Origin of the sequence: Vibrio sp. RE88 (genome assembly GCF_013113835.1) — a bacterium.
Lineage (GTDB): Bacteria > Pseudomonadota > Gammaproteobacteria > Enterobacterales > Vibrionaceae > Vibrio.
This window is the reverse complement of the sequence record NZ_VTYQ01000004.1, coordinates 57,672-115,342: the sequence shown is the minus strand read 5'-3', so window position 1 is coordinate 115,342 and position 57,671 is coordinate 57,672. Positions and strand designations below refer to the sequence as shown.

The following is a 57,671-nucleotide window of genomic DNA, read 5'->3' as shown; positions in this document are numbered from 1 at the left end:
TGGGTTTCTTTACCACGGAAAAAGCGCTCAAAGATCCTATCAATATCAATCTGACTCATTCCCCGACCGCTATCGGCAATCACAATCTGTACATACTCTTCATGCTCAATCACTTCAGCCCAAATTCGAGTTCCCTCACCGGAGTAGCGAATCGCGTTGTCCATCAGATTTCGAAACAGACAGTTAAGGAAAATCTCATTGCCTTGAATAGCATAGGTTTCCTCATCGGCTTCTAATGTGATTTTTTGTTGTTGCTTCAATGCAAGGGGCACTAGCTCAGCAATCACACTGCGTAATATCTCAGCGACATCGACGGTTTGGCTTAAATCCACAACCAGTCCACTCTCGACTTTTGCCAATGTCAGCAGCTGCTCAATAGTCCGCTCTGAGCGCGTGATGCTCTTTTCAATCTGTTTGAGGTCATGGTCTTTTTCCTCAGCATTCTGCGTTTCAAGAGCATTCTGCGCATTAAGCTTGATGACGGCCAGAGGTGTACGCAGTTCATGGGCAGCATCTTGGTTAAATCGTTTTTCTCTTTGCCAAGCGGCATCGACTTGATCAAACAAGTAGTTCAAGCGTTTAACTAAGCTATCCAACTCCGTTGGGACATCAGTAATATTCAGTGGTGAGAGGTTATCAATCGACTTCTCCGACACTTCCTTTTCCAGACGACTGATTGGTGCAAACAAATGATAGGTAAACAGTACCAATAGCAAACATAAGAATGGCGTTGCCACCAGCATTGGCACAATAGCAGGGATCGCAATCTTGTTTTCGACTTCGCTACGCAGATGCTTGTCTTCACCCAACCAGAGCCACATAGGCTCACCCGTTTTCGGTTGCGTTAATAGCATGGTCACGCCACGCCACATGTTGGACTGCCCCTGATCCTGAATGTCATTCAGGCCGGGATGGCGCATCATTTTTAAGTCCACCGGTGGCGCATTCGGAGAGCTAGCCAATACAGCACCCTTAGAATCCAGCAGTAAGTAAGCGAAATTGTCCTTAAGCAGTTTAGCGCGCGACCATTTTTCTAGCTTGTCTTTGGGAGACGTTTTACTGGTGATGTTAGCGAAAACGGTTTCTGGGTCTGAGTTTCGGTCTTCACCAATTACAGAAGGATCGGTCAGCAGCAACACCTTTAAGAAACTCTCACTGAGGTCCTGAAGCCGTGCATCATCAACATCCGTAATTGCCTGACGAGTATCAAGATAGACCCAGATGGTGGACGCGGTAATAACCGCGAGGCAAAGTAGCACGCTCGCCAATGCGACACGACGTTTAACAGAATTCAGTCTCATACTAGTGTTGGATGATGTATCCGACTCCTCGAATGTTTTCTATGGTGCCTTTTGGCATTTTTTTGCGCAGATTATGGATGTGTACTTCAATCGAATTGAGCCCAGCACTTTCATCCCAACCGTGCATGTTTTGCAGTATCTGAGTTTTGCTGAGCACACGACCAGCATTCGTCACCAGATAGAGGAGAATTTTAAATTCATTCGGCGTCAGATTAATACACTCACCAGCAACCGCGACTTTATGCGAATTGACCGACACAGAGACATCACCCACCACGATAGTGTCATCAGCCATACCCGCCGATCGGCGAATCAACGCGCCCATACGCGCCAACAGCTCTTCCAGTTGGAACGGCTTAACCAGATAATCGTCTGCACCATGATTGAGCCCATAAACACGGTCATTGAGTTCGTCACGAGCGCTGAGAATCAAAACAGGCGTCTTGTCTCCTTTACTCCTGAGCTCTTTGAGTACTTTCAAACCGCTGATACCCGGCAAAGAAATATCAAGAATGACCAGTAGGAAGCTGTCAGTTTGAAGTGCGTGAAGGGCACTTTCACCCGACGTTACCCAGTCTGCGGTATAGTGATGTCTGGCAAGGGAAGCGGTAATCGCATTGCCAAGCATAGGGTCATCTTCAACTAATAATACGCGCATGTTATCTATCTCTGTTCTGTATCGTGACCCGTTCAGCAGTGATAAAAGGAAGGTCACAAGCGATGGTTTTATTTACTGAGTCTCACTGCTTTCAATCCATCTGCGTCGGCCTTTTGAGCTTTGGAGAGCACAGAAGCCAAACATGGAATTCATCCAAACTAACAAGCCAGACTTAAAAAACATTTAATAAACGGTGAAACATTTCATTTTTTGGCCTTACCAGCGCCAACTTGAAGTTCGAAAACCTCTGATTATATTAATCTTGTTGAACATGCTAAGTACATAAGTTTATGCACATACTTCCATTTTGTTTCGCCGAAGAGATCGACTATTGAGATAGAAAAGTAATGACGTAGTCTGACTGCAAGGTGTAATGGCACTCCACCTCTCGAAAACCCGTCTTAGCCATCAGCGAAGGCGATAAGTCCAGCCATATGCGCTGTTTGTATGGGTCAACACATTTAACCTGAGCACATTCAAAGCCGAAATACTCACCAATATAGGGATAAAGCGCTTTAAACAGACTCTCTTTGGCGGAGAAGATGATTGTGGTGATGATATCGTTACTAAATGGCAGTGACGCCAGACGCTGCCACTCCCATACAGAACAAACGGAGCTGGATATCTCCCGCACCACATTGGTCGCTAACACTTTCTCAATATCCATTCCGATGTAGCGCCTGATGTTCTGAATAGCAGGGAGCACCGCACATGCAGCGATATCATCGCAATGGGTAATGGTACCTAGAATTCCGTCTGGCCACGTTGGGCAACGATTTGTACCAACCCCGACTTGTACTCCGCTGGCAACCAACCCACCGCAAGCAGATATCGCCTGCCTGGCCGCATAACGACCCGCCAGAAACTCAGCTCGTCTTGAGCTTACCGCGCAGCCAAGCCCATCAGGACATCGAATCCTGAACTGCTTGAATAAGGTGTCGTGATAGAGGCTTTGGTTAAACTGGCACACAAAAACACTCGCGCCATTGATGAGAAACCCTTGCTCCTTGTTGAGAAACCGATCACGTGTTTGCTCAGATGAATCACGCGCTCCCACTATGGCGTCAACGTCAGGAAATAGTGTCGCCATAATTACTGCCTTGTATCCACAGTAACAACCGCAGATAACCCGTTGTCGACCTGAACCGAATCATTGAACACAATCTTAACCGGTACACGTTGCACCACTTTGGTAAAGTTGCCCGTCGCGTTATCTGGTGGTAACAAAGCAAAGGTGGCGCCTGTGGCTGGCGATACACTGTCGATTCGTGCTGAGAAAGTCTTCCCTGGATAGGCATCAATGGTGACATCAACAGACTGCCCTTTGTGCATGCGAGACTTTTGCGTTTCTTTAAAATTCGCCAGAATCCACGGAGTGCGATCAGAGACTATGCTCACCACAGATTGCCCCGGTTGCACCATCATACCGACTTGCAGGTTACGATTGCTGATCACGCCATCTATTGGCGCCACAATCCGGGTGTAGCCCAATTCAAGCTTCGCCTGCGACAAACTGGCTTTGGCTTGCTTGACCATAGCGTCAGCCTGCTCGATTTCACTTTCCAGTACCGATAGCTTGTCTTGTTGCGTTTTCAGGCTGGCCTTAGCCTCAAGATACGCCGCTTCATCAACTTTATAGGCAGACGCGCCGTTGTCACGTTCACCTTTGGACACATAGTTTTGCTTCTCTAGAGCCTGCAAACGCTTGTATTGCTGAAGTGAGTATTGATATTTGGCCTTCGCCGACGTCACTTTGCTCTGGTACTCTTCGATGGCACTTTTCTGCATTTTATACGCCGCGTCCGCGTTCGACTGTTCCGCCTGACTTTGCGCCAAGGTCGCTTCAGCAAGCTGCTCTTTAATCACGAACTCACGATCATCCAGCTGCGCCAGTAAATCGCCTTTTTTGACCTTCTGATTGTCCTTAATATTAATTTTTACCACTTCCGCATTGATGCGCGAACTGACGTTAGTAATGTCCGTTTGAACGTAAGCATTGTCGGTGGTCTGGAAAAAGCGCCCGTAGTAATACCAATAGGCACCGCCAGCCAAAACCAACAACATCAGTGGAATCAAAATCTTTATTATTTTTTTCATAGCACGACCAACCAATCAAAAAAGGCGAAGAGCATTAAACTCGAACCAGTTGTTTACCGAAGTGCTTCCCTTCCAATAGATCAACAAAAGCCTGCGGTGCGTTTTCCAATCCTTCGGTCACCGTTTCACGAAATTTGAGCTGACCACTTTCCGCTGCGGCGGTCAGCCAACTGATCGAGCTGGCATAGTCGTTAACCCACTCAGTCACCAGAAAGAATCGATTTTCCGGCGCACTCGGCAGTGAGGAGTAGAAGCGCGATAACGTCGAGGCATCCACATCTTTGCCTTTGTTGTATAACGCTGCACTGCCACAGATTGGCACTCTGGCGCCTTCGTTTAAATGACGTGCAACCAAGGAAGATATACGTCCCCCGACATTTTCGAAGTAGATGTCCACGCCGTTCGGACAGGCGGCTTCAATCTCCTCGCTCAAATTGTCAGACTTGTAATTGACGCAGGCATCGAAACCCAGTTCATCGACCACATAACGACATTTTTCCTCACTGCCCGCGATACCGACCACTCGGCACCCCGCCATTTTGCCAAGCTGACCGGCAACCGACCCCACAGCACCTGAAGCAGCTGACACCACCATGGTTTCCCCCGCTTTAGGTTTGGCAATTTTATTCAATCCAAAGTACGCCGCTCGACCCGGAGTTCCAGCCACACTGAGAAAGATCGTTGGCGACAGCTCAGTATCCGGCAATCGATAAGTCATGAAATCCGCGTCGTTACCGACACAATATTTTTGCCAACCTGAAAAAGTGAACACCCTATCGCCGACCTGATATTTAGGGCTGTTACTTTCAACGACCTTGCCAATGGTTTCTCCCTGAATCACCTCACCCAGTTTGATCGGCTCTACATACGCAGTGTTTTCGTTCAGACGAGGGCGCGTATATGGGTCCATCGAAAGCCAAGTGTTTTCAATTAAAAACTCACCCGGCTTTAACTCGCCAATTGGCTGGTTGGCGATACGAAAATTGCCCGTTGTCGCGGCACCTTGGGGGTGGTTATCAAGCACAATTGATGGGTTAACTAGTTGATTCATAAAGCACCTCATTGAGTTTATAGTGTTGTAATTTGATACCAAGTAACTTGACGCCAAGTAGCTGGAAATTTATGCGCTTGCCTCCGAGGACCAACGAAAGCCGGGCCAGTAAAAACTGAAAGCAATCATCGCCAGCGTCAGTGGCCAAGCGCCAATGAAAACGAAGTAGTCAGCGTAATCTGGCATATCACGGGAGAACTTAATCACGAGCAGCGCTTTCACTGCGTAAGCGAGAATCCAAACCAGAGAGATCTCCTGCCAAACTTGGGCGTATTTTGGCGAGCCATAGACAGGCAACTGCATCAAACGAGGAAGCGCATTTTCCGCCTGAGTACGAACCACTGGGCGACCAATCATGGAGTAGAAGCCGAACACGACGATGACAGACAGTGATCCGCCTACCGAAAGGAAGACGCTTTCTTGGTCAATTCCGAACAGGGTGTAACCATGCAGGTAAAGGTAATGAATAGTGCCCGAAACCAAAATCAAAGCGATAATGGACAGAGAACCACTTCGTTTGCTGAACAACTCCAGCAACGCGGAGTAACACGCGGTGACAATCAACGCCGCTCCTGCTCCTACTCCCCAGAATGTCAGGTTGTAAATCAGAATGGGCACTATGATGGTCATTCTTGCTTCTGAAGACAGCAGATAGCTCCAGACACTCATTGATGTTTTATCACTCATGCTGTTTCCTCTTTTTTCAGTTGAAGCTGGAAATCACGGTTTGAACACAACACCATGATGGCGGTGGCGAGCATCATGATCCCCATGATCATAAACAGGTCGTTAAAGGCCATGATTTGCGATTGAATTGCCATCCTTTCGCCAAGAATGCTCACCGCAGTTTGTTGAACATTGGTGCTATCAGATGGCAATCCCTGATTGACCAACAGATTCTTTACCTCACCCAGATAGTGATAAAACTGCTGACTACCTGTCAGTAAGGTGGATTTGATGGAGTCGAGGTGGAAATCGATCCGAGTAGTGAAATAGGTCGACAGTACCGCGGTACCCATTGAGCCACCCAGGCTGCGAAATACATTGATTAACACTGCCGATGAGGCCGCATCCTCTGCTTTAATGTTCTGGGTCGCCAGCATGGAGAGTGGCACCATAATAAACGGCTGGCCTAACGCACGAACCAACATCGAGGCGATCATCTGCGGTCCGGCAAAATCAGCATTCATATGGCAATCCATAAAGGCACTGATGGCCAAACCAACGAAACCGATGAAAATAAGATACTTGGGGTTATAGCGACGAATGAGAAATGGGATCATCGGCAAAATCACCAGTTGCGGCAGCCCCATCCAGATAACAACATGACCAATTTCTGTCGCGTTATAATCATGAATCATCGTCAGATAATACGGCACTAGAAACAGAGTGCCGTAGATAGCTGAGCCCAACATGGCAAAGATGAGCAAAGCATAGGAGTACTGATATTCCTTAAACAGGCGAATGTTAATCAGCGGGTTGCGATGTACGATCTGGTCATAAACAAAAATCACAAAGCTGATGGCAGAGAGCACCGCCAGTACGCAAATCATGCGCGAATCGAACCAATTTTCATCGCCACCTTTTTCCAGAATGACTTCCAGCGTACCGAGAAACATCATCACCGACACAACGCCAACAAAGTCGCCCTGACGAATGATTTGCCAGTTAATAATGGGATGCTTCATTGAACGTTGAATCAGTGCCCATGCCGCGACTGACGGTAAAACATTGACGTAAAAGATCGCGTGCCATGAAAAGTGTTCAGTGAGCCAACCGCCGATCGCCGGACCTATCGCTGGAGCGAACGTGGCGATAATACTGAATAACGACATCCCCATAGGGCGTTTCTCTAGCGGCAGGATTTCAATAATCAAACGGAAAGACAGCGGGATCAATGCGCCACCACAAAAGCCCTGCAAAGCGCGGAAGACAATCATCGAGTCCAGATTCCACGCCATCGAACAAAGCAAGGACGAGCCGAGAAAACCGCCGATACACCATAAAGCGTAACGACCCGTTCCCAGCGCTTTTGATAGCCAGCCACAAAGTGGGATCGCAACAATCTCAGCCGTAAAGTACGACGTCATCAGCCAAGAGGCGTCATCCAGGGACGCAGACAGCGCCCCCTGAATGACTTTCATCGAGGAGTTAGTGATCTGGATGTCCAGAATTGCCATAAAGCCACCGATGAGGCCACCAATGATGGCCCACCACTCCTTCCTTGAAACGACGACTTCGCTTTCTGGTTTTGAAAGTGCGATCGTACTCAAAGCAGCCCCTCCTGTAGACGACTTGCCAAGTCACCAATGTGAGGCGCGTTCATCATGGAGATGTGATCACCCTTAGCAGGCAATACGGTCAGAGGCTGCTCGCTGTATGCCTGCCAACCCAGCCCAGACTCTTTCAATCGCGTACGGCCAGCTAAGATCTCTTCTGCTTCCGCCACGACAACAGGACCAGAATATCGCTGCCCCTGATATTCATCTGTCGCATTCATGTGAGCCTGAAGAATGGCGAGAAAGTGCTGGAAGTCCTCGGCGCTGATATTATCCGGCACCAAGTTCGCTTTACGAAAGCCCGTCAGGAATACCTGTGTTCTTTCCGCTTGTGACATCTTCGCCAGTTGTGGGCCCGAGGTATCAAAAGACGTTCCGGTAAACAGCTCTACCTTGTGAGCAAAGTAAGCAAGACGCTCATGCTCAGCCATAGCGGCACTGTTATCGACGTTCACTTGAGGGGCTGGTTGATCAAAAACCAGAACCTTCGGCTGATTTCCAGTCAAGGCCTGAACCTGACACGCCATCTCAAAAGCGATAGTGCCTCCCAATGACCAACCACCGATGATCAAATCAGAACGTTCTGTCAGTTCGCCGAGCTGCTTCACGTAGTGCTCAGCTAACGTCGACACTTGGCGGTTGTACTCAGCTAACCCCTGAAAATCAGCCACCTGAACACCGTAGACCGGATACTCTTTGCTCAGCCCCTTCACTAACTCGTCGTAACAAAGCACATTGCCACCGGCAGGGTGAATCAGAAGTACGGTCGGCTTCTGCTGTGGGTTACCTTGATTGAGCATCACAATCGAAGAACCGTATTCAGCGTTATCGGATACCTGTTCAATCAGTTTGCCAAGTCGAGCAACACTGCTGTTTTCCAGTATCTGGCCGAGGGTCAATGTAGTAGAGAACGCTTTATTCACTTCAATCAACAGCTTCAATGCACTGATGGAATTTCCCCCAAGATTGAAGAACTCGTCATCAATACCGACCTGTTGAGTGTTCAAGGCTTGATGAAACAGCGTCAGCAAACGAGCTTGCGTTTGGTTGTTCGGAAGGGCAGAAGCCGATGTCTGTGCATTCCGTTTAGCCGCAGGTAACGCCTGATAATTGATTTTTCCGCTTGCGGTGATTGGCATAACGTCGAGCCACATCCACACTTCTGGCTGCATGTAAGCGGGTAATAGCTGTCTCAGATCCGCCTTAATCCCTTCCTGATCGCCAGTTTCACCAGCGACGACATAAGCGACCAAACGGTTGGTGTCCGCGGTTTGCTGCTGAACAACCGCCGCACGTTCAACATTAGCAATCTGGCCTAAAGCCTGCTCAATCTCGGCCAACTCAACTCGATAGCCACGTACTTTGACCTGACGATCCAAGCGACCCAGATATTCAAGGTTGCCATCGGCTAACAGGCGACCTTTGTCACCAGTACGGTACAGATGCTCACCCGGTAAGTACGGGTGGGGAACAAAGTGACGCTGCGTTTGCTCATCGAGGCCAAGGTACCCAGAAGCCAGCTGTGCTCCACCAATACAAATTTCACCAGGTACGCCCACAGGAAGCAGTTGTTGGTGAGCATCGAGAACCAATACATGACTTCCATTGAGGGCCTGCCCAATAGGCGCAACCTGATAACCCAAATCCGCGATGTTGTCGGGAATCGTCAATGTCGTCACGCCCACCGTGCACTCGGTTGGGCCATAGTGATTGACGATCTGACAGCTTGGTTTGAGCGCTTTGACTTTCTCAATCAGAGAAACGGGTAAACGCTCACCGCCAAACACCAATGTGCGCTCCGGAAGCAGATGCTGCGCGTTCGGGGTATTCAACAACGCAGACAAATGTGTCGGCGTGATCTTCATACAATCAAGAGGCTTATCTTTTAGATAATTGGCGAGTTGTTCAGGGCTTTCCAGTAGGCTATTGGTCACTATCTCCAACTCGCCTTGTCCGACCAATGCTGGGAATAGCATGGTATGAGCCAGATCCGTGGAGAAGGACGACATTAAGCCATAGCGCGCTCTGTGAGTTTGTTCGAGTACCGGAGCAATCGCTCGGCAATAGTGGCTAAGTTGGGAATGGTGAACACACACACCTTTTGGTGCCCCTGTACTGCCAGAGGTATAAATGATGTACGCTGGTCCATCGCCAAGGTTATCTAGCTGATTGGTGTGTGTTGGTGAGGTGTTACTCGTTTCTGTGTTCAGAATGTCGACCCAATTTAGTGAAGATTGTGTAGCCAGTGCTTTTAAAGCAATGGGTACTTCACCTACGAGTAAAACACGCTTAACTTTAGCATCGTTTAAGATGAAGCCGATTTTGGATTCCGGCAGATTGATGTCGATAGGAAGGTAGCAACCACCCGCTTTTAGAATGGCTAATATCGCCACCACACTATGCTCACTTTTTTCCATTAGTATCGCGACGGGCTCACCGTGACTCATACCTTGCGAGACCAGTTGTGCTGCCAGCTGATTGGCGCGCTCATTGAGCTCGGCATAACACAGTGTACGGCCTTCACAACGCACTGCCACGTCTTCAGAGCAAGCTAGCGCCTGTTGCTCAAATTGCTGATGAACCGGCAACCATTGACTTACCTCTGTCGGCAAACACGTTTTAAGCAGAGACTGACGTTCATCTTCAGTCACCAGTGACAAGGATTGAATCGACTGCTGTGGGTGCTCAACCAATGCGGTCAATATGGTGTGTAAATCACGCAGCATTCGCTGCACGGTGGCGCGTTCAAACAGCGCTGTACTGTAGTTAAATGTGCACAGCAAACCGTCGCCGTCCTCCTCAATCCATAGGTTGAGATCCAACTTAGACACACCGTAATCCACTTTGAGTGGCGAATAGCTAAATAAGGTATTGGTTCGCGAGTGCGGATAAACCTGATAAGTCAGCACCGCCTGATAAAGCGGGTTAACACGTGCATCTCGCGAATAGTCGACAACATCTAGAATGCGATTAAACGGCACGTTCTGATAGGCAATCGCCTCTTCGCTCTCGGTTTTCGCTGCTTCTATCACAGCCGAAAGGGTCAAATCATCATTGAGATTAAAGCGCAGTGGTAGCGTGTTCATGAACAGCCCCATCATTTCCTGCGTCTGGGCGTCACTACGATTGGCAAAAGGCACACCAATCACAATGTCGTTCTGACTACTGTATTTATGTAGGAGTAACTGGTAGGCCGCCAGCATCAGGTGAAAGGTAGTGGCCCCCTGTTTTGCTGCGCAAGACTGAAGCTGATGACAGAAATCCGCATCAAGTGGATGGCTGACATAACTTCCCTCAAAATTGAGCGTATCCGGACGAGGGTGATCGGTTGCCAATTCCAGCACGCCTTGAACGCCACTGAGCTTATCTCGCCAGTAGTTGAGACCCTGTTCGTACTCGCCTTCTTCAAGCCAGCGGCTTTCCTTTAAGGCGTAATCGGTAAATTGCGCTGCATGATCTACCGCCTGGCCAAAATAGGTGCTCATGAATTCTTTGAAGCACAAGCTAACAGTCCAACCATCTGAAATAATATGATGGAAGGTCAGCATGATGATATATTCACCCGGCTGAGTTTTTGCCATTCGCCAGCGAAACAGTGGTCCGTTAGTCAGGTCAAAATTCTTTCTGCCCTCTTCACGAGCGACTCGCATGACCCACTGATTTTTATCCGCTTCTGGCATGGCAGTAATGTCATCAAAACCAAAATCAAAACTGGGCTGGTTGTCGATGCACTGGCAAGGCTCGCCATCGACCACTCGGATCGTGGTGCGGAATATGTCGTGATTATTGACCATTTTCGTCAGAGCGCGTTCGACTCTGTCTGGCTCGAACTCGTGATCAATGTGACAGGTGATCGCCAATGGGTTGTTATAGGCTTTATTGTCTTCGAGGAACTGATCCAGTGTCCAAATGCTCTTTTGCGCATTGGTGAGAGGGAATATTTTGCGTTTTGGTTCCGTTGTTGACGAACGGCTCTCTTCCATGAGCTGCGCTTTTTTCTCTCTGGCGAGCCTTTTCAGCTCTTCGAGTCCCATAGAGTTCAAAATCTGATTCGTTTTCGTTGTCATAGCCGTGCCCTTTTACCATTTGGAAGATTTGGCTGCCGTGCGGCAGCCTGAAGGTGATGAACTTCCCGGGCTAATGCCCGGGAAATGGGCGCTATTCGCTCTGAAGAACAGATTCAAACGCTTCGATGATCAGGCCGGACAACCCTCTTACGGTTTGATCCTGATAGAAGAGATCCACTCGAATATCGACTTCAAACTTGGCTGACACTTTTGACACAATTTGCACCGCCAACAGCGAGTTACCGCCAAGCTCGACGAAATTGTCATCAACACCAATACCTGAAATGCCTAGAATCGACTGCCAGACTGCAATGATCTCTTTTTCGATATCGTTTTCAGGTGCCACATACTCAACGGAGAGTTCTGGACGGGCGTGCCCTTGGCTGACTTCCGCTTCCAGCTCTGCCAGCTGTTCATCTTCCTGTTCAGGAATCGCTTCGTAGATAAGCTGACCTAGATCACTGGTCACCACGACGAGTTGTTCAAACTCTAGGTGTGCAAGCTGTCGTTTCAGTGCATCCAGCCCTTCGTAGAACAGAATGTCCTTGTCGGAGACATCAACGGTAACCTGAGCTACAGCAGACGCTGGCGCAGAAGCAGCAACCTGATTCTCGGCTTTCATACGTACTAGCGTGTAGTTCTCCAGAACCATCAACGGCTTGCTGTCAGCAGATAGGAAGACCACATCCAAGATGATGGTGCTGTCTTCCGCCTGATACGGCTGTTTGAGCTTGATATGCGCGTAGCAATCTCCGTCAAGTGGTGCCAGATAGCTGATCTTGCCGTAGCTGATTGGCAGGTAGTTGTCTGTCGTGATCAGGTTGATACAGCGAATGGATACCGAGTCAATCAGTGCCGGGTGATACGGGTACTGTTCAAAATCACTCTGGAACTGAGCATCGAGATCTTTATGAATCAGCCACTCATCCTCACCTTGCCACGCACACTTAGGACCATTCCAACGCTCACTGAGCGACAGGAAGGTTTCACCCGTTACGGCATTGACGTAATCCTTGCCAGTTAAGTCATCAGGCAGTTTGTTAATGCAGCGAGACTGAATCGCTTCAAGTGAATCTACAGCGGCAAGGCTCTCTTCACTCTCGACACCACGGCCAAGGTTGCCCAGCGCATGTTCGTCCCACTCGATGTCACGGACGCCGCGGCTACGAAGGCTAAAGCTGTAGCCCGCGCCTTCACTGCGTACATACAGGCGCATTTCACGTGGCCATGCGTTGTGGTAAATCGCCGGTTTGGTCAACAGCAAGTTCTTAACCTGAAGCGCTTCCTGAGGCTTGAAGTGATTCATCAGGGTATGCAGCATCGACAGTATGGTGGTACCAACCAAGGTCGGTTGATTCGACAAGCTATGCTCGTTGAGTACCCAGTCGTTTCGCACATCCAGATTGACTCGATATTCTTCTTCCATACCTTTACGGCCGAGCAGCGTAAGCAGCCCTGTTTGTTCTAGGGGCGCTTCGTTGGCTTTGTTTTTCTCATCCAACTCACGAGCCCACTGAACCGCCATGCCGACATCACCCCATTTACCCCAGTTGATTGCAATGGTGCGACCGTTTCGATTCTGATTACGGTAGCTGGCAAACACATCCATAAAGGCATTACCAGAACAGTAATCAATCCGAGCTTCATCACCGACAATCGAGCTGATGGAAGAGAACAGCACCATGAAATCAGGCTGGCTGTCTCTGGTCAGGTCATCGAGAATCAGGCTGCCGAGGATCTTCGGTTCCAGAACGCTGGCACAGTCTTCATCTGACTTGAGCGGAATGATGCCACCACCCGCAATACCAGCCGTGTGGAAAATGCCATCAAAGCGATCATAGCGTTCAAACACTTCCGACATAGCCACATAATCACAGACGTCCACATTGACTAGGTCAATGGTGTTACCTTGCTCCTCAAGACGCAGGATGCCCGCCAGTTTTTCACTCATTGGATCATCGACTGGGTGATTCTGAATCCAGTCATTCCATTGCTCGCGTTCAGGCAGACGACTGCGATAAGTCAGAACAAGCGTCGCATTGCTCATTTCCGAGATGTGGCCGGCCACCAGCATACCAAGACCGCCCAATCCACCAGTGATGAGATAAACGCCATCATCTTTGAATTGCGCTGGTAAGCCTGGCTCTTGCTGTTTTAAATTAACCGCCTGATAGTCTTCCTCCCAGCGGCAGCCACCTCGATACGCCACCAGTTGACCGTCAGTGTTAATACTACTCTCAGCAATCAGACAACGTGCCGCTTGCTCTGCCGTCCAGTGACCGGATTCATTCGCTAAGTCCGCAGGCCAGTCGATATCGACTAAATGACACTGAACATCTGGGTACTCGTGGTAGAACACACGCGCAGGCCCGACTAACAGTGCTTTTTCAGGTGCGTAAACTCGCTCCCCAGAGACACTGAAGATATTATTGGTCACCAACAACAGGTGAAGATTATCCAGCAAGTTCTCACTCACCAGCGCCTGTTGCAGGTACAACGGACTGTAGAAAGAATCCAACTGGTGTTCACGGCACAGTTCAAGGTCGACATCACCTTGCTCAGGAGAGAGGTTCCACAGATCAACAATACGAACCGGATTCATCTCTTGAGCTTTGATTGCCTTAAGCACTCGGATGTAGTCTTCACGAGAGGTAGGGTCAATGACAAAGCTCTTCGCGCTGTCGCTGGTGACGACATTATCCTGATAGCAGACGCCTTTGAACACAGTCACCACTTGCTGGCCTGATGCCAGAAGCTGAGCATGCAGCTGATCAGCCACACCATATTCGTCAGCGAAAACCACCCAACAATCATTTTCAGCTTGAGTTTGTTTGCTCGGCATGAAGTCAGCAGGAATGGTTCGCTTCCACGCTGGCATATAGAACCAGTCACCAATATCGGTTTTCTTGCGTTTCAAACTGGCTTCCGCACTGCTGCTTGATAGGCTTTCAGCATTACCTGTTTTCAGCTCAGGCAGTTTGAATTCATTTCGCTCGAACGGGTAGCCCGGCAGAGGCAGGCGACGTCGGCGCTCATCACCATAGTAAGATGACCAGTCAATCTCGACGCCATGCGCCCATAAAGCACCAAGCATTGAGATGAAATGCTCACCGGAAATCTCGACTTCTTTGGCCGTAGGCAAAGAGGAGAAGATATCGGCATTCGAACCATCTTCTTCACGGAAGTGTTGCTTCGCCGCAGACTCCAGAGAACGGCCCGGCCCCACTTCTAGCGCCACAAAACCATCCTGATGATCGGCCATCAAGGTTTTGAATGCATGCGAGAACAGCACAGGGTTTCTGACGTGGCGCACCCAGTAGTCGCTATCTTGTGCTAACTCATCGCTGATCCATTCACCATTTACCGAAGAGACGAACGGAATCTGCGGCGCATTCAGCTCAATACCATCGATCACGTCTCTGAACGCTGGCAACATAGGATCCATCATGCTTGAGTGGAAGCCGTGTGACGTATCCAAGTGCTTGCAGAAGATACCTTCTTCTTCCAGCTCATATTGGAACGCTTTTATCGCTTCTAGCTCGCCCGCCACCACACAGAGTTCTGGGTAATTGACCGCCGCGATATCCAGTTCACTGTTTGATAAGCGCTCTGTGAGCTCAGCTTCTTCCATCAGAACCGCTAGCATTGCGCCCGCTGGCAGAGCCTGAACCAGCTTGCCACGAATCGCGACAGCTTTTAGCGCATCTTCCAACGAGAACACGCCTGACAAGCACGCTGCCACGTACTCACCCACACTGTGACCAATCATCACATCGGGCTGAATACCCCATGACATCCAAAGCTGAGCAAGACTGTACTCAACTACGAACAACGCAGGCTGAGTGAATTGAGTTTCGTTAATACGAGCCGCGGTTTGCTCATCTTGCGGGAAGATAATCTCACGCAGATCCTGTTCAAGTATTGGCATCAGATACTCGCAGCACTGATCCATCGCCTGCTTAAACACCGGATACGTCTGGTAAAGATCGCGAGACATGTTCGGATATTGGTTGCCCTGCCCCGGGAACATAAACACCATTGGTCGCTTTGATTTGCTTCCAGACACAATCTGAGAAGGCTTAGCCAGCGCTTCAATGATGGCCTGACGATCATTGCCAACCACCGAGGTGGAAAATTCGAACTGTTTGCGGCCTACCTGCATGGTATACGCCACGTCCGCAACATCTGCATCTGGGTTATCTGTCAGGTAACTCGCCAGACGCTGTTTCATCTCATTCAATGCGTTGCGACTACGGGCTGAGAACGGGATCATGAGTGGCGAGTTATGCGCATCACCCGGTTGAGTCTCTGGCGCCGTTTCGAGAATCACACAAGCATTGGTACCTCCGACACCAAAGGAGTTGACCAACGCATTGTTTGGCTTGTCCTGCTGTTTAAACGCTGTCAGTGCAGTGTTCATCACGAACGGACTGGTTTCAAACTCAATGTTTGGATTCGGCTCAGCATAATGCAGCGAAGCTGGAAGCTGTCCGGATTCCAATGCCATTGAGGCTTTAATCAGACTGGCAACGCCCGATGCAGCATCGGTGTGGCCGATGTTAGTTTTGACTGAACCTAAACGACAGAACTGCTCTTTATCCGTGAAGTGGCGGAAGGTTTGCGACAAAGACGAAAATTCAATCGGGTCACCCAACGCTGTCGCCGTACCATGCGCTTCAACAAAGCGGATGTTTTCTACATCAATATCAGCGTTGGAAATCGCCTGCTTCGCGACTTCAACCTGCCCCTCAATGCCCGGTGCCGTGAATCCCGCTTTGAGGCTACCATCATTGTTGATTGCCCCGCCTTTGATCACTGCGTAGATGTGGTCGCCATCTTTGACTGCATCCTTAACACGCTTAAGCAGCACAGCACCAACACCGCGACTAAACACCGTGCCATTGGCACGAGAATCAAACGCGTAACAGCGTCCATCCGCCGACTCCATACCACCTTGCATGTATTTGTAACCGCGGCGCTCCGGTGTATCGATGGATACACCACCAGCAACCACGAGGTCACTTTCACGGCTTAATAAACTGTTAATCCCCATCACCACAGCCACCATTGCGGTTGAACAGGCCGTCTGTACGTTCACGCTTGGCCCTTTTAAGTCCAGCTTGTAGGAGACTCGCGTTGTGACATAGTCTTTATCGTTATTGGTCACAACGGATGCGCCACTGGCAAACTGGCTAACGCCCGGATGGGAATGGACTTTGTTCAAATGCCACGCTGTGCCTGTACCGCCAAAAACACCCACTTTGCCCGGATAACTCGAAGGCACGTATCCCGCATCTTCAAAAGCATGCCAACTGCTTTCCAGAAACGCACGGTGTTGCGGGTCCATGATTTCCGCGTCACGAGGAGTAATATCAAAGAAGTGCGCATCGAAATGTTGCGCGTTGCCGAGAATACCTCGGCGAGGAATGTAGTTGGGTGAGGCAATCAATTCTTCATCGACACCCGACTCGCGAAGCTCTTGTTCGCTAAATGTTGTGATGGTTTCCAGCCCTTCAGCGAGGTTCTTCCAGAACGTCGTGATGTCTTCTGCACCAGGGAATCGGCCTGACATGCCAATAATAGCTATATCTTTATCGCGCAGTGTTGCTTGGTCTTTCATATGCTACCTCACGGGTTGTATGTCGTATTTATTTGTACTTATTTCGGGAAAAACGGCCCCTCTCCTTTGAAAAGAAAGGAGTGTTTCAATCAGCGAATAAAATGAATTTGTCTTCTAGGTAAAGCTATTTAGCGAAGTTTTAATTCGATTTTTCTAATAACACCTGAGGGTATTTTTTAGAGATATTCTTACTTAGCGAATCCACTGTAGGGCATTGAAATAGCTCGATAATATTAATCGGAATCCCAAGCTGCCTTTTTATTTCCCTGTGTACTTTACTCATTAATAATGAGTTGCCTCCTGCATCAAAGAAGTTCTCATCTCGGGCAATTTTTTTAACGTCTAAAACCGATTGCCAGATTGAGAGAACACGGTTTTCAATTTCAGGTGTCATATTGGGTTTGTTATTCGACATAGTGCTAGAACCTTTTTGTTAGTGAGCGTTTAAAGCTGACTTGCTAACTTTCCCATTAGGGAGCGTGGGTAAGCTATCAACGGAGTAATATCGGGAGGGTTGCATGTAATAAGGCAATACTTTTGCCAATTGTTCTTTGATCACTTGCACATCAACGTTGGACTGCTGAGAGGGCACATAAAAGGCAGTCAGGTAAGATGCCTTACCGTCATCGCTGCTATCCACAATCACTGCAGCGTGAGAAATGCTGGGCATCGCTTGTAGCTGAGCTTCAATTTCGGCCAGCTCAATTCGGTGACCGCGCAGTTTGATTTGTGAATCGGTTCGGCCATGGAACAGTAACGCACCATCTGCTCTGGTACTCACCAAATCGCCTGTGCGATACATTTTTTCTCCACTCTGGGGATGATCTACAAAGCGCTCTTGAGTAAGGTCGGCACGTTTTAGGTAACCTTTCGCCAGAATATCTCCAGCTAAATACAATTCACCGCATTGCCCTTGTTTTACCGGCTGCAGAGCTTCATCAAGGACAAGCACTTCTGCGTGCGGAATCGGGCGGCCAATCGGCACGACTTTTTCTGCACACTGTGGCTGGCAGTACCAATGACAAGCAAAAATGGTGGCTTCTGTCGGCCCGTAGAGGTTGTGGATATGACCCGAATACTGCGCCGACAAGTCGTCCACCAAGCGTTGCGGCAGCGCTTCTCCACCAGAGAAGATATGCTCTAGCGAGGTACATTGTTGCAGTACATCCGCATCGACAATGATACGTAGTGCGGTTGGCACAAACTGAGCGACTGTGACCTGATGCTGCTCAACGAAGTCAGCCAACAGCACGGGGTCATACTTAGCGTCTTCAGCAATCAGTGCGCAGCTTGCTCCAGTCATCAGAGGCCAGAACATTTCCCAGACTGAAATATCAAAGCTGAATGTAGTCTGATTCAGTACCCGGCTGTTTGTCGTCAGTTGAAAGGCATCTTGCATCCAGTTGAGGTAATTCAACACCGTATGATGCGCGATCATCACGCCCTTAGGCTTACCGGTTGAGCCCGAAGTGTACATGATGTAACACAAGCTCTGTTCGTCTACCTGCGGTAAGTCTGGGGTTGTCACGCTGGAAAAATCTATGCTATTCACATCCAACGTTGGAAGATCATTGCTAAGCCAATCCATGCTATTCAAATTGTCAGTGATCACCAGTTTGGCTTCCGAGTGCTCTGCCATATAAGCGAGGCGATCGCTTGGGTAATAAGGATCGAGCGGTAAGTAACAAGCACCTGATTTCAATATACCCAATATGGTCGCAACAAGGTTATTGCAGCGATTCATGTAGATGCCGACAACATCGCCTGATGTAATGCCAGAGCGGATTAATGACTGAGCAATATTATTGGCGCGCAGTTCCAGTTGGCGGTATGTGATGTTTTCGCTGTCACTTCGCAGAGCGATATTATCCGGTGTTTTGGCGCACTGATGAGCAAACTGACGGTGGATCAATTTTGACATTGTATTCATCTCCCCATATTTAATCGTTATTCATCTCCGGCTCCCTGCGAGCCGGAGACACTCCGCATTACAGAGATAATGTGTCTGAAATCAGAGCCAAGTATTGTTCTGCCAGCAAGGTGATCTGCTGTTTGGTAAACGCCGTACTTTCATAATCGAAATTGAGGGTCAACTGCTCGCCGTCATCGACAGTTAGAGTCAAATCGCATCGAGCGGATTGCTCAGCGATGTGTTGAACTTTCATGCGGCAGCCTTGCACCTCTGTAGCTTCCGGCATCGCAGACAGATAATTAAACGTGACAGGGAAACGCAGTTTCTCGAGCCAGCCTTTGCTTCGCATTTCATCAGCAAGTTCTAGGTAGGACACGGACTGATTTTCTATCAACGAGTAGATCGCTTTGCTGCTGGCTTCAATCAAACTCACAACGCTATCAACCTGATCAACCTGTTCGTGGTAGGTGACCATGTTGACGAAACAGCCGAGCTGACCATCGTGCTGACAAAGGGCTCGATTGGAGACAGGCAAGCCAATCGTTATGCTGTGATAACGAGTTTCGTGGTTTAACACGAGATTAAACAGCGTGAGTAACACGACATACGCCGTTGTATTGTGTGCGTGGGCAAAGTCTTTTATCGCTTGGCTGAAAGGCTGGGAAAGTTCTACAGCGTAGCCTTGTGGTGACGGGTAATCCGCTTTTGGGTACAACGAACTGTCCGCACCTTTTGTCAGATAGCGATTCAATGTCGACAACCAAAATTGCATCTGGCTTTCTTCATCCACCATCGCACCGCGATGCTGTTTCAAGCTCAAGTGGTGTTGGTGATGCTGGGCAAAACCATAATCTCCTGCCATATAAGCGCGGTAAGCCTGAACAAATTGCTCAAAGAATATGCCAATGGAATCATGGTCAAACACAGCGTGGTGGACACGAACAACGATCACATGCTCATCGTCACTATTGCTCAATAACGCCAGGCGAATCGGTGGCTCTCTGTCGATGTCGATATCCGGCATGTCTGCCATATCCAACAAATCACAATGCGACATTTCACTGAGTTTGCCCGACACATGCTCAACCTTACGGTGCGGAATCTCTACTTTACCTGCACCATAGCCACCTTCTTTAGCGGTAAAGTTATCGAGATCGAATTGAGTAGTCAGGATTGGGTTGCTGGCCAACACCCGATTGAGGCACCATTCCACGCTCTCCGAACTTGCTTTTCCTTCAAGGTAAATACAAAACGCAGGCTGGTAGGCTTTCGGGTTAGCGCTGGTTTGTTCTAACGTCAGGAAGTAAGCCTGTTGCGATGTGAGCGGTTCGAATTGCGCTTCTTGATTCTTCTCATTTGGAGTGGATATCGCGTCATCCAAGTCATCCGCTAGGTAATAAGGTACGACCGCAGCCAATTTACGCGGCGTCGCATTGCTGAAAAAGAGCTTGAAATCTATCTCGCTGTAGAGGCGGCGTCGAATCAGGGTTCTGGCACGCATTGCCTGCAAGGAGTTCCCGCCTAAGTCAAAGAAGTCATCATCAACCCCTAGGCCACTAAAACCGAGCACTTCTTGCCAGATGTCCACAAGGTCCCGTTCAAGGTCGTTAGCGGGTACGTTGCAATCATAATTCAGTTCTGGCCTTACTGGCGCTGGCTCGGGTAGACGAGCGCTATCGAGTTTTCCATTCGGTAGTTTTGGAAAGCTTTCAAGGTAAACAAATTGAGCGGGCATCATCGCGCTCGGGCAGCGCTCGCTAAGGAAAGCACGTAGATCCCAAGCACTTGGTTTTTTGTCCGTCAGCAAGTAAGCCACCAGCCCACCATTGACCATTTTCACCGCAGCGTCGGCTACTTCACTATGCTGACGAAGATTGGCTTCTATTTCGCCCAACTCAACTCGCACTCCGTGAATTTTCACCTGACGATCTTTGCGGCCAAGGCACACCATATCTCCGTTTGCGTTGAACTGACCTAAATCTCCGGTGCGATGCGCGCTGTGGCCGCGATGAGAGAAGAAACGCTCTGCGCTCAATTCAGGTCGATGACTGTATCCGCGAGCCACGCCCGGGCCGCATATACAGATTTCACCCACGCTGCCGTCTGTCACTAATGCGCCCTTTTCATCGAGTAGAAACAACTCACTTCCTGCCAACGCTTTGCCTATAGTCACGGGCTGGTCTGGCTCTAATTCAGTAAACGCACAGTTTGCAACGGTTTCAGTCGGGCCATATAGGTTAAACAAACGCACATTCTCGATGCTGTCGAACGTACGTTGCTTAATGTCTTCACCGATAGGTTCTCCGGATAGAAAAACGGTTTCAGGGAGAGATAGCGCGCTATCGACAGAACAACGGTAATTCAGTAATTCATTCCATATTGTAGGGACACAGTAGATCGCCGTGTTAGTTCGGTTCTGATACCAATCAAAGAGTCGTTGCGGGTTATTCAAAGTACCTTCAGGAAGAATATGAAGAGTGTCGCCACGTAACAATGGAGCAAACAATTGAGTCACCGCAGCCGCAAAGCTTAGAGAGGAGGTGAGCGGTAGGGTTGCCTGAGTTTCAGGCCATAAATCGTGATTAAACCAATCGAGATAATACGCCATGCTACCATGTTCAACTTCTACCCCTTTTGGCACACCCGTCGAGCCTGATGTGTAAAGGGTATAAGCCAAATCAGAATGGCTTACCTTCGGCAATGATTGGCAGTGTAGAGTGCCAGCTAGATCAAGCGCTGCAACATTCAGCTTCTCTGTATCGCACTCAGCCATGCTCGGCTTCTTGCTCAGTAGCTCATCAGTGATGATGAGGAATGCACCGGAATCATCCAAAATTTGCTGAATGCGTTTTGTCGGCTGGAACGAAGAGAGAGGCACATAACTGAACCCAGCTTTCATTACCCCCAGTATCACCACTGGCAACATCAGGCTAGGTTCAAGGTAAACCGCCACTTTGCCTTTATTGCCATCAGGATATTGAGTAACTAAGTAGCTCGCTAATTGGTTTGATTGCAGCTCAAGCTCAGAATAGGTCAGCGACTTGTCTTTGTAGATAACCGCTATTGCCTCAGGGGAAATCGACGATTGCATTGAAATAGTTTCAAATACAGGATTGTTATTTTTCACAATATTTACCTCGCTGGTTAAGGTATTCCTGAAGTCATGCGAGAATATTTTCTTGCTGACCGGTGTCTACAAATAAAAGTTAGACATGAAAACTTAGGATTTAATTAAGGAAACAAATTGGTTTTAAGCATCAAAGTTTTTAAGGCAGAGATAGGGAGGAAATAAAAACCAAATAACAACCACTTATGGAGATATAACTTACTTTAAATTCAATATTATCAATTATAAACTAACTTTAAATTGACTATAAACAGACATAAAAAACACTTTAGAATTAAATTTATTCTCTTTTCATAAATGAAGAAACAACTCAAATACAATCATCAGGTAATAATGATAAAACCTTCATTAGTAACCTACACCGACAATAATATTCTGTACTCATTCAATCTTAATTAAATATTAAGTTTTCAAAGCTAGCTTGCTAAATACGCAATAAATAACGGTTTAATGAGGTCGTTTTATGAGTAATGTAGAGTCCACTAAAAAGATATCTGAAATCATGATGCTGCCTCTGGCAGCCAAAGCACTCAATGTGGCCGCAGAACTGGGGCTTGCCGACTTATTAAAAGAGGGCTCGCTCGACATCGACGCACTTGCTTTAGCTTGTAATGCGGATAAGACTGTCCTGCTAAATACGCTTAAGGTCGTCGAGCTGTTTGGTTTTTTTGATGTCGAAGATGATCGAATGATCAGCAATAACACGCATTCCATGCTGCTTCTTTCTGACCACCCTCAGTCTATGCGACATTTCTGCCGACTGTTCGGCGAAGAGTATTATCGCGGCTATGAGGGACTACTCCATACCTGTAAAACTGGAGACTCCGGATTCAAACACATCTATGATCAGACGCTTTACCAGTATTTGGAATCCACACCTTCTCGTTCCTCCGTGTATGATCTTGCTATGCGTGACTTTTCAAGACCAGTGGGCGCAGAGCTCGCCAGAGTTTTTCCAGATATGTTCAGTTTTGCAGGTAGCTTGATGGACATTGGCGGCGGAAGCGGCGTAATTACCGCAGAGTTACTCCATCGCTACGAACATCTGTCTGGGTGTATCTTTGACCGAGAAGAAGTGTGCGAGCAAAGTTGGCAGTACTTGCCCAGCGACATTCACGACAGAGTTGAGGTCTGCTGCGGCGATTTCTTCGATTCTATCCCCTCCGGCTACGATATTTATCTGCTGAAAAACGTCCTGCACAACTGGAATACACAGTCTTGTAAAGACATACTCGACACGGTTGCTCGATCGCTAGAAGACAATCGCCTGCTGGTGATTGAACCTCTCGTTGAAGACGGTGAGCGCTCTCCACGACTGCTGTTCAACGCCCTCTTCCAATCGGTTATCTGCGAAGATGGCACCCATCAACGCAGCTTAAGCGATATGGAAAAGCTACTCGCCAAATCAAATCTACGCGTCGCCCGCAGTGCAAAACTCGCCACGGGACACACAGTGATGGAAGTGATGAAAGGCTAGTTAGTAACGGAATGTAACGGGCTTTTCTAACGGCTTACATGACCATTAAAGCCCGTATCACTTAACTTTAATTAACTTAGGACTCAAAAAGCCGTTCTCTTTATCCATTCTGCTAGTTCCTGATTCATTCTCAAAGCACTCTGATTAACATTTCGTTCACATTCGGTTCATACAAAATGACATAGCGTAAATTGTCCTACCGCCAGTGAAAGGATGCTTAAACGATGAAACTGACTCAGTTAGCAACATTGATCTCATTGACTACTCTAGGTGCGACCCCGTCTTTCGCTCAAGACTATACCAATCAGATAGTGAGCAAACGCCCCAATATTGTCGTTATTATGGCTGAAGACCTCAGCCCAAGGTTTGGAGCTTATGGTGATAAGGTCGCCAACACACCAAACATTGACGCCTTCGCCGATCAAGCTGTCCGGTTTGACAATGCGTATGCCATGGCACCCATTTCAGCCCCTAGCCGAGCGGGAGTCATTACTGGAAGGTTCCCTAATTCAATAGGCCTTCAGCATATGCGCACTGTTCAATTCAAAGAAAAACCCTATGTGGGTGTGCCACCAGAGCACATCAAAGCTTATCCGGAAATATTACGCCGCAATAACTACTTTACGTATAACGACACCAAAACAGACTATCAGTTTACCAATGGCCTCGCTGATCCCGGTCCATTTACTATCTGGGATCAGCAGGGCAAATACTCTGACCTGACTGACCAGAACATCCCCTTTCCATGGAGAGAGTTTGACCTACAGGGCAAAAATTTTTATCTGCGCTACAACCCACAGATCACCCACGAGTCCTCTGTCTACTTTGCCGATACCGCCCACCAATCTATGCAGTCTTATATCGAAAAATGGGATGAGTTGAGACAGCTTTACCAGATTGAAAGAACCAACGTAAAAGACGTAACGGTGCCTGACTTTTTGCCCGATACGCCAGAAGTACGTCGTGATATCGCCAGACACTACGACAATATTCAGATCCTTGATCGCCAAATTGGCAAACTGTTCGCAGCATTAAAGAAAGACAATCTCTGGGACAACACCATTGTGATCATCACCTCTGATCACGGAGATGGTTTACCTCGACACAAACGAACTCTTTATGACACAGGGCTTCAGGTTCCGTTTATTGCCTACGTGCCGGAACAATACCAACCATCAGGCTGGAAACAACCAGGTCAAGCAGATCAACGACTGGTGTCATTTGAGGATCTCGCACCTACCCTTCTGGGCTTCGCAGGGGCTGAAATACCGGACTACATGCACGGAAACGATCTATCAGCAGACGATTCCACACCTCGCCAATACGCGTATTCCGTTCGAGACAGAATGGGGGCAGTTGTCTATCGCGGACGCACGGTAAGAGATGAGCGATTCCGCTATATCAGGAATTACAATCAAGCACCGGAAGACTTTGATTCACTTTTCAGCTTATCGCAGGGCGCCGTTCAATCCCTATTAGAAGGCAGAGATGATCAGACGCTGACTCGGGAGCAAGCTCAGATATTTGCCGCCAAACCAGAAGAAGAACTTTACGATACAGTGAGTGATCCGCAGCAGTTACACAACCTTGCCGACAATCCTGCTTATCAGGATGAGTTAGAAAGGTTCAGGCTCGCTCTCGCCGAGTGGCAATCTCACTACGCAGATTTGAGTCTGATTCCCGAAGAAAAGCTCGCTCAAGCTGCCAACAATCAACATAATCAGCAATCGACCACGCAAGCACCTTACGCAAATTTTGATTCTCTCACCAACCGATTCAGCATTTCGAACATAACCAGCGGAGCTTCCATCGGTTACCAACTCGATAACGGAGACTGGCAACTCTACACAGGCACTTTTGAAGTCCCACCGGGAACACGCCATATAACGTATAAAGCCGTTCGCTACGGTTGGAAAGAGAGCGAAGCTCAGCGTTATCAGATCACCAAAGATACCAACACCCACAGGGAGGATTCATGATGATTGATGTTATCGCTAAGCCTTCTGGGTCTCGTTGTAACCTCGATTGCGATTACTGTTATTACCTAGGTAAATCTGCGCTCTATGACAAAAGCGAAAGTACGATGAGTGAATCAATGCTTGATCTATTCATCCAGCGCAGTATCGAAACACAAGGCTCGAATGCAACCTATTACAGCTTCACCTGGCATGGAGGAGAAGCGACTTTACTTGGGGTAGAGTTCTATCGCACGGCTGTAAGGTTGCAAAAGCAGTACGCCAAAGGGAAACCCTGCATCAACCACTTTCAAACCAACGGTATTTTGCTTAATGATGAATGGTGCCAATTTTTTGCCCAAGAAGGCTTCCTGGTCGGAATATCCATTGACGGAACAGAGCAACAGCACAATAAGTTTCGGAAAAACCGGGCTAAACGGGGTACACACAAACAAGTAACAACAGCAATTAAATTGCTGCAAAAACATGACGTTGAGTTCAATGCGCTTATTGTTATCAGTCAAGCAAACGTCACGCAGCCTCTCGCCCTTTATCACCACCTAAAACAATTAGGGATCAGCTACTTTCAGTTCATCCCTTTGGTTGAAGAGACAGATCAGTTTTACAACCAGTCGGAGATGATCATATCGCCTTCGTCTGCCCCAGAACTGATGGCATGGTCACTCAAGCCCGGCCAATACGCTAGCTTCCTCAACGCCATATTTGATGAATGGTTCCGCGACGACATCGGTCACGTGTTCATTAATATTTTTGAGACAACGTTGGGGATACTGGTCGACGGCCAAAGTAATACCTGCGTGTTCAGCAAAACATGTGGTCAGAACCTCGCGTTGGAGCACAATGGTGATGTGTACTCGTGTGATCATTTTGTCTACAAAGAAACCAAGTTAGGCAACATCGAGCATCAGTCCTTTGCCAGTATGCTATTGTCAGAAAAGCAGAAACAGTTTGGTTCCAATAAATACACCAGCCTTGCCAAAGAGTGTACGAGCTGTTCCTACCTCCATCTATGCTACGGTGGATGCCCCAAAGATCGCATCGCGACGACAGCAAATGGCAATGCAAACCTGAACTATTTTTGTCAGGACTATCAAGCCTATTATCGTCACGTGTTACCCAGCTTTGCTTTCCTTACCCAATGTCTTGAACAAGACATGACATTGCAGGAAGTGAAAAACGCCATTCATAAACAGCAATACAAGCAACATTAACGAAAAGGCTAAGCATTTAATATGCTTAGCCTTATTATATTTTTGGGTTTTGTTATTTACTGTAATGATAATCAATACAATCTTTGACTCTCATCCTGATCTTGGACATCATCTCCCTCCTCTACCCTGACACTGTTCATATAAAACTCGGCAGAATAAGATGGCTCTGACCCATAAAGACTACTTTAAAATTGCATTTCCTTTCATCGTTTCTACTGTAACTCAGCCCTTGTTGGGGGCGGTGGATACTGCCGTGATTGGTAGGCTCGGTGTCGCTGAGATGATTGGTGGTGTAGCGGTCGGTACGGTCATCATGAACACCTTGTATTGGTTGTTTGGCTTCTTCCGTGTCAGTACCACTGGGCAAAGTGCGATTGCGTTAGGTAAAAACAACCCAGAAGATCAGGCAAGCAGCTTATTCCGTCCTTTCGTGCTTTCGCTTTGCCTTGGCTTGATTTTTATTGCGTTACAGTCCGTGATTTGGATGGGTGCAGAACTGATTATCTCCCCTAATGCAGTCGTGGCAGAAAACGCTAAGATTTACTTTGATATCATGATCTTTGGTGCACCGTTTGTACTGCTGAACTACACCGTGATTGGTTGGTTGATGGGGCAAGCCAAAGCCAAAGAAACTTTGTTCACGCAAGTGTTTGGCAACGTGCTTAATATAGTGCTGGATGTCGTATTCGTATTGTGCTTCGATATGGGCATTGCTGGCGTTGCGATAGCAACACTTATCGCGCAAATCTCGACGTTTGTTATTGGTGCGGTGCTGGTGTTGAAGACCTGTCGCTTCTCGTTGTTTGATTACATTCAAACCGCGAAAATGACGCGTAAAGATCTCAAAGTCATTGCGTCTTCCAATATGGATTTGTTGTTACGTACTGTGTGTCTGCTTGTGTTCTTCAACATGATGGCGCGAGTGGGCTCTCAGCTAGGTTCCGATGTGCTCGCGGTGAACGCAATCTTGATGCAAGTGACCTTCATCGTCAGCTACATGTTCGATGGTGTGGCGAATGCGTCAAGCGTCTTCGCAGGTAAAGCGGTAGGGCAGAAGAATCCGAGATTGCTTGATAACGTGATTAAGCTAAACACGCAATGGACAGCGGCGTTCGTTGTTGTATTGACCTTGCTGTTGGTTTTGCTCAAACACCAAATGGTGACGTTGTTTACCACCTTGCCAAACCTTGTTGAGCTGTATTTAGATATGAACCCTTGGTTATTGGTGTTCCCATTGGTTGCGGGTTTTGGTCTTACGTTTTACGGCATCTTTACTGGCACAGGGACGACGCGACCAGTGCGTAACTCTACCTTCCTAACCATGATGGTGTTCTTAGTGACCCAATTTATTGCGGTGCAATATTGGGGCAATCACGGTTTGTGGCTGGCATTTACTTTGTTCTACGTTGGACGCTTTGTTTTCTTATACCCAAGCATTACTCAGGTGAAGAAAAAATGTCTTTAGTCATATTAAATGGGCATCATTTCATATCATTGTGAATCAAACCAATCGCGATGGTTCGCATTGATGATGTGAGGGAAAAATAAGCTGAAATAACTACTCCAGACGGTTTTATTGCACAAAATCACGTGATAGCATTGTTATGTTATAATGTTACATTTATTTTGGTGTCGTGAATTCTCAACCAATACTCTCCGTTAATAATTTCAGCCTTGCAGACTCAGAACACACACTCTTCAAAGACATTTCTTTTGAGCTGTTCCAAGGTGAAGTTCTTGCCATTATGGGGCCTTCCGGCATTGGTAAATCCATGTTGTCGAAAGCCGTCGCAGGTTTTTTGCCGTCTGATATTTGGGTGGACGGAAGTATCCAGCTTAACAGCAGTGAAGTCGCAAAAACTGGCATGTTGCAACGCAGTCATTCGCAGCGTCCTGCGGTCATTTTCCAAGATGCACTCAAAGCGCTGAATCCATTGGCGTCTGTTGAACAACAACTGTGTTTGGCGTTGACGGGCAGCAAAACACACTTGTCTTCAGCAAACCGACAAACGGTGACGACCTTGTTGTCTCAACTCGGATTTGTAGACCTAAAAGCAGCATTAGCGCAGCATGCAAGCCAGCTATCTGGTGGTCAGCGTCAGCGTATTTGTATTGCCATTGCGTTGCTTGGCAGTGCCAACTTGATCATCGCTGATGAGCCCACCAGTGCGCTCGATCCAATTACCGAAGCGGAGATCCTTGAGTTGTTCCGCAGAAGTGTTCAGCAACGCAACATCAGTGGTTTGTTGATCACGCACGATCTATCTGCGGCTTTAGCCTGTGACAAAGTCTTGGTGATTGCGGACAACACCATGGTGGCTTACGGAGCACCATGGCAAGCCATTCAGCAAAGTTCGCATCCTTTCTGCCAGCAACTTGCGCAACTGCTGCCTTAACCTCACCTCTGGAGCCTATTTTGACTAAGCACAACTTGAGCGGGTACACGCAGCCTAAATCGGCGGAAGTTCGCTTTGAGCAAGCCAGTGTTCACTATTACTCCAAACCAAGTTGGTTGGGGGGCAAACCGTTTAAAGCGCTCGAACAATTGGATCTCGCTATCGACACACAGAATATTGCGATTGTTGGTCCTTCTGGCGCGGGTAAATCGACCTTGATTGAACTTCTGTTCGGTCTTCGTAAACCCACTTCAGGTGAAGTGTATGTGTGTGGTTATCCGTTATCGCGTAGCTCGGCTAAGCAGCGCCAAGAGTTGTGTCAGCACATTCAACTGATTCCGCAAGAGCCGCAATCGAGCTTGAATCCGTATTACACCGTTCGCCAGATCTTACTGGAACCGCTAAGCAATATTGGTTTAATGCAAGGGCTCAATGAGAAGGTGGAAAAGGTCTTGCCGGATGTCGGTTTGGATCTCACATTGTTAGATCGTAACCCGCAGCAGTTATCGGTTGGGCAAGCTCAACGTGTGGCTATCGCCAGAGCTTTGATTGTCGAGCCTTGTGTGTTGGTTGCCGATGAACCAACCAGCAGCCTAGACCCCGGCAGTCGCCAACAGATTCTCGACCTGTTGGCAGGCATTCAAAAGAGTCGTCAGATGCGCCTGATTTTGGTGACACATGACCTCGATGCTGCACAAACCCTATGCGATGAAATCCTGGTGTTAGACAAAGGACGCGTTGTCGAGCACGGCACAGCACAAAGTGTGGCAAATAACCCATCGCACCTGATCACTAGAGCTTTGATGAGCGCTCAACACAAAAGTAATGAATTCACAAAAACCATTGGAGAGGTTTCTTATGCACCTTAGTACTCCCAAGTTAGCTTTGTCGCTGGCTTTAAGCGCACTGCTGACGGGTTGTTTTGACTCTGGCGAAAGCAAGCCAGAAGCGGAAAAAGCAGCTGCACCGCAACCGACGGAAATTCGCGTTGCCATGATGCAACCACCACGCACAGGTTTGTCGCCACTTTCAGATGACGCGTTCAAACTGTCACGTTGGAGCACGGCAGAAACGCTGGTTAACCTTAACGATCAGTCTGTTGCTGAGCCTATGTTGGCAACAGAGTGGGAGCAAGTGGACCCAATGACATGGCAATTCACGGTACGTAAGGGCGTGAAATTCCACGATGGTTCTGACCTTGATGCTAACACGGTTGTGAACTCTCTACACAAAGCATTAGATGCCGCACCTAAGCCACGTATCTTGGATGGTATCGAATGGCAAGTTCGCGCATTGGACGACTTCACTGTTGAAATCAAAACGACCTTTAACGATCCATTGCTGCCAAGCCGTTTATCTAGCCCACAATTAGCGATCCTTTCTGACGCTGCATACCAAGAAAACGGTCGCGTTGTGCCAATCAATGCGGGCACGGGTCCATTCGTTCTGACAGAAATCAACGGTACAACCAGCGCGAAACTGAAGCGTTTTGACGGTTACTGGGGTGAAAAAGCGAAAGTAGATAGTATCTTTGCTGAATACGTACCAAACGGTTTTGCGCGTGCTGCAGCACTGCGTACCGGTGAGGCGGATGTAGTTGAAGCCGTTCCTGTATCGCAAATCGCGATGATGGAATCTTCACGGCTGCACGAAGTTGCAATGCCGCGTACCAACACGCTTTACCTGAACAACAAATCAGATGTATTTAGCCAGTTTGGTTTACGTAAAGCAGCGGCTCAAGCGGTTAACCGTGAGCAAATCATCAAAACGGTTTATGAGAACCACGCCGATTCAGCGAAAGGTCTGTTAGGTCCTGCATTGGCATGGGCGGGGCCAATTCGTGATGCGAACCCTCGTATGGAAACCATGGAAATGCGCCGCGCTAACGGTGAGAAAATCACCATTGGTACGTTTACCGACCGTGCTGAGTTGCCAGAAGTAGCGGTGCTACTAAAGCAACAACTTGAAGCGGCTGGTTTTGTAGTTGAGCTAGACGTTCGTGAATACGCACAAATCGAAAACGATGCACTAGCAGGTAAGTTTGATGCCTTCTTGCTATCGCGTGCAACTGTGCTGGATTCTGGTGACCCAGTGGCGTACATGCAAAGTGACTTTAGCTGTAAAGGTTCTTACAACCTTGGTCAGTTCTGCTCTGAAGAAGTGGATGCGGCACTGAAACATGCTGATCTTCAGCCGTTAGGCGAGAAACGCCAGCAAGCGATTATCGAGGCAGAAAGCAAAATTCTTGAGCAATACGCTGTGATTCCACTGCTTCACGAGCGTGTAATCCAAGGTGAGAGTGACCGCGTAAAGAATGCACAACGTGACCCACGTGAGCGTCGTCTGATCGACCAGTTTACTGAGGTGAACTAACTCGATGTCGTCTGTTGCCAACATGCGCTCTCGTTGGAGCGCTTGTACGCCTGAATGGTTTACGCGTTTTTTGTCGCGCTTCCTGTCTCTCGGGGTAGTGGTTGTGCTGGTGGGTTTGATGCCGGATATTGCAGGTATCGACCCAAGCCAATCAATCCTCCGTGCCCGTGCGGGTGCTCAACAATTGCTGACGGCAGAAGCTCTGCAAGCAATTCGAGAGGATCTACAACTTGACCGCAGCGCTGCTGAGCGGCTGTGGGATTGGTTGACGCTTGCCATGCAAGGTGACCTAGGTGTCTCTTGGGTGAGCGGCGCATCCGTGATGGAGAGCGTTCAACAAACCGCAAAAACGTCACTATTGCTGATGCTTACAGCGCTAGGCATGGCATTTGTAATGTGCATGGCGAGCATGCTTTACACTGTGCGTCGTTGGCAACAGAATCGTTTAGCTACTCAAGGTTTGGGGCATCATGACACGCTCAGTTCTGTGTTGGTCTCATTGCCCGAGTACGTGATTGCTTCATTACTGATCATGGTGTTTTCCATCTGGTTGGGTTGGTTCCCACCTTATGGTTGGCAAGGCGTGCAAAACCTCTGGCTACCAAGTTTGGCAATGGCATTGCCTGCTGCTGGCTTGTTCGGTCGCTTGCTCAATGACAGCCTCAAGCGTGTATTAGATGAACCTTGGGTGATCACTTGGCTATCGGCGAACGTCAGTCAGTTTCAAATCTTACGTTTTGCCTTGTGGCGTGCCGTTAGTAACTTGATTCCTCAAATCGCAATGACAGTGATTGGTTTAACCGGCGGCGCGGTTGCTGTGGAACAAGTGTTTTCAATTCCGGGTATCGGACGATTGATCTTAGGCGCAGCGAAGTCACAAGATCTGCCGATGTTGCAAGGCGGTTTGTTGGTGTTGCTGGTGTTCTCCATGTTGATCAGCAGTGCGAGCATATTATTGCAACGCTGGTTACTCGGATACAGTGTCACGAGTGGCAAGCTGATCAGTAGTCACAGCACATTCCGTTTTACCCAAAGCACCACCAAACGCATCGTCAGTGCGACAATCTTTGCCTTGCTGATTGCTTGTGCGGGATGGGCGTTAATGCGCGATCCTTACACCATCCAATTTGCCCGCCTTGAATCGCCAAGCTTAGCAGCACCGTTTGGTGCCGACGCCGTTGGTCGAGATCTGCTTGCTCGTGTTGGCGGCGGTATGATGTCGACAATCAAAATGGGCATCATCGCAACGTTCCTAAGTTTGGTGATTGGTTTACTACTCGGTTTCGTGACTCGTTATAGTCAAGGCTTAATTGAGATCACCAAAGGTGTGCCATACATTGTGGCGGGTCTGCTGATCGCTGGTCTAACGGGGATGAACCCAAACAGTGCCTTGATTGCGATTGTTATGGTGTCGTGGGCACCGTTAGCGGCGCACTGCGCGAGCTTGTTGATGGAAGCCAAAGCGCAACCTTATACGCACCTTGCGCCCATTTGGGGAACCAGTCAGTGGCGAGTACTCCGTTACTACTTGTTGCCTTACGTGCTGCCGCCATTGATTCGTCACGCGTTTCTGCGTTTGCCGTACATTACGCTCAGCCTGACTTCTCTAAGTTTTATCGGACTTGGTGTTAAGCCGCCAGAACCTGAATGGGGCTTATTGATTGCAGAGAATCTGCCTTACATAGAGCGCTCGCCACTGGGTGTCTTGCTGCCAATATCAGGTCTGGTGTTGATGGCAATAGCAATCAATCTGTTGTTCGATGATTAGGAATGAGTCGCTTCTAATCATCGATTCCTCCATCTCCCACCACCTATCAATTACACAACTATGCAGCTAACAGTAAAATTAATATGAAGTTAACTGCATATCATATTGCCATACATCACAGTTTGCCAGATAACAAACTTATCAATTAAAAGACCATAAAAATCGCATAACTAATTGAAAATGTTGATTTTGAGATCTAGAACATTAGCTCTACCTATGAATTACATCTTTCTCATTTTTATTATTTGATATGCATTCATTTTTATAAAATATGTTATTTTTAACATTTTTATAACTTAATCTTTTGTGAAGAATTGAATGGATTGTTTAAAAAGGAGTCACACATGCAAGTAAGCATAACAACAAAAAAATCCATTCTCGCGACTGTTATCAGTACCACCATGCTATCAGGGTGTTTCTGGGACGATCCACGTGAGGTGGCAAAATACGTCAGTGAAAACATCGATAGAGACGAAGTCGTCAGCCATCTAGTGACACTAGAAGGTTTGGCTTCTGCCACTACAGATGGCAATTCCATTACTCGTGCAGCAGGCACCAAAGGTTACGCCAACTCGGTTGAGTTCATTGTCGAAACCATGAAAGAACATGGCTACATCGTTACTACACAAGAGTTTGACTTCCGCGCTTGGGAAGAACTAGCAGGCACGAAAGCCAACGTCGATGGCAAAGATCTCATCAGCGTACGCGAAGCCGATGAAGGTGTTGAAGCAGATTTTGCCGTAATGTCTTACTCAGGTAATTCCAACGGTCAGGTTAGTGGCGAGCTCGCGTTCGTTACACCGGACTTCCGCTTTGATGCACCCGATTACGACAGCACTGATGGCTGTGAAGCGTCTGACTTTACGGGCAAAGACGTAGCAGGCAAGATTGCCGTTATCCAACGTGGTGGCTGTGCATTTGATGCAAAAGTTGTCAACGCAGAGAACGCAGGAGCGAAAGCGGTTATCGTCTTCAACCAAGGCAACGATGAAGGCAGAAAGTCTGTCGTTAACGGCACTCTAGGCAGTGATACGAAAGCGACCATCGCCGCTTTAGGCGCGCGCTTCGATCTTGGTCAAGAGTGGTACAACAAAGCACAATCTGAAACGGTATTGGCAAATCTTACGGTCAATGTGAAAGATGAAGACGTCGTAACTCAAAACATTCTTGCTGAAACCCCTCGCGGTAACGACGATCAAGTCGTCATGCTTGGTGCTCACCTTGACTCTGTTCCAGAAGGTCCAGGTATCAACGATAACGGCACAGGTACGGCTGGCCTACTTGAATACGCGGTGACGCTATCTGAGCTTGAAGTGCCAGTGAAGAACAAAGTTCGCTTCGCATGGTGGGCGGCTGAAGAAGCAGGTCTAGTAGGTTCTGAGTACTACACCAATGACTTGTTCCAACCAATCTACAATGACGCACAAGCTCAAATTCTTGAAGAACTAGGTTTGAAAGATCCAAGTGAGCTAACGCCTGATCAAGTAGAACTGGTTGAAGCCCGTTACACTGAGATCAATAAGGTGAAGCTGTACCTGAACTTCGACATGATCGGTTCACCTAACTACATCTATGGTGTGATGGACGGTGACTTGTCTGATACTAAAGACAGCCCAGATAATGCTTACACTGGCGATTTCAAACCGCCGTACGGCACATCTGACATCGAGTCTATCTTCCAAGAGTTCTTCACTGATAAAGAAGAAGCGACCATTCCTCAAGCACTATCGAAACGTTCTGACTACGCAGGTTTCGCTGACTGGGGTGTTGCATTTGGTGGCTTGTTCACTGGTGCTGAGAAAGTGAAAACAGCTGAAGAAGTTGAGAAATTCGGCGGTGACATCGATGTGTCTTACGATAAATGTTACCACCAGGCGTGTGATGACGTGAATAACGTTAACCAGAACGCGCTTTACACTAATACTCAGTCACTTGCTTACGTAACGACTTACTACGCGATGAGCAAACAGTTGTTCCCAGAGCAGCCAGCAGAACCAGAAGTGAAAGCACAACGTGCCTTCTCTACTGCTGAAGCGCCAAAAGAGAAACTACGCATTGGTGAAAGACTCAAAGCGGCAGACAGCGTCTCTGACCACGATCACTTCCATGGTGATTTTGATCAAGACCTGAAATAATCACCTTTCGTAATAAAAACGCCGTGCCTCGCACGGCGTTTTTCGTTCTATCTCACGTTTTCATCACTGAGCCTCTTTCTACGCCCCACACTCTCGCCAAAAGGAGGAGTCAAACCCAATCAACTTCCACTAGCCTTAAATCAACCTCAATAGGAATGGCTAGATTGTTGAATGAAGAAGTACAATATTTATCAGGTCTTTACCCGCCTGTTTGGCAATACGAATACCACCAATCAGCCATGGGGCAACATAGATACCAATGGAGTTGGCAAGTTCAGTCACTTTACTGAAAAGGCTTTAAATGAAATTCGTGATTTGGGCATCACGCACGTCTGGTTTACTGGCGTACCACATCATGCTCTGGTCAATGATTACACGCATGTAGGAATCGACAATGATCACCCTTCGGTTGTCAAAGGCCGTGCAGGCTCTCCTTACGCGGTAAAGGATTACTACTCGGTCAACCCAGATCTAGCTGATGACCCCAGTCGACGAAATCAGGAATTCGTCGATTTAATCAGTCGCACCCACAATGCTGGCCTCAAAGTCATCATCGACATCGTACCTAATCATGTGGCTCGGGTTTATAAAGGGTTAAACAACCCTTCAGGTGTGGAAGATTTTGGGGCTCACGATGACACCAATGCCTATTATCACAAAGACAACAACTTCTACTATATTCCAGATGCTCCTTTTGAACTGCCAAGCGAATTATCGCCTGAAAAGATCCTTGGAGGAGAAGCACATCCACACTTGGAGACTCCCTATCAGGAGTTTCCGGCGAAATGGACCGGCAATGGCTCAAGGAAAGCTCAGCCGTCTATTGATGATTGGTACGAGACAGTAAAAATCAATTATGGTGTTCGCCCTGACGGCAGCAAAGACTTTCCTATCTTGCCAGAAGAATACCGCTTTAAGCTTCATTCGGAGCACCATCAATTCTGGCAGGATAAATCCGTTCCGGATTCATGGAAAAAGTTTCGGGATATCGCACTTTACTGGCTTGAACAAGGCGTCGATGGCTTTCGTTACGATATGGCCGAAATGGTACCTGTCGAGTTCTGGAGCTATCTTAACTCTTCGATAAAAATGGCTAACCAAGATGCCTTTCTGATGGCTGAAGTCTATCAGCCGGAACTTTATCGCGACTATATCCAGATCGGAAAAATGGATTATCTCTACGACAAGGTCGATCTCTATGACCAGTTAAAATCAATTATACAAGGTCACGGTTCTACGCGAGAAATTGGTCGCATTGAGTATCAGCTACGCGATATAGAGCACCATATGCTGCACTTTCTCGACAACCATGATGAACAGAGAATTGCTTCGCCTGAATTTGCGGGGTGTGCTCAAAAAGGCAAACCCGCCATGTTGGTGTCTACTTGCCTATCAAGTTCCCCTAGCATGATCTATTTTGGTCAGGAAGTGGGTGAACCTGGGGCGGAGTTCGGTGGATTTGGCACACCTAGCCGCACGTCGATATTCGACTATGTGGGCGTCCCTCACCATCAGCGTTGGATGAACCATGGCGCTTTTGACGGAGGCCAACTGAGTGAGGATGAAAAAGCGCTGAGAGCCTTCTACCAAAATCTGCTTAACCTGACGTTAAAAAGCCCTGCCCTATTGGGAGACTACCACGACCTTTACGCAGCGAACTTTGACAACTTCGGTGAAATGCAAGATCAGTTGTTCGCTTTCGCCAGATCCAGTGAAGAACAAAAGCTGATTGTTGTTGCCAATTTCAGCGCGCAACAAGGTAAACAAGTCGAACTGATTCTCCCTTACTCGCTCATTACTGACTGGCAGCTGCTTCCTGGACAATATCGTTGGATAGATAGGATGAGTGACTCGCAGTACGCCCTGAATGTGACTCAAACGTCCGCCTCTATTTCTATGTTGCTTTCCCCACTGGCAAGCCTGTTTCTAGAGCTTGTCGTCCCTGATTCGGAACAAAAGTTATGACACATCCATTTATCTTTCATGGTCAAAGTAAAGACTGGTTTCGCGTTACCAATGACACACTAACCCTCAAGCTGGCAATAGAGAAAGGTATTGAGTTGGACAAAGTCTTGGTCCGTCACGAGCCTGACAATGAAGAGTATCTTGTAGAAATGCAGCCCGATGGTGAAACACATCATCTTACCTTCTGGACCGCATCAATCACTGCCAACTCAGACCAAGACCTCACTCGTTACGCGTTTAAGATTCTCATGCCCCAGCGTCAGCTTTGGTTAGATGCAAAAGGCCTCCATACACGTATGCCGCCAAGAGAGACCCATTTTAAGTTCAACTCTAAGCATCAACCTCCGGCTTGGGTCAACAAGCAGGTGTTCTATCAGATATTCCCCGACCGATTCTGTAATGGAAACTCTGACATCAGTGTTAAGACTGGCGAATACAAAGTTTCAGGAGGAACAAGAAACGTCGTTGCTAAACAATGGGGAGAGCCTGTTGATGTGAGTAACGGCAATGCTGGCTGCGAGTTCTATGGCGGTGATTTGCACGGTGTTGAGCAAAAGCTGGACTACCTTGAAACACTTGGCATCACTGCTTTATATCTTAATCCCATTTTTGCCGCTCCAAGCAACCACAAGTACGATACCAGCGACTATCTGAATGTCGACCCACACCTTGGGAGCAACCAACATTTCGCCGAGCTCTGCCAACAAATCCATCAGCGCGATATGAAAATCATGTTGGATGCGGTTTTTAATCACACCTCAACAGAGCACCCATGGTTCAATCTGCAAGGCTTGCATCCCGAAGTGGGCGCCTACCAAGGAACTCACTCTGAATATCGCGATTACTACCTTTTTGAAGGAGAAAGCCGCCACTACGAGGGGTGGAAAGGGATTAAGTCACTGCCTGTCCTCAATTTTGAAAACAGCCGCGTAAGAAATTACATTTACCTCGGTGACGATGCCGTCATCAAACACTGGCTAAAACCGCCCTATTCTATTGATGGTTGGCGGTTCGACGTAATCCATATGCTCGGTGAAGGGCAAGGTGCTAAGAATAACCAGCACTATGTCAAAGCGTTTCGCCAAGCGGCTAAATCCGTCAATCCTGATTGCTATGTTCTTGGGGAACACTTCTTTGAAGCCACTCAGTGGCTACAAGGCGATCAGGAAGACGGTGCGATGAACTACTATGGTTTCGCTCACCCACTACGTGCCCTGCTTGCCAATCTCGACATTGCCTTTGATCCAATATCAATATCCGTACCTGAGTTTCTCAATTGGTTGTCCGAAGCCAGAGCAAAAGTTCCTTGGTTGAATCAACTTAGCCAGTTAAATCAATTAGACAGCCACGATACTGCGCGATTTATGGAGTTGGTAAAGCATGATCCTAGGCTGTTCAGGCTGGCTGCAACTTTGTTGTTTAGCTACGTTGGCACACCTTGTATCTATTACGGTACAGAACTAGGTATAGAGGGAAGTCATGATCCAGACAATCGACGATGTATGCCTTGGGACGAAGTAGAACACAACACCTATTTACCTTTTATCAAGCAACTGATTGAGATCCGTAAAACTCAACCTGCTCTACAAGAAGGTGATTTTGTGCTGCTTTACCAAGATGACACAAGCTTTGCCTATGCTCGTCAACTCGCTGGACAATGTGTGATCGCGGCTTTCAATTTGGGGAATAATGTAAAGTCGCTCACCCTGCCTGTCTGGAAACTGAATATCACCAACCCAACTTTCTTCAATGCCATGACAAAGCAAAAGGTGGCGGTCAGCAACAGTAAAATCTCGATTCAGCTTGAACCCGTCTCTTCAATTCTTATCGAAAGCGAACGCTAATACACGTCTTATAGAACCCGATTGCCCAGATATCTCTGGGCAATCCTATTTCGCTTCAAATTTAATCTTTTTAATAATCAATCCATTACCTTTCACATTTGCTATTTTCAATTTAAATTGCAAAAACAACAGTTGCAATTGCAACTGTTGTTTTGTAAATTTAAATCATCCCATACAGATAAAGCAAAGGTAATGTAATTAAGATGAAAAACTGGATTCGAACAATACATAAAGCAGCCGCCTTAAGTGGCTTTATGATGATTCTAAGCTTCTTTACTAGCACGCTTTATGTGGAACTGTTTGGCAGTTTTGCTCAGATCGCAAGCGTTAAGACATACATCTTCTACGCAATATGGTTTTTGATTCCAACCATGGCGTTGGCGGGTATAACAGGGGCTAAGATGGCACCGAAGGTCACAAGAGGACCGATTGCAGCAAAGAAAAAGCGCATGCCCTTTATTGCGTTGAATGGTTTGCTGGTTCTGACGCCGGCAGCCATCTACCTTCACTATCTCGCAAACGCAGGGCAGTTTAACAGTACGTTTTACATCGTTCAGATTATCGAATTGATTGCGGGCTTTACCAACTTGATACTAATGAGCATGAGTATTCGAGACGTTATGAAGCAGAAAAAGCCCGCGCGATTAGCCTAAGCCATTAAGCGATGAATCTGCTCAATGGTATCTTGGGCAGATTCATAATCAACGGGCAGCTCGACCACACCATTGGCCGTCTCTACAAACAAAGATGGGAAACTATTCCCACCGATAGAGCGAGCGAAACCGAGCTCCTCCATAAGTTGTTGGTTTAGAGCTTCAGACTGAAAATCTTGCAAGAACTGCGCTTCATCAAGACCAATCTCCCCTGCTATCGCAATCAAAACTTCACTGTCACTCGGGTTTCGTGCTTGAAGGTAATAAGCGTGCTGAATGGCGCGTAGCATCTCTTTCTCCGCTCCCTGCTTACGTGCCGCTAACACTGCTCGACAAGAAGGATAAGTTGAGCGCTTAGGGGTGTTTTTTGTCCAGAAGTCATAGTTGAACTCAGTGCCCAGATAGTTTTCGATCTTTTTCCAATATGAGGCAATTTGTTCACGCATGGCGATGGGCATAGGCTCCATAGAGTCTGGTGCCAATCCACCCACCACATACTGCACTGTCACCTCATCAGCTAACGCACTCTGGATCTTTTCCCAAGTGGGCTTGTAACCCCAACACCAAGAACACATAGGGTCGTAAACGTAGTAGAGTTTGGCTGCTTGCATGAGTTCATCCTTATAATGAGTAGCGAATCAGGGTCTACATCACCAATTCGTCTATTTCCTTTAACCCCATAGAGGTAATTGTTACCTCTGCTTGATCGAGATCATTTTAACAAAGTGATTACATCATTTATGTTGACATAATGTTACGGAGATTAACAAGAGGGAAGCCCATGGAACTGAAAAAAGACCCAAGATGTTACACTGACGTGTGTGTAGGTGGTAAATGGTTTCACCATGATCACTGTACCAGTAAAGCGTATATGCTCAAGGGCGGTGCAGACGTGAGTGTGGAATTTAACAAAATACCTGAAACAGAAGACGAACTTATTGAACTGTTAGTTCAGAGTGTTTAAACAACAAGCGCTTAGCAACCCCCATTGCTAAGCGCTTGTTTTTATCTGTCTATTTATTGATTGCGAGGTAAGTACCAGCAGCAATCATCACGCCACCAGCCCCTTGATTCAGCTTGCGTTGAGCACTTGGAGTTTTCAACACTTTAACCAGTCGCCCTGCACCAATCGCTATCATCATTAACCCTGTCATCAGTGCAACAATGCTTAATACCGCAGCCAGTGCAATATCCTGACTATTAAGAACGGTTAAGTCCATAAACGTTGGCAGGAATGAAATATAGAATAGGATCACTTTAGGGTTTGAAGCCGAGATCAGAAAGCCCTGTACAAATCCGGAGATATGAGACGGAGCTTTTGGTGTTTGATCTTGTTGAATCGCTTCACTGGCCTGAGGCAGTGCTTTGATCATCTTATAACCGAGATAGATGAGGTAAGCCGCACCGACGTAACGAATCACCACAAACAGCGTTGCCCAGTTTTCAGCAATTGCGGCCAAACCCAAGCAAGCTAAAAGGAGATAGATAACATCGCTGGCAACCATTCCAGCAGAGAGAGAAATACAGTGTTTTGCACCTGAAACCATCGCACGAGCAACAATGGCAAATACGCCCGGCCCAGGTGTGATGCTAAAGATCAACATCGCGATAAAAAAGGTAATCGCACTTTCAATGGTCATGGCTGTGCCTCATACATAGTGGGTTACTGAAAAGTAACATTATTGTATGAAAATACAATCGCCTTTCAGCATTCAAAGCTATTATAATTTCAGCCAGCTAGCGTACTCAGGATCCGTATCTTTCAGATCCATGTAGAGCCATACCATGCGATCGACAAACCAAGCCTTGAACGCCATTACCCAGACATTCCCCAATACGACGGTACCAACATCCAACGTGTACAAGCCGTAGATCAGAATAGGCACGCCAAGCGCAGAAAGCGTACTCAGCAGGTTACACATCCTCAGATGGTGCCCCGGTATCTTAACTTTTGATCGTTGCAAATAAATCCGCTCTCCAAAGGTTCCGACAGACGCCCAACTGTTAGTGTTTTTTGGCGCTGAGAAAACGCGAGGATTGAGCCAGACCCAAGCAATAGAGATAACAATCGGGAGTGTCGACCAGAAGCCGATCCATTCTTTTGACCAAATCGATAGTGAGAGCAGTGGCAATATCGTAAATCGAGAATAAACGCTGAGCGGACTCGCATGTCGCTTCCACGCCTCTTCATCCATTCCCATCATTTTCTCAGTCCACTTAAAGATATCCACTTTTGATCTCCTTCCATTACCACATACTGGTAAATTTGCTTTGCATCGCTCTGCTGATGGGAATGCTGTCGTCACCAATTACCGCAACCATTTTGCCGGTAAAATCTTTCTTCACTTTGTCTATCATCGAGACATTTACCACACTGGAGCGATGTACTTGCCAAAACAACTCCGGATCCAGCTGAGCCAGTAGTTCCTTTAGTGACGTTCGCAGCACATACTCAACTTTGTTGCCCTGCTCTCGCTTGTATAGAGAGACGTATTTATCTTCCGCTTTGAAGTAAAGAACCTCTGACAAAGCAATAAGGTGGATCTCTTCACCTTTGCTCGCTCTAATCCAACTTAAATATTTCGGCTGAGCAGGCGCGTTGAGCTGCTGAATCTGATGCAGCAAAGTGCCAAGTTCCGTCGCGGGTTCAGCACTGCTTAGCCGCGCTTTCAGTTTTTCGACGCATTGGATAAGACGAGAATCAGAGACAGGTTTAAGCAGGTAATCCACCGCATTAGTTTCAAAAGCTTGGACAGCGTATTCGTCATACGCCGTTACAAACACAATATGAAGTTGGCAATCACGCTTAGAGAGCTTCTTTGCCAGTGACATACCATCCAGCCCGGGCATTTTTATATCCAGAAATACCACTTGAGGCTGATGTTGCTCGATCATTTCAAGGGCTTGTTCACCATTCGCAGCCTGCCCGACAATATCGAGTTCAGGCCAATACTCAGCAAGCGCCTGATTAAGATGACGACGCAGCAACGGCTCATCGTCGGCAATGACGGCGGTAAGATGATCAGTTTGCATCCATGTTTTCCTCAAGTTTCTCCAATGAGCGACGTTGTACAGACAACTGAGCAATCACACCACCCGCTGCATTCTCTTTCAGGTTCAGTGACGCATGTTGACCAAACAAAGTGGTGAGCCGATGACGAATATTGTCCAGCCCAATACCTTGCCCAGCATGACTAGGCGTATCGCTAAAACCAATCCCATTGTCGATAACAGAAATGGTCACACTATCCTGATTTTCAGCAACCTCTACTGTTATTTTTCCACCGACAGAGCTGGGCTCAATGCCATGTTGTACTGCGTTCTCCACTAGCGGTTGAACCAACAGAGGCGGTATATTGAGGTCCCCCAAACAATGGTCGGAGATTTCATAATTCAAGCGTTCTCCGAGCCGTATTTTTTGAATAGCAAGGTAAGCATCCACCAGCTCTAATTCGCCTTTTAAGGTCGTGTTGTACTGACGACTGCGTTGTAACGTCCCGCGTAATAGCTCGGTCAGTTTCTCCAGCATCAGCTTGGCATTTGTCGCATCGCTATCTATCAATACGCTAATGTTAGCCAGTGTATTAAACAAGAAATGAGGTTCAATCTGGCTTTGCAGCTGCTTCAGTTGGCTCAATAGCAGTGCTTTCTCCTGCTCTGTTTGAATCCGGCGAGCCCGTTCCAGCTCCTTTTGAGTCTGCAGCTTTTGCTCATGCGTATAGAAATACAGAAAACAAGCCGCTGAGAAAATAAACCCAAGAATGATGACCGGCTTCATCTGGCTGAAATCGGCAAACTTGTCGTATCTGCTTAACCAATAGTAGGCATTGGTCGTACCAAACACCATTGAAGCGCCAATAGACAACATGCTCAGCTGACGCCGAGTCCAATGCTCACTCGTCCACTGCAATAAATGAGAGCTCAATACTGCGCTATATCCGTAGCCGAAACTGATAAGAATATGCTCCCAAAACGGGCTCGGCCAGATGGCATGTGTTGCGAATGCGATGATGAGGCAAAAGACTGAGGTGAACACCAAACTCTTCAATACGTCTGTTAAACGAGTAGCAAAGTCAGTCATCAAAATTTTCCTTTTAGATTTATAAAAATCATACGCTTATCTGATAGATTTGCATATACGGAGTCATGGCTTCCCGTCATAAAACGGGCTGCAAGTTCAACGTCGACCGAAGTCTGCCCCGAGTCATAAGCACTGTAGTTAATCCACTGTGTTGCAATGACACCGCCGTCTTGTGGCGATAATAAGAGATCAAAAGTAGGCTCTACATTCTCCAGCCATAAGGCATTTTTACTCCATTGCCACTGACTCCAGCTAGTAGGATTCAAACTCCAATGAAACATGACATTATGCTGCACCAGATTGATATGGTTGAGCCCCTGAACGTACGAATGTGACAGACCAGCGGTGTTGGCGCTTTCTGATAAAGCTGTCGCTCTTTCCAGTCCCTGTCGCCAATCCTCTTTGCTCCATGCCCGATTGTCATACCAATATTCGACAATGATTTGATTGCCGGCTTGGCTAGCCCAATTAAGCCCAACCAAACCTTGAAAGCCACTACTTTTTTTAGCAAGAGTTACGGGTGAGTAGAGCCCTTGCTGCTCAAACCCTAGATAGTATCTCTGGTACACAAAAGAAGCGTGGTACGCCCATGATGCATCATAAACAGACACCATGGAGCCACCAATTAAACCCTGTCTTACGTCGTCATAGTAAGCAATGCCCTGCCATTCCGTCTCATCTGCCAACCAGTAACGACGCAGACCAATGCCCTGTTGCTCAGTTCTCTGTTCGAGCTCGCTAGACTCTTGCTTTGTCCAGCTGGAATCGCTGTAAAGCAAACTCCACTCTCCCGAAGGATCAAAGTATGACGCCATTGCGACACCTGCGCCCTCCTCTACCTGAATTCCCACTGGGTTACGCCGATAAGGTTTGAACAAATCTAAAGGACGATATCCATACCCTACTCCCCAATCGAGGCGGATTTTGCCCAGCGTCATATCCAGCGGTAGTACGCCTGTCTCCCAGACGCCTTGCCAAAAAAGTTCCTGAACAATCAACTCATTATCAGCTGAGTCGGATGAGTCGCTCGACGCTAGTTGACTACTTTGTGCCGCGAACAAGCCACTCCAGCTTTGCCACTCGGCTTGCACACGAAGCAACGCGTCTAGCTGCTCAGTGTGCGACGCCGTATGTGGTTCAAACCAGACGGAGTCTCTGTGCCAATTCTGGCTACCACTGACCGTCCAGTCCCAATTGAAGCTTGGCTGAGCAAGGCCGCTGCCTGAAACCATTGCCGCCAACGCGAAAATCAAACGACAATTCACGTTACAGCTCCGACAGTGCGTTACGCGTTAAAAATGCCGGAATATAGTATTTATCTTCAAGTTGATGAGCCGTCATTTGCTGATATTCAATCACCGTTTTCTTCGCTGGCTGAATCTTGTCAATCAAGGTCATGCTCACGACTCTCGGCTGGCCATCGCGCTCACCCTGCTCAAACAATGCCTGCTTAGCCAGCTTGCCAGATTTTAAGTACAAGTTGGCTTTGATCGGGAAGTCGCTCTCCGATTCCAACCATAATTCGATGCGATCGTAACTCGCGCCTTGGGTTACAGACTGCAGAGAAAGCTGGTTTGCAAGTACTGCCCGCTCATTGATGGTCAAGGTTTCCTGAGCCGTCAGCGTCGCTCGGTAATCCTGACTCCAAGTGAGGGTAGAAACATCGCCAACGGAGGCTTCACCGAGTAACTTTTGCATCGGCGTTATACGAATCGGGCGACGACTTTTAGGCATCACTAGCCAATAGTTGTCTCCCAACATCAGCATCTTTTGCCCCGCTTCAACCGGTGACTTAAACACAACCAAAGACTCGCGTTCGGGGCGTGTATAAACATTGTATTGGCGTGTTTTATCCAGCTCTCCGTTTTTATACAAGGTAACGAGAGAAACCACTTTGGCGGACGCCTTATCAAGGCGATAGGCATCTGCATTTTTGACCATGGTCGCAGTGTCATTAGCAAACACACCAACACTCAACAGGCTCAATCCGATGACGATAGAAAGTGATTTAAACATAGGTCAATGCCTCCGTTATCGGCTTATTGACACCCTTTCGGGCGGAAAGAAACGCAGCGAGAATGCAAATCGCCATGACCCCCAATGCGCTGTAGCTCAGTAGTTCAAGTGAAAAATAGATATTGAGTGGATAACCGTCGGTTCGACCCGGTGGTGGTGGCATTTGCACATCCACCACCATCAGGACAATACTGGTGACGGCTGTTAGAAGCCCGCCCAATAGTGTGCCGATGCCAGCTAACAGTGCTGCTTCGCGAACAAAGCCCGCTACGATTTCCGCAGGATATGTGCCTAACGCGGACAAGGTTCCTATTTCGCGGGTTCTTTCCGTCACCGACATTGTCATGGTGTTAAAGAGAGCAACGAACACCACCAGCGACATCACCGCCCCCATAATGCCGAAGATTCGATCGTATAAGTCTTTCACTTTGGTGTAGAAAAAGGCTCTTTGCTGCCACGGCGTGACTTCCAGTGCTTGGCGGTGTGGCAAAGAAGCGAGTTGTTCTTCCACCCAACTCTGAAGCTTCAACGTGTTTTGTGTTTCGTAGAGGAAAACCGATAAGGTACTCACTTTATCGCTCACCAGCAGTTCCTGTACCGATTCAATATGCAGGTATAGCTGGCGCTTATCTAAGTCCGGCACACCCGTTGAATAGATACCATGAACTTTGAAGTCGAGCGCATTCAGCGCGCCGTCGCTCGTCGTTGCAAGCACGGTGATCCAGTCACCAATTGATACGTTGAGATTACGTGCCAAATCTACACCCAGCATCACTTCAGGCTCCGAGGGTTGATACCGCGAAGAGCGAATATCAGACAAAGTTTTACCCTGACGCACGTCGAGAAACGGCCCCTTCATATCGAACTCACGTTCATTCACGCCAGTACCGACAAAAATGGTCGATTTATTGCCATTTGAGACCAGCCCTGTGAACTCAATCCTAGGCTGAATGCCTCGTATATCCGGATTCGATATCAGTTGCTCGTAGATCGCAGCGCTGTCTTCCAGACCATTCGCCAATGGCATGTCTTCATCTTTCTCGAAAAATCCGGGAATGCTGATTGTCAGATGCCCCGTATCTCGCGCTGTTGATTCTTGGAGTGATTCATACGTATAAAGCCCAAACCCACCCGCTGACGTCAAAGCAAAAACGGCAATCGTGATAATTAGAGCGGACAACACACTGCGACGACGATTTCGCAGCAAATTCAGATACGCTATGCGCACTGATTGAGGAACTAACTGGCCCATTTCATCGCCTCCTCGCTTATTCTGCCATCCACCAGTGAGAGGGTGCGGTCACATTGATTCGCCATTCGCTGATCATGTGTAGCCACAATGAAGGTAGTTCCCAGCTCATGACCAAGGGTTTTCATCAGTTCAATCACACGCTGCGCGGTATGGCTATCCAGACTGGCGGTTGGCTCATCGGCAATAACAAGTTTGGGTTGATGAACCAGCGCCCGTGCAATGGCGACGCGCTGTTGTTGACCACCCGAGAGATGATCAGGTCGATGGTGAGCAAACTCTTCCAGCCCCACTTTGCCAAGCATTTCCATGGCGAGCATTTGCTGTTGTTTAGCAGAGTATCCGTTCAACATTAGCGGGTACGCCACGTTTTCCCATGCACTCATTACGGGAACCAAGTTAAAGCGCTGGAATACAAAGCCCATGCTGCTCCGCCTCAATTGCGCCGATTGTTGTGCCTCTTTCGGGTATAACGAGCCATCGAACATAACCTGACCTTCATACTCACTATCAAGCAAACCCAGAATATTCAGCAACGTGCTTTTGCCAGAGCCTGACGGGCCACAAAGCGCGACCATTTCACCATTACTGATTTCGCCAGTGACGTTGCTGAGTGCCTCCACTCGCTGCTGACCGAGTTGGTACTGCTTGGCTAGATTTTGAAACTGCAACATGCTCTCTCCTTAGGCGTTATTGGCCATCGCTATCGCCTGTAACGTCATCGGATGTTGGGCATTGAGCGTTGACATTTCCTGTGCCCATTTTTGTGCCTGTAAGCTGTCTTCTGCGCGAATGGCTGCCTGAATGGCGTAGATGTAAACCCAGGCAATCGCATCAAAGGATTGAGACGTAAAAGCCTGCTCAGAGAGAAGCCCCGAATACAGCTCATAACCACGTTCGAAATGATTAAACATATCGGGCAATGATGTATAAGTCGCCGCCGCAACCGCTCTTGCCAATAGTGACTCTGGTAGCCCCTGACGAATCTCTTGCAGTGGAACAGGCGTTGTATCATCCGATAGCATATCCAACCCTTTGGCAATCGTACCGAGCCCTTGCTCTACGTATTTCATCTTGTTCCAAGGAAGAAAAGCATCGCGTCCCATCAAGGTTTGTGTGCTACCGAGATAGACCAATGTCAGAGCATCACCGCCTTGTCTTTCGATCTGACCTTGCAGCTGCTCATAAACGGATTCAACCTTATCTTCATCGCCTTGAGCGGCTTGATTATATTGCTCTATTAACTTGTCACTTGGCGCTGCGACCGCTTGAGCGCTAACCAGTAAACACAGGCCTAATTGATGCGTCAGTTTCATTTTGTCGTTCCTTCTTCTTAGCTGATGTTCAAAGGTTAATCAGCGATGAGCAAGGCTGCTCGGGTATGCGACGAACGGTGGTTGGATGACGTGAATGGTAAAAATAGAGCGTGAATGGTGAGATTTTGTTCAGCCTCTGCGGCTTATCTGGAAATCAACGGCTATGATCGTTAAAGTAGCGCCATGATTAGTTATCGCATTGAAATTCAATGTGACGAGAGAGAAGAAATTATGTTTAGCGATGATCGCGTCATTGATAATCTGGAAGAGCTTGAAGCTTTTCTCCTCGCTGTAGAAAGCGGCAGTTTTGGTTTGGAAGGCGTTGCAGGTATCGCACTTGCGACAAACAATGCTGATGGTCGCCACTTTGTGGCAGTACTGGATGATAATCACCAACTGCTGCTAGCTCGCTGGGTAACCGACGAAATCTTCCAAACAGGTCAGGATTTAGTCCGTAACGGACCGAAGAGAAGCCATTAAAATAGCCCGCAATTGCGGGCTATTTTAATTCAGGTGCTTAAGCAGTTAACTCAGGCCACCAAAGCACAGGTATTTCACATCCATATACTCATCAATACCTTGCTTGGCCCCTTCGCGGCCAATGCCGGATTGTTTAACGCCACCAAAAGGCGCGACTTCTGATGAGATAATCCCATCATTAATCCCAACCATTCCGTATTCAAGAGCTTCAGCCACCTTCCAGATACGACGAATGTTATCACTATAGAAGTAAGCGGCCAGACCATAGATGGTGTCGTTGGCCATCTCAATCAACTCTTCATCGCTCTCAAACGCCAAGACTGGAGCCACAGGGCCAAAAATCTCTTTGGAGACAATATCCATTTCTTGAGTCACGTTCTTCAGGATAACCGGAGCAATAAACTGTCCAGATTGAGGCACTATAGGTGAAACAGGCTGCGCTCCTTGTTCAATCGCCCCATCAATCAAACGCTCGATACCCTCTTTGGCGACTTGGCTAATGACAGGCCCAATATTGACGCCTTCTTCCAAGCCGTTACCAAGTTTGAGCTGTTTTACCGCTTCATCAAATTTAGCCACAAATTCATCGTATACATTGCGATGAACGTAGAAGCGATTGGCACACACGCACGTCTGGCCTGCATTGCGGAACTTAGAAGCCACTGCTCCTGCAACGGCAGCGTCTATGTCCGCATCATCAAATACGATGAAAGGAGCATTACCACCCAACTCCATTGAAGTGCGTTTAATATCGTGGGCACTCTGCTGCATCAAGAGACTACCGACACGAGTTGAACCCGTGAAAGACAGTTTGCGAATCAGTGGATGAGAGGTAAACAGCGCTCCAACTTCTGGTGCACTCTCCCCTACAACCACTTGCAATACATCACGAGGAATACCCGCCTGATAGGCCAGTTCCACTACTGCAAAAGCAGACAGTGGCGTCAGTTCAGCGGGTTTCACCACAAAGCTACAACCTGCGGCAAGCGCGGGAGCGGCTTTGCGAGTAATCATCGCTATCGGAAAATTCCAAGGCGTAATCGCACTCGCGACACCGACAGGCTGCTTAATAGTCACCATACGCTTGTCCGGTGTTGGTGCTGGAATGGTTTCACCATAAGTGCGTTTTGCTTCTTCAGCGAACCACTCAACAAAGCTCGCCCCATAGAGCACTTCACCTTTCGCTTCCGCTAGTGGCTTACCTTGTTCTAGGGTCATTAAACGACTGAGGTCATCCTGGTTTTCAACCAGTAATCGAAACCAACGCTGGAGGATGGCAGCTCGCTGCTTGCCTGTCAGCTTGGCCCACTCTTTCTGAGTATTATGAGCCCGAACAATTCCCTGTTCGATTTCCTCCTGAGTGGAAACCGGTGCGTAACCCAGCAGCTCTTGTGTCGCGGGGTTATAAACCGCGACACTTCTGTCCTGATTCGACACCATAAAAGACACTAAACTCTGATTACCTATTTGCTGCATTGTGATTACCTTGTTCTTCGCCTATTAAGGGTTGGGCTGTGAATACTGTTGATTTTCTGACGATGAAATACTGCTCACACTAGGAAATAAAGCCCACGATTTGTGTGCCTCTAGAATTACATACGTTTGAGGGGTTTAACAACACTATCTAGGCCTTCAATGTTCAAAGCGAAACATAGTTGAAGTCACTGACGCAGTTCACTAATTGGTCTGCGTTTTTTTCAAACCAAAGTAAAGAGCTTTCTTTGGGAGGCTTTGTTATGGCTCAGGATTGGACATTTATTTGTCAGCGCCTTTGCTAAATTAGCAATTAATGAATAACCACAGGTATAGAAAATGTAAAAAAGCCTACAAAATATTACTTACAACCTATTTTTGGACACATCCATCTAAGATACCTTTGAGCTCTTCCGTATCCCTGCTCAACAGCTTTACGATACCAATGTGTCGCTTGTTCCTCATCTTGAGGCACACCTCTGCCTTTTTCGTACATAGCTCCAAGATTCGTTTGAGCTCTTGCATACCCCTGCTCAGCAGCCTTACGGTACCAATGCACCGCTTGTTTATCATCTTGAGGCACACCTCTGCCGTTTTCGTACATCTCCCCAAGATACGTTTGAGCTCTTGCATATCCCTGCTCAGCGGCCTGACGATACCAATGTACCGCTTGTTTCCAATCATCAAGCACACCTATACCCTCTTCGTACATCACCCCAAGATTCGTTTGCGCTCTTGCATACCCCTGCTCAGCGGCCTGACGATACCAATGTACCGCTTGTTTATCATCTTGAGGCACACCTCTGCCCTCTTCGTACATCCACCCAAGATTCGTTTGAGCTCTTGCATATCCCTGCTCAGCAGCCTGACGATACCAATGTACCGCTTGTTTATCATCTTGAGGCACAGCTTCACCGTCTTCGTACATCACCCCAAGATTCGTTTGCGCTCTTGCATACCCCTGCTCAGCGGCCTGACGATACCAAAGTACCGCTTGTTTATCATCTTGAGGCACACCTTTACCGTATTTGTACATCCACCCAAGATTCGTTTGCGCTCTTGCATACCCCTGCTCAGCGGACTGACGATACCAAAGTACCGCTTGTTTATCATCTTGAGGCACACCTCTGCCCTCTTCGTACATCCACCCAAGGTTCGTTTGAGCTCTTGCATATCCCTGCTCAGCGGCCTGACGATACCAATGTACCGCTTGTTTATCATCTTGAGGTACACCTTTACCGTCTTCGTACATCACCCCAAGATTCGTTTGAGCTCTTGCATACCCCTGCTCAACAGCCTGACGATACCAATGTACCGCTTGTTTATCATCTTGAGGCACAGCTTCACCGTCTTCGTATATCTCCCCAAGATACGTTTGAGCTCTTGCATACCCCTGCTCAGCGGCCTGTCTACACCAACGCATTGCTTGTTTATTATCTTGCAGCACACCTTTACCGTATTTGTACATCACCGCAAGATTCGTTTGAGCTTTTGCGTATCCCTGCTCAGCGGCCTGACGATACCAATGTACCGCTTGTTCCTCATCTTGAGGCACACCTTTACCGTATTCGTACATCACCCCAAGATTCGTTTGAGCTCTTGCAGATCCCTGCTCAGCGGCCTCTTTGAGATCTTTTATCATATCGTTACGTTCAACATTATCATCTTGGCTGACTGCTCTGATACTGTTTTGAGAACATCCAGCCATAACAATACAAACCATTAATAACATGAAAATTCGCATAGTGTTCCTGTTGTGCTTGATGAGTATTAACCTAACTAATACTGTTTTTTTAATTGAGGTAGCTAGATACACTTAACACTCTCTAGCTCTCCTAAAGATGTTTGGCGCAAACTCTAACACGTTACGCTGTAGTATATCTACTTGACTTAATTTAACCTTAAACACTTGATTATATTAAACTTATAGAATGAATAAAGAAACTACAAGGACTTAAACACCCTTTGTATTGTACCTAACTGTGAACTAGGGCCGAATTGAAAAGGCTACGGATGCTAAACAGAAACGATAAACTATCCGGAGCAATGCGAATACCTATAATCAGGTCGAATTTACCCCCGTGACACAACACGGGGATGCACAACGGAAAGCACTAGAAGAATGGATGACTTTTAGTAGGGTTAAACCCCATGAACAGGATATGAATGAATTAAAGATCTATCCAACAGTGGGACAAAAAAGAGTCAGCCTAACAGGCTGACTCTTTTGAATGGAAACAGGATTTATCTTGGGAGAGGTTAAGGATATTGTGGTAGGTTACATCCGCCGATTAATTAGGCTGATGACCACTCTTCTTCGCAAACTTTTGCATCGCCTCGGCAAAGGTTGTTGTTTTACCTTTCGCTTGAACCTGTACTACTTTGTAGCCCATCTTTTCTAACGCTTGGCGCTCTGCTAAAACGGCTTTGTCATCTTGCTGGCTGCCTCCGGCAGGCTGATGAATGTAACATCCCTCAAGTTGGCCATCTTCGACCAGTTGGTGGTGTCTCAATGCTTCGATATCAAAATTCATAGTCAGTCTTTTATTTAAGTTCTAGGGTTACATTCGCTTTAAAGGCTTAACGACGCTATCTAATCCTTCGATTTTTAGCGCAAGGCATAGCTTGAGGAGATCGCCAAGCTCCCCACTAGGAAAGCCCTTTTTATCAAACCACAATAAATATTCTTCGGGGAGATCGATCAAAACGCGCCCAGCATATTTGCCAAAGGGCATCTGGACGCGTGCTAACTTAATGAGATTTTCTTTTTCCAGCATGATTTTACTATTCAGGATGAACTCTATGCTTAGAGTACCACTGAAATTTAATGCCAGACAGAGGCGGTGCTACCGTAGGCTCACATTACGCTTGATTTACGGTGTGCGCGTATTCGACCACAATTTGATTGCCTTCGATGTAAGCGTTCTGGATTTCCCCGTCAACACTCATTCGGCTTTGAAGATAAACCACCTTAGGGCCCATATCATTAGCTTGTTTAAGTGAAGGAAAGACCAGTTTCGCATCGAGATGAAGTAATCGGCAAAAGTGGCTAATGAACGACATCGTCAAAGGCTCTTCTCCGCGTAAGAGTTGCGAGAAGCTTAGCTGACTGATCCCTAACTTTTTCGCAAACTCCATTTGCGTGAGACGCATTTTAGACTTTTGAGACATCCACGTATTGTATAACGCCTCTCTATCCTTCTCAGTAAATTCCATGGGTGAATCCTTGTATCGCTTAGTGCGATGGATTCTGCGCCTTTTCATTCACAGAGATGTCAGCAATGAGTTAACGTTAGTTAAAAGTTTGGTTTGCTCGCTAACGGCATTTGTAATGTGGAGCAATGATGACGTACCAACCCATTTTCTATACGTAACGGTTCAACAGCTCATATACTCTCAAGAAATATTTATTAATAAATCAAACAGTAGTTTTATAAACTTAATTTGTGCCCGTTATTTTTATTCGGGATACCCCTTCCAAAAACAGGGATAAGTGATGACTATATCTCTCTTTCCGCTAGATTCTCACTTAATTAGCAAAATAAAATAACAGCAGAATCATCTAATATTTGTTTGTTAGGTAAATATTATATTGGCTTGGTTCTGCTGGGTGTGAGTATTAAGGGAAAGGTATGAACATGAGCGGAGTGAGTTATGACAGAGTCACCAAAACGTTTCATTGGTTTATGGCAATCGTCATTGTGTACACAACGATGGCAGGATATGGGATGCACCTGACAACCTATGATTCTCCTATGTTTCACTTCCTGTCGACATTAAACATGTCGCTTGCCACAGTTGCCGCTCCCGTATTTTTGGCTCGTTGGGTGTGGAAGTATTTTAGGCCAAGCCTAGAGGTTGACGACAACATTGCTCATTGGCAAAAGAGTATTGCTAAACTCATTCATTCGCTGATGTATTTCATGATGTCTTGGGTATTTATTTCTGGTTTTTTGATGCTGGAAAACTCGTATCATTTTTTCTGGATGGTGGAAGTTAGCAATCTTATTAAAGAAATAGAAATAAGTTCGTTCTTCTTTAAAGTTCACCGTTTATCTTGTCTTACGCTTGCTGTGCTGGTGACACTTCATATTCTCGCTGTGGCTCACCATCATCTTATTAGGAAAAACAATATCCTTAAATTGATGCTGTAGAGCACAGACAAAAGCGGATGCTCAATGCATCCGCTTATTTGTTAGAACCAGCTAGAAATCAGACGTTTAAACCAATCGATAAGTTGTTTGAAAAGGCTGCCTTCATCGACATCGGCCTGAGCGATAAGATCTGCCGTCGCGACTTCATCACCTTCCACGCTGTATATGATGGTGCCAACTTTTTCTCCCTCAGTGATGGGAGCCACCAATTCGCGGTCAAATTCGACTTCAGCCGTCAGTTTGGCCGCATTACCTTTTGGTAGTGTCATATATATATCTTCATCGACACCAACACTTAACTGATCCTGCTCACCCATCCAGACTTTTGCTTCAGTCACAGTGTCGCCAGCCTTGGTAGGTGACACCGTTTCGAAGAATCGGAAACCATAGCTAAGTAACTGCTTACTTTCAGATTCTCGGCTCTTAGTGCTACTTGCACCCATCACCACGGCGATCAAACGCATGTCCCCACTGGTTGCGGATGTGGTCAAGCTATACCCTGCTCCGCTGGTGTAACCCGTCTTCATACCATCAACGTTCATGCTGCGATCTCGTAGCAAACCATTTCGGTTGTATTGAGTAATGCCGTTGTAGGTATAAGACGTCTCGCTATAGAGAGGATAGATATCAGGCAAATCACGAATAATGGCTTGGCCCAGTTTCGCAATATCCATAGGGGTTGAGTAAAGGCCGTTACTATCCAAACCGTGTGGATTGGTATAGGCGGTGTTTTCTAGGCCGAGCTTTTCAGCCCAGGAGTTCATTAAGTTAACAAAGGCCCCTTCGCTGCCAGCAACGTATTCTGCAATCGCGACACTCGCATCGTTACCTGATTGCACGATAAGACCACGATAAAGATCCATCAGAGGTACCGTAGTGCCGACTTCGATAAACATCTTTGACGAATCAGGGAAGTTCTTTGCCCAAGCGTTTTTGCTGATCACAACCTGATCATCCAAAGTAATGTTGCCCGCTTTAACTTCCTGCCCTGCTACATAAGCCGTCATCAGTTTGGTTAAACTGGCCGGATTAAGCTTGGTGTTCGCATTCTTTTCAACCAACACTTGGCCAGTGTTGTAGTCAATCAAGACATAGCCTTTAGCCCCTAATGTTGGAGGCTCAGGAATAATAGTAGGCGCCGCAATGGCATTGAATGTCGCAGCGATAGAGGAGAAAAGTGCTGCTTTTAGGAGAAACGTTTTTTTCATGGGACGTTACCAACTCTAGTCACAATCGGAGTTTTTATGATTAGTTTGAGTATAAACAAACAACAATGATATTTATTCGCTTTGTAATCAATCGTTACGCTTATTGGAAAGTTTTATTAAATAATGAGAGTTCGACTCCATATATGGGTAAATTAGTACAAAAAAGCCAGTGTTCATAACACTGGCTTTATCAATCTAGATTATCTGGCTTACTAAGCTTGAGCTTCCTGAACCTTCTTCGGTTTTGGCGTAATGCTGTCTCGGTAGCTGAACCACAAGTAAGTTACCACCAAAGAGAAGAATAGGTATGACAATGCAAATACTAATGGAGAAGTAATCAGCTCTTCCGACATACTCCAGCTCACCCCAATCACGGTGATAGTTAGCTTAGATAGCATGCCGCAAATCAGTAGCAGTAATGCCAGTTGAGGAAAACGAGTCGTTCGGAATGCAAACCAGTAGCAGCTACCAACGGCCAATGCAGAAATAGAAAGACCTAACATGAAAGAATGAAGGTGTTCAGCGGACAACACACCTGCAGAAATTGACGCCATTATGATCAGAAATAGTTTCATCTTCGCCTCGCTTTTTAAAACTGGAAAAAGCTTCCTTTCATTTTTGCAAACTCATTTTGCGCATATTTTCACCATTTCCACACGAATTTCAAGCCTTAAATTGGTGCATTTTTTGTACAAATTTGTTTCAGCCACGACATGTAAAATAAAGGTTAACAAAACAACTATCTTGGTTCCTTGCCACTCAAGCATGAAATGGATTGCAACAGTCAAAATGAAATCAAACCTTACAAATTGGTAACAAACATTTACATCGACAATCCTTCTCTATTTTGTGATCTGATGCATTTTCAAACAGACATTTCGAGCCCAAATGCGTTGTTACAACCTAAGTTTTCACTTTTCGATATCCCTATCATTTGGAATATCAGAAAGAGTGTGACTCTAGCCACTGTTCAGTAGATTCACACTCGAATAGAACATATGGCTTTGTTACCTTTGCGCGCATTCGATATTTCGTACCACATACCATGCCTTCAGAGTACAGAATCAAAAAGATCGTTGAGATCGGTGATACCTTGCACCGTAGTGGCTGCGCGCCCTACAAATTAGAAAAATACACGCAGTTTTATGCTCGAAAACATGGCGTCGATGTCATGATTCAGGCGACCCCAACAACGGTTAACTATCAGTTTCCAGACGATAACAATGCTGTAGTTATGAAGCGCCATCAGCCTGCTTCGATTAACCTCAGCTTACTGGCGAATACCATCATTCGAATTAACCAACCCAGTAAGGAGCCCGTTCCAGAACCTGTAGGCTACCCTAAGTGGGTCACGGCACTTGCGAACATGGGGATCCCACCTGCCTACCTTATGCTGGTCGGCAGTACGTTAGAGGCCGTCTATATATCCATCTTTCTCGGTTTTCTTGCATGGGGCGCTCAACAAATCTGCAAAGCGAGACGCTCAATTGCCGTCGAATTTGTTGCCGCATTGATCACCGGCATTCTGGTCGCCTTCTTTGCAAGTACCAGCGCCGATCTCCCTGTCTGGGCGCTATGTATCGCCGCTATCGTCTTATTTGTTCCCGGTTTATCGATAGCCAACTCACTCGAATGTCTTGCGTTTAACGATTTGGTTTCAGGGACCAGCCTGTTGGGTCAAAGCTTTCTCACTCTGATCAAGTTGTTTGTAGGCATTATGATGGGGTTGAACATTGGAGAAGCGATCTGGGGGCAGCCGGATATCACCTCTTACGTCAATGAGA

The 57,671-nt window shown here is 47.3% G+C and carries 45 protein-coding genes (2 of these 45 cut by a window edge); 16 read left to right on the top strand and 29 right to left on the bottom strand.

The genetic code is table 11. The features are described from left to right. The 12 genes from F0265_RS10570 to F0265_RS10515 all read right to left on the bottom strand — a co-directional run. Nucleotides 1–1,301: the 5' portion of an ATP-binding protein gene (locus F0265_RS10570; protein WP_171748846.1), read on the bottom strand. Its footprint begins 139 nt before the window's first position; only the first 1,301 of its 1,440 coding nucleotides appear in the window; its start codon is at nt 1,299–1,301; its stop codon lies beyond the left edge, outside the window. Between the two features lies 1 nt (nt 1,302). Next, nucleotides 1,303–1,959 carry a response regulator transcription factor gene (locus F0265_RS10565; RefSeq protein ID WP_006960491.1) on the bottom strand — a complete coding sequence of 219 codons (657 nt, stop codon included), beginning with the start codon at nt 1,957–1,959 and terminating at the stop codon, nt 1,303–1,305. 328 nt (nt 1,960–2,287) lie between these two features. Further along, the gene (locus F0265_RS10560) at nt 2,288–3,049 is read right to left on the bottom strand and encodes a 4'-phosphopantetheinyl transferase superfamily protein (RefSeq protein WP_171748845.1); all 762 of its coding nucleotides are present in this window, start codon (nt 3,047–3,049) and stop codon (nt 2,288–2,290) included. A gap of 2 nt (nt 3,050–3,051) precedes the next feature. Next, nucleotides 3,052–4,056, bottom strand: coding sequence for an HlyD family secretion protein (locus tag F0265_RS10555; RefSeq protein WP_171748844.1), 1,005 nt, complete (start codon nt 4,054–4,056; stop codon nt 3,052–3,054). A gap of 34 nt (nt 4,057–4,090) precedes the next feature. Further along, entirely contained in the window at nt 4,091–5,107 is a 1,017-nt protein-coding gene (locus tag F0265_RS10550; protein ID WP_065742129.1) for an NADP-dependent oxidoreductase, read from the bottom strand. A 69-nt stretch (nt 5,108–5,176) separates the two neighbouring features. Beyond that, nucleotides 5,177–5,794, bottom strand: coding sequence for a hypothetical protein (locus tag F0265_RS10545; RefSeq protein ID WP_019276646.1), 618 nt, complete (start codon nt 5,792–5,794; stop codon nt 5,177–5,179). Next, nucleotides 5,791–7,380 (bottom strand): MDR family MFS transporter, encoded by a 1,590-nt coding sequence (locus F0265_RS10540; protein WP_065742130.1) that lies wholly within the window; start codon nt 7,378–7,380, stop codon nt 5,791–5,793. The genes F0265_RS10545 and F0265_RS10540 overlap by 4 nt, the downstream gene beginning before the upstream one ends. Further along, entirely contained in the window at nt 7,377–11,453 is a 4,077-nt protein-coding gene (locus F0265_RS10535) for a non-ribosomal peptide synthetase (protein ID WP_171748843.1), read from the bottom strand. The genes F0265_RS10540 and F0265_RS10535 overlap by 4 nt, the downstream gene beginning before the upstream one ends. Before the next feature lie 91 nt (nt 11,454–11,544). Then, on the bottom strand, nt 11,545–17,073 hold the full coding sequence (locus tag F0265_RS10530) for a type I polyketide synthase (RefSeq protein ID WP_171748842.1): 5,529 nt from the start codon (nt 17,071–17,073) through the stop codon (nt 11,545–11,547). A gap of 139 nt (nt 17,074–17,212) precedes the next feature. After that, the gene (locus F0265_RS10525; RefSeq protein WP_019276642.1) at nt 17,213–17,488 is read right to left on the bottom strand and encodes an acyl carrier protein; all 276 of its coding nucleotides are present in this window, start codon (nt 17,486–17,488) and stop codon (nt 17,213–17,215) included. Between the two features lie 18 nt (nt 17,489–17,506). Next, nucleotides 17,507–18,994, bottom strand: a complete 1,488-nt coding sequence (locus tag F0265_RS10520) for an amino acid adenylation domain-containing protein (protein WP_171748841.1) — start codon at nt 18,992–18,994, stop codon at nt 17,507–17,509. A gap of 67 nt (nt 18,995–19,061) precedes the next feature. Further along, nucleotides 19,062–22,112, bottom strand: coding sequence for a non-ribosomal peptide synthetase (locus F0265_RS10515; protein ID WP_171748840.1), 3,051 nt, complete (start codon nt 22,110–22,112; stop codon nt 19,062–19,064). 463 nt (nt 22,113–22,575) lie between these two features. Here F0265_RS10515 and F0265_RS10510 point away from each other — a divergent pair, with 463 nt between their 5' ends. The 12 genes from F0265_RS10510 to F0265_RS10455 all read left to right on the top strand — a co-directional run bounded on the left by F0265_RS10510 (nt 22,576) and on the right by F0265_RS10455 (nt 39,910). Beyond that, the gene (locus F0265_RS10510; RefSeq protein WP_065742136.1) at nt 22,576–23,589 is read left to right on the top strand and encodes a methyltransferase; all 1,014 of its coding nucleotides are present in this window, start codon (nt 22,576–22,578) and stop codon (nt 23,587–23,589) included. A 224-nt stretch (nt 23,590–23,813) separates the two neighbouring features. Next, on the top strand, nt 23,814–25,568 hold the full coding sequence (locus F0265_RS10505; RefSeq protein WP_171748839.1) for a sulfatase: 1,755 nt from the start codon (nt 23,814–23,816) through the stop codon (nt 25,566–25,568). Beyond that, a complete protein-coding gene (locus tag F0265_RS10500; RefSeq protein ID WP_171748838.1) occupies nt 25,565–26,776 on the top strand; it encodes an anaerobic sulfatase maturase in 1,212 nt (403 codons plus the stop codon). The genes F0265_RS10505 and F0265_RS10500 overlap by 4 nt, the downstream gene beginning before the upstream one ends. 160 nt (nt 26,777–26,936) lie before the next feature. Further along, on the top strand, nt 26,937–28,241 hold the full coding sequence (locus tag F0265_RS10495) for an MATE family efflux transporter (protein WP_171748837.1): 1,305 nt from the start codon (nt 26,937–26,939) through the stop codon (nt 28,239–28,241). A 169-nt stretch (nt 28,242–28,410) separates the two neighbouring features. Next, nucleotides 28,411–29,172, top strand: a complete 762-nt coding sequence (locus tag F0265_RS10490) for an ATP-binding cassette domain-containing protein (protein WP_171748836.1) — start codon at nt 28,411–28,413, stop codon at nt 29,170–29,172. A 20-nt stretch (nt 29,173–29,192) separates the two neighbouring features. After that, complete coding sequence (locus F0265_RS10485) at nt 29,193–30,041, top strand: dipeptide/oligopeptide/nickel ABC transporter ATP-binding protein (RefSeq protein ID WP_171748835.1); 849 nt, start codon at nt 29,193–29,195, stop codon at nt 30,039–30,041. Then, the gene (locus tag F0265_RS10480; RefSeq protein ID WP_171748834.1) at nt 30,031–31,545 is read left to right on the top strand and encodes an ABC transporter substrate-binding protein; all 1,515 of its coding nucleotides are present in this window, start codon (nt 30,031–30,033) and stop codon (nt 31,543–31,545) included. The genes F0265_RS10485 and F0265_RS10480 overlap by 11 nt, the downstream gene beginning before the upstream one ends. Before the next feature lie 22 nt (nt 31,546–31,567). Further along, nucleotides 31,568–33,313: an ABC transporter permease subunit gene (locus F0265_RS10475; protein WP_171749129.1), complete on the top strand. Its 1,746-nt coding sequence runs from the start codon at nt 31,568–31,570 to the stop codon at nt 33,311–33,313. A gap of 344 nt (nt 33,314–33,657) precedes the next feature. Next, nucleotides 33,658–35,448, top strand: a complete 1,791-nt coding sequence (locus F0265_RS10470; protein WP_040121333.1) for a M28 family metallopeptidase — start codon at nt 33,658–33,660, stop codon at nt 35,446–35,448. A 171-nt stretch (nt 35,449–35,619) separates the two neighbouring features. Continuing rightward, on the top strand, nt 35,620–37,413 hold the full coding sequence (locus F0265_RS10465) for an alpha-amylase family glycosyl hydrolase (RefSeq protein WP_171748833.1): 1,794 nt from the start codon (nt 35,620–35,622) through the stop codon (nt 37,411–37,413). Beyond that, a complete protein-coding gene (gene malZ, locus F0265_RS10460; RefSeq protein WP_171748832.1) occupies nt 37,410–39,257 on the top strand; it encodes a maltodextrin glucosidase in 1,848 nt (615 codons plus the stop codon). Before F0265_RS10465 ends, malZ begins: the two co-directional genes overlap by 4 nt. 203 nt (nt 39,258–39,460) lie before the next feature. Next, nucleotides 39,461–39,910, top strand: a complete 450-nt coding sequence (locus F0265_RS10455) for a hypothetical protein (RefSeq protein ID WP_171347400.1) — start codon at nt 39,461–39,463, stop codon at nt 39,908–39,910. Here F0265_RS10455 and F0265_RS10450 read toward each other — a convergent pair. Next, a complete protein-coding gene (locus F0265_RS10450; RefSeq protein ID WP_021457517.1) occupies nt 39,907–40,521 on the bottom strand; it encodes a DsbA family protein in 615 nt (204 codons plus the stop codon). The genes F0265_RS10455 and F0265_RS10450 overlap by 4 nt on opposite strands. Before the next feature lie 170 nt (nt 40,522–40,691). Here F0265_RS10450 and F0265_RS10445 point away from each other — a divergent pair, with 170 nt between their 5' ends. After that, nucleotides 40,692–40,874, top strand: coding sequence for a hypothetical protein (locus tag F0265_RS10445; RefSeq protein WP_006960472.1), 183 nt, complete (start codon nt 40,692–40,694; stop codon nt 40,872–40,874). A gap of 49 nt (nt 40,875–40,923) precedes the next feature. On the opposite strand, the gene F0265_RS10440 is transcribed toward F0265_RS10445, so the two are convergent. The 9 genes from F0265_RS10440 to F0265_RS10400 form a co-directional block, all read right to left on the bottom strand. Next, nucleotides 40,924–41,550: a LysE family translocator gene (locus F0265_RS10440; RefSeq protein WP_171748831.1), complete on the bottom strand. Its 627-nt coding sequence runs from the start codon at nt 41,548–41,550 to the stop codon at nt 40,924–40,926. An 81-nt stretch (nt 41,551–41,631) separates the two neighbouring features. Continuing rightward, complete coding sequence (locus F0265_RS10435; protein WP_171748830.1) at nt 41,632–42,141, bottom strand: DUF6653 family protein; 510 nt, start codon at nt 42,139–42,141, stop codon at nt 41,632–41,634. Nucleotides 42,142–42,157: 16 nt separating this feature from the next. Next, entirely contained in the window at nt 42,158–42,943 is a 786-nt protein-coding gene (locus F0265_RS10430) for a LytTR family DNA-binding domain-containing protein (RefSeq protein WP_171748829.1), read from the bottom strand. Next, nucleotides 42,933–43,991, bottom strand: a complete 1,059-nt coding sequence (locus F0265_RS10425; RefSeq protein WP_171748828.1) for a histidine kinase — start codon at nt 43,989–43,991, stop codon at nt 42,933–42,935. Before F0265_RS10425 ends, F0265_RS10430 begins: the two co-directional genes overlap by 11 nt. Continuing rightward, nucleotides 43,991–45,223 carry a hypothetical protein gene (locus F0265_RS10420; RefSeq protein WP_171749128.1) on the bottom strand — a complete coding sequence of 411 codons (1,233 nt, stop codon included), beginning with the start codon at nt 45,221–45,223 and terminating at the stop codon, nt 43,991–43,993. The genes F0265_RS10425 and F0265_RS10420 overlap by 1 nt, the downstream gene beginning before the upstream one ends. 34 nt (nt 45,224–45,257) lie before the next feature. Further along, nucleotides 45,258–46,007 carry an outer membrane lipoprotein-sorting protein gene (locus F0265_RS10415; protein WP_171748827.1) on the bottom strand — a complete coding sequence of 250 codons (750 nt, stop codon included), beginning with the start codon at nt 46,005–46,007 and terminating at the stop codon, nt 45,258–45,260. Continuing rightward, nucleotides 46,000–47,259, bottom strand: a complete 1,260-nt coding sequence (locus F0265_RS10410) for an FtsX-like permease family protein (RefSeq protein ID WP_171748826.1) — start codon at nt 47,257–47,259, stop codon at nt 46,000–46,002. Before F0265_RS10410 ends, F0265_RS10415 begins: the two co-directional genes overlap by 8 nt. Continuing rightward, on the bottom strand, nt 47,247–47,930 hold the full coding sequence (locus F0265_RS10405) for an ABC transporter ATP-binding protein (protein WP_171748825.1): 684 nt from the start codon (nt 47,928–47,930) through the stop codon (nt 47,247–47,249). Before F0265_RS10405 ends, F0265_RS10410 begins: the two co-directional genes overlap by 13 nt. Before the next feature lie 9 nt (nt 47,931–47,939). Next, nucleotides 47,940–48,572 carry a hypothetical protein gene (locus tag F0265_RS10400; RefSeq protein ID WP_040121323.1) on the bottom strand — a complete coding sequence of 211 codons (633 nt, stop codon included), beginning with the start codon at nt 48,570–48,572 and terminating at the stop codon, nt 47,940–47,942. Nucleotides 48,573–48,803: 231 nt separating this feature from the next. On the opposite strand from F0265_RS10400, the gene F0265_RS10395 reads away from it, so the two are divergent. Next, complete coding sequence (locus F0265_RS10395) at nt 48,804–49,052, top strand: hypothetical protein (RefSeq protein WP_099608756.1); 249 nt, start codon at nt 48,804–48,806, stop codon at nt 49,050–49,052. A gap of 45 nt (nt 49,053–49,097) precedes the next feature. Here F0265_RS10395 and F0265_RS10390 read toward each other — a convergent pair whose 3' ends face one another. From F0265_RS10390 to F0265_RS10370, 5 genes are all read right to left on the bottom strand, one after another. Further along, a complete protein-coding gene (locus tag F0265_RS10390) occupies nt 49,098–50,528 on the bottom strand; it encodes an NAD-dependent succinate-semialdehyde dehydrogenase (protein ID WP_171748824.1) in 1,431 nt (476 codons plus the stop codon). 358 nt (nt 50,529–50,886) lie between these two features. Then, nucleotides 50,887–52,269: an SEL1-like repeat protein gene (locus tag F0265_RS24690; protein ID WP_171748823.1), complete on the bottom strand. Its 1,383-nt coding sequence runs from the start codon at nt 52,267–52,269 to the stop codon at nt 50,887–50,889. Between the two features lie 547 nt (nt 52,270–52,816). Further along, nucleotides 52,817–53,059, bottom strand: a complete 243-nt coding sequence (locus F0265_RS10380) for a hypothetical protein (protein WP_171748822.1) — start codon at nt 53,057–53,059, stop codon at nt 52,817–52,819. 27 nt (nt 53,060–53,086) lie between these two features. Then, complete coding sequence (locus tag F0265_RS10375; protein ID WP_171748821.1) at nt 53,087–53,302, bottom strand: DUF3820 family protein; 216 nt, start codon at nt 53,300–53,302, stop codon at nt 53,087–53,089. An 85-nt stretch (nt 53,303–53,387) separates the two neighbouring features. Then, nucleotides 53,388–53,741 carry a helix-turn-helix transcriptional regulator gene (locus F0265_RS10370; RefSeq protein ID WP_006960455.1) on the bottom strand — a complete coding sequence of 118 codons (354 nt, stop codon included), beginning with the start codon at nt 53,739–53,741 and terminating at the stop codon, nt 53,388–53,390. Nucleotides 53,742–54,163: 422 nt separating this feature from the next. Between F0265_RS10370 and F0265_RS10365 the strand changes: the two genes are divergently transcribed. After that, nucleotides 54,164–54,679 (top strand): cytochrome b/b6 domain-containing protein, encoded by a 516-nt coding sequence (locus F0265_RS10365; protein WP_171748820.1) that lies wholly within the window; start codon nt 54,164–54,166, stop codon nt 54,677–54,679. A gap of 41 nt (nt 54,680–54,720) precedes the next feature. Here the strand turns inward: F0265_RS10365 and F0265_RS10360 are convergent, their stop codons facing one another. Together F0265_RS10360 and F0265_RS10355 are read right to left on the bottom strand one after the other, a co-directional pair. Next, nucleotides 54,721–55,887 carry a D-alanyl-D-alanine carboxypeptidase family protein gene (locus tag F0265_RS10360; protein ID WP_095571406.1) on the bottom strand — a complete coding sequence of 389 codons (1,167 nt, stop codon included), beginning with the start codon at nt 55,885–55,887 and terminating at the stop codon, nt 54,721–54,723. Nucleotides 55,888–56,099: 212 nt separating this feature from the next. Then, nucleotides 56,100–56,462: a hypothetical protein gene (locus F0265_RS10355; protein WP_006960453.1), complete on the bottom strand. Its 363-nt coding sequence runs from the start codon at nt 56,460–56,462 to the stop codon at nt 56,100–56,102. A 470-nt stretch (nt 56,463–56,932) separates the two neighbouring features. On the opposite strand from F0265_RS10355, the gene F0265_RS10350 reads away from it, so the two are divergent. Further along, on the top strand, nt 56,933–57,671 hold the 5' portion of the coding sequence (locus F0265_RS10350) for a threonine/serine exporter family protein (RefSeq protein ID WP_065742155.1). Its footprint extends 425 nt past the window's final position; the window shows 739 of its 1,164 coding nt (coding positions 1–739); it begins with the start codon at nt 56,933–56,935; its stop codon lies off the right edge, out of view.

What these genes read in the sequence shown, in the direction of transcription:
- F0265_RS10565 (WP_006960491.1), bottom strand. Translation starts at nt 1,959, where the DNA reads ATGCGCGTATTATTAGTTGAAGATGACCCTATGCTTGGCAATGCGATT.
- F0265_RS10560 (WP_171748845.1), bottom strand. Translation starts at nt 3,049, where the DNA reads ATGGCGACACTATTTCCTGACGTTGACGCCATAGTGGGAGCGCGTGAT.
- F0265_RS10555 (WP_171748844.1), bottom strand. Translation starts at nt 4,056, where the DNA reads ATGAAAAAAATAATAAAGATTTTGATTCCACTGATGTTGTTGGTTTTG.
- F0265_RS10550 (WP_065742129.1), bottom strand. Translation starts at nt 5,107, where the DNA reads ATGAATCAACTAGTTAACCCATCAATTGTGCTTGATAACCACCCCCAA.
- F0265_RS10545 (WP_019276646.1), bottom strand. Translation starts at nt 5,794, where the DNA reads ATGAGTGATAAAACATCAATGAGTGTCTGGAGCTATCTGCTGTCTTCA.
- F0265_RS10535 (WP_171748843.1), bottom strand. Translation starts at nt 11,453, where the DNA reads ATGACAACGAAAACGAATCAGATTTTGAACTCTATGGGACTCGAAGAG.
- F0265_RS10530 (WP_171748842.1), bottom strand. Translation starts at nt 17,073, where the DNA reads ATGAAAGACCAAGCAACACTGCGCGATAAAGATATAGCTATTATTGGC.
- F0265_RS10525 (WP_019276642.1), bottom strand. Translation starts at nt 17,488, where the DNA reads ATGTCGAATAACAAACCCAATATGACACCTGAAATTGAAAACCGTGTT.
- F0265_RS10520 (WP_171748841.1), bottom strand. Translation starts at nt 18,994, where the DNA reads ATGTCAAAATTGATCCACCGTCAGTTTGCTCATCAGTGCGCCAAAACA.
- F0265_RS10510 (WP_065742136.1), top strand. Translation starts at nt 22,576, where the DNA reads ATGAGTAATGTAGAGTCCACTAAAAAGATATCTGAAATCATGATGCTG.
- F0265_RS10505 (WP_171748839.1), top strand. Translation starts at nt 23,814, where the DNA reads ATGAAACTGACTCAGTTAGCAACATTGATCTCATTGACTACTCTAGGT.
- F0265_RS10500 (WP_171748838.1), top strand. Translation starts at nt 25,565, where the DNA reads ATGATGATTGATGTTATCGCTAAGCCTTCTGGGTCTCGTTGTAACCTC.
- F0265_RS10495 (WP_171748837.1), top strand. Translation starts at nt 26,937, where the DNA reads ATGGCTCTGACCCATAAAGACTACTTTAAAATTGCATTTCCTTTCATC.
- F0265_RS10480 (WP_171748834.1), top strand. Translation starts at nt 30,031, where the DNA reads ATGCACCTTAGTACTCCCAAGTTAGCTTTGTCGCTGGCTTTAAGCGCA.
- F0265_RS10475 (WP_171749129.1), top strand. Translation starts at nt 31,568, where the DNA reads ATGCGCTCTCGTTGGAGCGCTTGTACGCCTGAATGGTTTACGCGTTTT.
- F0265_RS10470 (WP_040121333.1), top strand. Translation starts at nt 33,658, where the DNA reads ATGCAAGTAAGCATAACAACAAAAAAATCCATTCTCGCGACTGTTATC.
- F0265_RS10465 (WP_171748833.1), top strand. Translation starts at nt 35,620, where the DNA reads ATGAAGAAGTACAATATTTATCAGGTCTTTACCCGCCTGTTTGGCAAT.
- malZ (WP_171748832.1), top strand. Translation starts at nt 37,410, where the DNA reads ATGACACATCCATTTATCTTTCATGGTCAAAGTAAAGACTGGTTTCGC.
- F0265_RS10455 (WP_171347400.1), top strand. Translation starts at nt 39,461, where the DNA reads ATGAAAAACTGGATTCGAACAATACATAAAGCAGCCGCCTTAAGTGGC.
- F0265_RS10450 (WP_021457517.1), bottom strand. Translation starts at nt 40,521, where the DNA reads ATGCAAGCAGCCAAACTCTACTACGTTTACGACCCTATGTGTTCTTGG.
- F0265_RS10445 (WP_006960472.1), top strand. Translation starts at nt 40,692, where the DNA reads ATGGAACTGAAAAAAGACCCAAGATGTTACACTGACGTGTGTGTAGGT.
- F0265_RS10440 (WP_171748831.1), bottom strand. Translation starts at nt 41,550, where the DNA reads ATGACCATTGAAAGTGCGATTACCTTTTTTATCGCGATGTTGATCTTT.
- F0265_RS10430 (WP_171748829.1), bottom strand. Translation starts at nt 42,943, where the DNA reads ATGCAAACTGATCATCTTACCGCCGTCATTGCCGACGATGAGCCGTTG.
- F0265_RS10425 (WP_171748828.1), bottom strand. Translation starts at nt 43,991, where the DNA reads ATGACTGACTTTGCTACTCGTTTAACAGACGTATTGAAGAGTTTGGTG.
- F0265_RS10420 (WP_171749128.1), bottom strand. Translation starts at nt 45,223, where the DNA reads ATGGTTTCAGGCAGCGGCCTTGCTCAGCCAAGCTTCAATTGGGACTGG.
- F0265_RS10415 (WP_171748827.1), bottom strand. Translation starts at nt 46,007, where the DNA reads ATGTTTAAATCACTTTCTATCGTCATCGGATTGAGCCTGTTGAGTGTT.
- F0265_RS10410 (WP_171748826.1), bottom strand. Translation starts at nt 47,259, where the DNA reads ATGGGCCAGTTAGTTCCTCAATCAGTGCGCATAGCGTATCTGAATTTG.
- F0265_RS10405 (WP_171748825.1), bottom strand. Translation starts at nt 47,930, where the DNA reads ATGTTGCAGTTTCAAAATCTAGCCAAGCAGTACCAACTCGGTCAGCAG.
- F0265_RS10400 (WP_040121323.1), bottom strand. Translation starts at nt 48,572, where the DNA reads ATGAAACTGACGCATCAATTAGGCCTGTGTTTACTGGTTAGCGCTCAA.
- F0265_RS10395 (WP_099608756.1), top strand. Translation starts at nt 48,804, where the DNA reads ATGTTTAGCGATGATCGCGTCATTGATAATCTGGAAGAGCTTGAAGCT.
- F0265_RS10390 (WP_171748824.1), bottom strand. Translation starts at nt 50,528, where the DNA reads ATGCAGCAAATAGGTAATCAGAGTTTAGTGTCTTTTATGGTGTCGAAT.
- F0265_RS24690 (WP_171748823.1), bottom strand. Translation starts at nt 52,269, where the DNA reads ATGCGAATTTTCATGTTATTAATGGTTTGTATTGTTATGGCTGGATGT.
- F0265_RS10380 (WP_171748822.1), bottom strand. Translation starts at nt 53,059, where the DNA reads ATGAATTTTGATATCGAAGCATTGAGACACCACCAACTGGTCGAAGAT.
- F0265_RS10375 (WP_171748821.1), bottom strand. Translation starts at nt 53,302, where the DNA reads ATGCTGGAAAAAGAAAATCTCATTAAGTTAGCACGCGTCCAGATGCCC.
- F0265_RS10370 (WP_006960455.1), bottom strand. Translation starts at nt 53,741, where the DNA reads ATGGAATTTACTGAGAAGGATAGAGAGGCGTTATACAATACGTGGATG.
- F0265_RS10365 (WP_171748820.1), top strand. Translation starts at nt 54,164, where the DNA reads ATGAGCGGAGTGAGTTATGACAGAGTCACCAAAACGTTTCATTGGTTT.
- F0265_RS10360 (WP_095571406.1), bottom strand. Translation starts at nt 55,887, where the DNA reads ATGAAAAAAACGTTTCTCCTAAAAGCAGCACTTTTCTCCTCTATCGCT.
- F0265_RS10355 (WP_006960453.1), bottom strand. Translation starts at nt 56,462, where the DNA reads ATGAAACTATTTCTGATCATAATGGCGTCAATTTCTGCAGGTGTGTTG.